The 57671-nt window shown below is 30.7% G+C and carries 53 protein-coding genes and 1 riboswitch (1 of these 54 cut by a window edge); of the genes, 27 read left to right on the forward strand and 26 right to left on the reverse strand.

The window, feature by feature from the left end; translation table 11 throughout:
* The first annotated feature begins 188 nt into the window (after window positions 1–188).
* Window positions 189–2711 carry a bifunctional lysylphosphatidylglycerol flippase/synthetase MprF gene (gene mprF / locus HMPREF2647_RS03455; protein ID WP_048762429.1) on the forward strand — a complete coding sequence of 841 codons (2523 nt, stop codon included), beginning with the start codon at window positions 189–191 and terminating at the stop codon, window positions 2709–2711.
* A gap of 37 nt (window positions 2712–2748) precedes the next feature.
* Here the strand turns inward: mprF and msrA are convergent, their stop codons facing one another.
* Entirely contained in the window at window positions 2749–3264 is a 516-nt protein-coding gene (gene msrA / locus HMPREF2647_RS03460; protein WP_002449832.1) for a peptide-methionine (S)-S-oxide reductase MsrA, read from the reverse strand.
* Between the two features lie 140 nt (window positions 3265–3404).
* On the opposite strand from msrA, the gene HMPREF2647_RS03465 reads away from it, so the two are divergent.
* Window positions 3405–4382, forward strand: a complete 978-nt coding sequence (locus HMPREF2647_RS03465; RefSeq protein ID WP_049419820.1) for an LCP family protein — start codon at window positions 3405–3407, stop codon at window positions 4380–4382.
* A gap of 88 nt (window positions 4383–4470) precedes the next feature.
* Here the strand turns inward: HMPREF2647_RS03465 and HMPREF2647_RS03470 are convergent, their stop codons facing one another.
* Window positions 4471–4653: a 2-hydroxymuconate tautomerase gene (locus tag HMPREF2647_RS03470; protein WP_070436430.1), complete on the reverse strand. Its 183-nt coding sequence runs from the start codon at window positions 4651–4653 to the stop codon at window positions 4471–4473.
* 148 nt (window positions 4654–4801) lie between these two features.
* Here HMPREF2647_RS03470 and HMPREF2647_RS03475 point away from each other — a divergent pair, with 148 nt between their 5' ends.
* On the forward strand, window positions 4802–6064 hold the full coding sequence (locus HMPREF2647_RS03475) for a Y-family DNA polymerase (RefSeq protein ID WP_017174683.1): 1263 nt from the start codon (window positions 4802–4804) through the stop codon (window positions 6062–6064).
* Window positions 6065–6115: 51 nt separating this feature from the next.
* Here the strand turns inward: HMPREF2647_RS03475 and HMPREF2647_RS03480 are convergent, their stop codons facing one another.
* Entirely contained in the window at window positions 6116–7207 is a 1092-nt protein-coding gene (locus HMPREF2647_RS03480) for a prephenate dehydrogenase (RefSeq protein WP_048683130.1), read from the reverse strand.
* 135 nt (window positions 7208–7342) lie between these two features.
* On the opposite strand from HMPREF2647_RS03480, the gene HMPREF2647_RS03485 reads away from it, so the two are divergent.
* The 11 genes from HMPREF2647_RS03485 (at window position 7343) to HMPREF2647_RS03535 (ending at window position 20359) form a co-directional block, all read left to right on the forward strand.
* Window positions 7343–8377, forward strand: a complete 1035-nt coding sequence (locus tag HMPREF2647_RS03485; RefSeq protein ID WP_037541014.1) for a M42 family metallopeptidase — start codon at window positions 7343–7345, stop codon at window positions 8375–8377.
* A 487-nt stretch (window positions 8378–8864) separates the two neighbouring features.
* On the forward strand, window positions 8865–10274 hold the full coding sequence (locus HMPREF2647_RS03490; RefSeq protein WP_017174686.1) for an anthranilate synthase component I: 1410 nt from the start codon (window positions 8865–8867) through the stop codon (window positions 10272–10274).
* The gene (locus HMPREF2647_RS03495) at window positions 10271–10900 is read left to right on the forward strand and encodes an anthranilate synthase component II (RefSeq protein WP_017174687.1); all 630 of its coding nucleotides are present in this window, start codon (window positions 10271–10273) and stop codon (window positions 10898–10900) included. Before HMPREF2647_RS03490 ends, HMPREF2647_RS03495 begins: the two co-directional genes overlap by 4 nt.
* On the forward strand, window positions 10845–11849 hold the full coding sequence (gene trpD / locus HMPREF2647_RS03500) for an anthranilate phosphoribosyltransferase (protein WP_169925290.1): 1005 nt from the start codon (window positions 10845–10847) through the stop codon (window positions 11847–11849). The genes HMPREF2647_RS03495 and trpD overlap by 56 nt, the downstream gene beginning before the upstream one ends.
* Window positions 11850–11851: 2 nt before the next feature.
* Window positions 11852–12631, forward strand: coding sequence for an indole-3-glycerol phosphate synthase TrpC (gene trpC / locus HMPREF2647_RS03505; protein ID WP_017174689.1), 780 nt, complete (start codon window positions 11852–11854; stop codon window positions 12629–12631).
* Window positions 12628–13287, forward strand: coding sequence for a phosphoribosylanthranilate isomerase (locus HMPREF2647_RS03510; RefSeq protein ID WP_048681664.1), 660 nt, complete (start codon window positions 12628–12630; stop codon window positions 13285–13287). The genes trpC and HMPREF2647_RS03510 overlap by 4 nt, the downstream gene beginning before the upstream one ends.
* The gene (gene trpB / locus HMPREF2647_RS03515) at window positions 13259–14473 is read left to right on the forward strand and encodes a tryptophan synthase subunit beta (protein WP_070436433.1); all 1215 of its coding nucleotides are present in this window, start codon (window positions 13259–13261) and stop codon (window positions 14471–14473) included. The genes HMPREF2647_RS03510 and trpB overlap by 29 nt, the downstream gene beginning before the upstream one ends.
* Window positions 14466–15200, forward strand: a complete 735-nt coding sequence (trpA, locus tag HMPREF2647_RS03520; RefSeq protein ID WP_017174692.1) for a tryptophan synthase subunit alpha — start codon at window positions 14466–14468, stop codon at window positions 15198–15200. The genes trpB and trpA overlap by 8 nt, the downstream gene beginning before the upstream one ends.
* 346 nt (window positions 15201–15546) lie before the next feature.
* Window positions 15547–16809 carry an aminoacyltransferase gene (locus tag HMPREF2647_RS03525; protein ID WP_070436434.1) on the forward strand — a complete coding sequence of 421 codons (1263 nt, stop codon included), beginning with the start codon at window positions 15547–15549 and terminating at the stop codon, window positions 16807–16809.
* Window positions 16810–16827: 18 nt separating this feature from the next.
* Window positions 16828–18087: an aminoacyltransferase gene (locus HMPREF2647_RS03530; RefSeq protein WP_048681888.1), complete on the forward strand. Its 1260-nt coding sequence runs from the start codon at window positions 16828–16830 to the stop codon at window positions 18085–18087.
* A gap of 1231 nt (window positions 18088–19318) precedes the next feature.
* Window positions 19319–20359: a siderophore ABC transporter substrate-binding protein gene (locus tag HMPREF2647_RS03535; protein ID WP_070548573.1), complete on the forward strand. Its 1041-nt coding sequence runs from the start codon at window positions 19319–19321 to the stop codon at window positions 20357–20359.
* Between the two features lie 51 nt (window positions 20360–20410).
* Here HMPREF2647_RS03535 and HMPREF2647_RS03540 read toward each other — a convergent pair whose 3' ends face one another.
* Entirely contained in the window at window positions 20411–20755 is a 345-nt protein-coding gene (locus tag HMPREF2647_RS03540) for a hypothetical protein (protein WP_070436435.1), read from the reverse strand.
* A 167-nt stretch (window positions 20756–20922) separates the two neighbouring features.
* On the opposite strand from HMPREF2647_RS03540, the gene pepF reads away from it, so the two are divergent.
* A complete protein-coding gene (gene pepF, locus HMPREF2647_RS03545; protein ID WP_070436436.1) occupies window positions 20923–22731 on the forward strand; it encodes an oligoendopeptidase F in 1809 nt (602 codons plus the stop codon).
* Between the two features lie 99 nt (window positions 22732–22830).
* Here pepF and phoU read toward each other — a convergent pair whose 3' ends face one another.
* From phoU to cvfB, 6 genes are all read right to left on the reverse strand, one after another.
* The gene (gene phoU / locus HMPREF2647_RS03550; protein ID WP_017174698.1) at window positions 22831–23481 is read right to left on the reverse strand and encodes a phosphate signaling complex protein PhoU; all 651 of its coding nucleotides are present in this window, start codon (window positions 23479–23481) and stop codon (window positions 22831–22833) included.
* 6 nt (window positions 23482–23487) lie between these two features.
* Window positions 23488–24414 carry a phosphate ABC transporter ATP-binding protein PstB gene (pstB, locus tag HMPREF2647_RS03555; RefSeq protein ID WP_070859531.1) on the reverse strand — a complete coding sequence of 309 codons (927 nt, stop codon included), beginning with the start codon at window positions 24412–24414 and terminating at the stop codon, window positions 23488–23490.
* A gap of 77 nt (window positions 24415–24491) precedes the next feature.
* Window positions 24492–25412 (reverse strand): phosphate ABC transporter permease PstA, encoded by a 921-nt coding sequence (pstA, locus tag HMPREF2647_RS03560; protein ID WP_037541016.1) that lies wholly within the window; start codon window positions 25410–25412, stop codon window positions 24492–24494.
* A gap of 1 nt (window position 25413) precedes the next feature.
* Window positions 25414–26340 carry a phosphate ABC transporter permease subunit PstC gene (gene pstC / locus HMPREF2647_RS03565; RefSeq protein ID WP_017174701.1) on the reverse strand — a complete coding sequence of 309 codons (927 nt, stop codon included), beginning with the start codon at window positions 26338–26340 and terminating at the stop codon, window positions 25414–25416.
* A 187-nt stretch (window positions 26341–26527) separates the two neighbouring features.
* Window positions 26528–27478 (reverse strand): PstS family phosphate ABC transporter substrate-binding protein, encoded by a 951-nt coding sequence (locus HMPREF2647_RS03570; protein WP_017174702.1) that lies wholly within the window; start codon window positions 27476–27478, stop codon window positions 26528–26530.
* A gap of 233 nt (window positions 27479–27711) precedes the next feature.
* On the reverse strand, window positions 27712–28608 hold the full coding sequence (cvfB, locus tag HMPREF2647_RS03575) for an RNA-binding virulence regulatory protein CvfB (RefSeq protein ID WP_017174703.1): 897 nt from the start codon (window positions 28606–28608) through the stop codon (window positions 27712–27714).
* Between the two features lie 148 nt (window positions 28609–28756).
* Between cvfB and HMPREF2647_RS03580 the strand changes: the two genes are divergently transcribed.
* The 9 genes from HMPREF2647_RS03580 (at window position 28757) to lysA (ending at window position 39104) form a co-directional block, all read left to right on the forward strand.
* Window positions 28757–30361 carry an ABC-F family ATP-binding cassette domain-containing protein gene (locus HMPREF2647_RS03580; protein ID WP_017174704.1) on the forward strand — a complete coding sequence of 535 codons (1605 nt, stop codon included), beginning with the start codon at window positions 28757–28759 and terminating at the stop codon, window positions 30359–30361.
* A 273-nt stretch (window positions 30362–30634) separates the two neighbouring features.
* Window positions 30635–30810, forward strand: a riboswitch (Lysine riboswitch).
* A gap of 77 nt (window positions 30811–30887) precedes the next feature.
* Window positions 30888–32093: an aspartate kinase gene (locus HMPREF2647_RS03585; RefSeq protein WP_170999967.1), complete on the forward strand. Its 1206-nt coding sequence runs from the start codon at window positions 30888–30890 to the stop codon at window positions 32091–32093.
* A gap of 59 nt (window positions 32094–32152) precedes the next feature.
* Window positions 32153–33142: an aspartate-semialdehyde dehydrogenase gene (locus HMPREF2647_RS03590; protein WP_017174705.1), complete on the forward strand. Its 990-nt coding sequence runs from the start codon at window positions 32153–32155 to the stop codon at window positions 33140–33142.
* Between the two features lies 1 nt (window position 33143).
* Window positions 33144–34025: a 4-hydroxy-tetrahydrodipicolinate synthase gene (dapA, locus tag HMPREF2647_RS03595; RefSeq protein ID WP_017174706.1), complete on the forward strand. Its 882-nt coding sequence runs from the start codon at window positions 33144–33146 to the stop codon at window positions 34023–34025.
* Window positions 34026–34027: 2 nt separating this feature from the next.
* Window positions 34028–34753, forward strand: coding sequence for a 4-hydroxy-tetrahydrodipicolinate reductase (gene dapB / locus HMPREF2647_RS03600; RefSeq protein WP_017174707.1), 726 nt, complete (start codon window positions 34028–34030; stop codon window positions 34751–34753).
* Window positions 34754–34777: 24 nt separating this feature from the next.
* Entirely contained in the window at window positions 34778–35497 is a 720-nt protein-coding gene (gene dapD, locus HMPREF2647_RS03605) for a 2,3,4,5-tetrahydropyridine-2,6-dicarboxylate N-acetyltransferase (RefSeq protein WP_019835540.1), read from the forward strand.
* A 108-nt stretch (window positions 35498–35605) separates the two neighbouring features.
* Window positions 35606–36757: an amidohydrolase gene (locus HMPREF2647_RS03610; protein WP_019835541.1), complete on the forward strand. Its 1152-nt coding sequence runs from the start codon at window positions 35606–35608 to the stop codon at window positions 36755–36757.
* Window positions 36758–36763: 6 nt separating this feature from the next.
* Entirely contained in the window at window positions 36764–37837 is a 1074-nt protein-coding gene (locus HMPREF2647_RS03615) for an alanine racemase (protein ID WP_070859533.1), read from the forward strand.
* Window position 37838: 1 nt separating this feature from the next.
* Window positions 37839–39104 carry a diaminopimelate decarboxylase gene (lysA, locus tag HMPREF2647_RS03620; RefSeq protein WP_070859535.1) on the forward strand — a complete coding sequence of 422 codons (1266 nt, stop codon included), beginning with the start codon at window positions 37839–37841 and terminating at the stop codon, window positions 39102–39104.
* A 185-nt stretch (window positions 39105–39289) separates the two neighbouring features.
* Here the strand turns inward: lysA and cspA are convergent, their stop codons facing one another.
* Entirely contained in the window at window positions 39290–39490 is a 201-nt protein-coding gene (gene cspA, locus HMPREF2647_RS03625) for a cold shock protein CspA (protein ID WP_001831260.1), read from the reverse strand.
* A gap of 205 nt (window positions 39491–39695) precedes the next feature.
* Window positions 39696–40004, reverse strand: coding sequence for a regulatory protein MsaA (gene msaA / locus HMPREF2647_RS03630; protein WP_017176340.1), 309 nt, complete (start codon window positions 40002–40004; stop codon window positions 39696–39698).
* 167 nt (window positions 40005–40171) lie between these two features.
* On the opposite strand from msaA, the gene HMPREF2647_RS03635 reads away from it, so the two are divergent.
* From HMPREF2647_RS03635 to HMPREF2647_RS03645, 3 genes are read left to right on the forward strand one after another with little or no spacing between them, the layout of a single operon-like run.
* Entirely contained in the window at window positions 40172–40444 is a 273-nt protein-coding gene (locus HMPREF2647_RS03635) for an acylphosphatase (RefSeq protein WP_048680155.1), read from the forward strand.
* A gap of 17 nt (window positions 40445–40461) precedes the next feature.
* Window positions 40462–41088 (forward strand): 5-bromo-4-chloroindolyl phosphate hydrolysis family protein, encoded by a 627-nt coding sequence (locus HMPREF2647_RS03640; protein WP_017176338.1) that lies wholly within the window; start codon window positions 40462–40464, stop codon window positions 41086–41088.
* Between the two features lie 35 nt (window positions 41089–41123).
* Window positions 41124–42263 (forward strand): toxic anion resistance protein, encoded by a 1140-nt coding sequence (locus tag HMPREF2647_RS03645; protein WP_048762438.1) that lies wholly within the window; start codon window positions 41124–41126, stop codon window positions 42261–42263.
* 56 nt (window positions 42264–42319) lie between these two features.
* Here HMPREF2647_RS03645 and brnQ read toward each other — a convergent pair whose 3' ends face one another.
* The 14 genes from brnQ to HMPREF2647_RS03710 all read right to left on the reverse strand — a co-directional run.
* Window positions 42320–43663: a branched-chain amino acid-like transporter carrier protein BrnQ3 gene (gene brnQ / locus HMPREF2647_RS03650; RefSeq protein ID WP_048681471.1), complete on the reverse strand. Its 1344-nt coding sequence runs from the start codon at window positions 43661–43663 to the stop codon at window positions 42320–42322.
* Window positions 43664–43782: 119 nt separating this feature from the next.
* Complete coding sequence (locus HMPREF2647_RS03655) at window positions 43783–45672, reverse strand: vWA domain-containing protein (RefSeq protein ID WP_070859537.1); 1890 nt, start codon at window positions 45670–45672, stop codon at window positions 43783–43785.
* A 12-nt stretch (window positions 45673–45684) separates the two neighbouring features.
* A complete protein-coding gene (locus tag HMPREF2647_RS03660; RefSeq protein WP_017176334.1) occupies window positions 45685–46476 on the reverse strand; it encodes an ATP-binding protein in 792 nt (263 codons plus the stop codon).
* Window positions 46477–46593: 117 nt separating this feature from the next.
* Complete coding sequence (locus HMPREF2647_RS03665) at window positions 46594–46797, reverse strand: DUF6501 family protein (protein WP_025987180.1); 204 nt, start codon at window positions 46795–46797, stop codon at window positions 46594–46596.
* Window positions 46798–46831: 34 nt separating this feature from the next.
* The gene (locus tag HMPREF2647_RS03670) at window positions 46832–47641 is read right to left on the reverse strand and encodes a VOC family protein (RefSeq protein WP_017176332.1); all 810 of its coding nucleotides are present in this window, start codon (window positions 47639–47641) and stop codon (window positions 46832–46834) included.
* A 306-nt stretch (window positions 47642–47947) separates the two neighbouring features.
* Complete coding sequence (locus HMPREF2647_RS11275; protein ID WP_170076340.1) at window positions 47948–48124, reverse strand: hypothetical protein; 177 nt, start codon at window positions 48122–48124, stop codon at window positions 47948–47950.
* 197 nt (window positions 48125–48321) lie between these two features.
* Window positions 48322–49629, reverse strand: coding sequence for a 2-oxoglutarate dehydrogenase complex dihydrolipoyllysine-residue succinyltransferase (gene odhB / locus HMPREF2647_RS03675; protein WP_070859539.1), 1308 nt, complete (start codon window positions 49627–49629; stop codon window positions 48322–48324).
* An 11-nt stretch (window positions 49630–49640) separates the two neighbouring features.
* The gene (locus tag HMPREF2647_RS03680) at window positions 49641–52448 is read right to left on the reverse strand and encodes a 2-oxoglutarate dehydrogenase E1 component (protein ID WP_070859541.1); all 2808 of its coding nucleotides are present in this window, start codon (window positions 52446–52448) and stop codon (window positions 49641–49643) included.
* Window positions 52449–52618: 170 nt separating this feature from the next.
* Window positions 52619–53977, reverse strand: a complete 1359-nt coding sequence (locus HMPREF2647_RS03685; protein WP_017176328.1) for a HAMP domain-containing sensor histidine kinase — start codon at window positions 53975–53977, stop codon at window positions 52619–52621.
* The gene (locus HMPREF2647_RS03690; RefSeq protein WP_019835254.1) at window positions 53977–54636 is read right to left on the reverse strand and encodes a response regulator transcription factor; all 660 of its coding nucleotides are present in this window, start codon (window positions 54634–54636) and stop codon (window positions 53977–53979) included. The genes HMPREF2647_RS03685 and HMPREF2647_RS03690 overlap by 1 nt, the downstream gene beginning before the upstream one ends.
* A gap of 324 nt (window positions 54637–54960) precedes the next feature.
* Entirely contained in the window at window positions 54961–55584 is a 624-nt protein-coding gene (locus HMPREF2647_RS03695) for a phosphatase PAP2 family protein (RefSeq protein ID WP_017176326.1), read from the reverse strand.
* 17 nt (window positions 55585–55601) lie between these two features.
* Window positions 55602–56669 carry an undecaprenyldiphospho-muramoylpentapeptide beta-N-acetylglucosaminyltransferase gene (locus tag HMPREF2647_RS03700; protein WP_017176325.1) on the reverse strand — a complete coding sequence of 356 codons (1068 nt, stop codon included), beginning with the start codon at window positions 56667–56669 and terminating at the stop codon, window positions 55602–55604.
* Window positions 56670–56687: 18 nt separating this feature from the next.
* On the reverse strand, window positions 56688–57191 hold the full coding sequence (locus HMPREF2647_RS03705; RefSeq protein ID WP_019835253.1) for a GNAT family N-acetyltransferase: 504 nt from the start codon (window positions 57189–57191) through the stop codon (window positions 56688–56690).
* 17 nt (window positions 57192–57208) lie between these two features.
* Window positions 57209–57671, reverse strand: partial view of a S41 family peptidase gene (locus tag HMPREF2647_RS03710; protein WP_070468455.1) — the final stretch only. It continues 1007 nt past the right edge of the window; the window shows 463 of its 1470 coding nt (coding positions 1008–1470); its start codon lies beyond the right edge, outside the window; the stop codon is at window positions 57209–57211.

The raw sequence follows: 57671 nt of genomic DNA on the forward strand, positions 1-57671 counted from the left end.
CCTGAGACATAATGAGTTGTCTTAGGCTTTTTAATATAGTACTAATCATCTTGCAAAAGTGGGACGATGAATTCTCTTCCACTCTCTTTTATCTTACAATTATGTTAGTTCAATAGTCTAAAGATATATAACTAGAATATGATATGATATATTTTATATTAATATAATGTAAAGGATAATAATGAATAATGACTGAAGAACATAAAAATAGATTAATATCTATATTAAAAGTGGTATTTGCTATCACACTTTTTATTGTAGTAGTTGCTACTTTATATCATGAATTGTCACATATTAACTTCAAACAAACATTAGAAGCATTTAGTAAAATCAATCGATGGTTTTTAATTGGTTTATTTATATGTGGTGGCGCATCAATGCTACTTTTAAGTTTATATGATGTCATTCTTGTTAAAACTTTAAAGTTGAGTATACCACTGAACAAAGTATTTCGTTTGAGTTATATTATTAATGCATTTAATGCTATTGTTGGATTTGGTGGATTTATAGGCGCAGGATTTAGAACATTTATTTATAAAAATTATACTTCTGATAGAAAAAGATTACTTCACGCTATTTCAATCATATTAGTTTCAATGTTAACTGGTTTAAGCTTCTTATCTATTTTAGTCGTACTTCATATTTTCGATGCTTCTCATATTCTTGATAAAGTACGTTTTGTAAAATGGGTATTGTACGTAGTCGCTTTATTTTTACCTATTTTTATAGTGTATACAGTCGTTAAACCGGTTACTGAACATAATAAATTGGTAGGGATATATTGCACGCTTGTTTCAAGTATTGAATGGATAGCTGCTGCTGTTGTACTTTACTTGTCGGCATGGATTATTGATATTCATGTAGCTTTTACAACATTACTTGGTATTTTTATTATTGCTGCACTCTCTGGACTGATTAGTTTTATTCCAGGTGGATTCGGGGCATTTGATTTAGTTGTTTTATTAGGACTAAAATCTTTAGATATTCCTGAAGAAAAAATATTGATTGCCTTACTGCTATATCGTTTTGCTTATTATTTTGTACCTATTATCATTGCTTTAATTCTATCTACGTTTGAATTTGGCAATTCTGCGCGTAAGTACTTTGAAGAATCTAAATATTTTGTACCCGCTAAAGATGTTACCTCATTCATACTGTCTTATCAAAAAGATATTATTTCAAAAATCCCAGCATTTGCTTTATCTATTCTTGCACTATTAACAAGTTTTATTTTCTTTATTAATAATGTGACGATTGTTTATGATGGATTATATGATGCTGATCATTTTATTTACTATATCATGTTGTCTATTCATACAAGTGCATGTTTAATATTACTTGTTAATGTAAGGGGTATATATAAGCAAAGTAAGAGAGCAATTATTTATTCAATGATTTCACTTGTGTTAATATTTCTTGCAACGTTATATACGTATGCTTCTATCATGTTACTTACATGGCTCATCATTATTTTTATCTTACTTATTTTAGCTTATCGACGTGCGAAAGTATTTAAACGTCCATTTAGATTAAAAAACTTAATATTTACCTTAGTCATTAGTGTGATTGTTTTATATATTAATCATTTCATTATTTCTGAAACTTTATATGCTTTAGATTTATATCACTTGGAAATGGATACGTCATTATTAAAATACTATTTCTGGTTAACTGTGATAGTTGTTATATTATTAATTGTTGGTATTGCATGGTTATTTGGTCGTCGCTTTGAACGCCCACATCAATTACAAGAATATTCTCAATGTAAATCAATCATAGAAACATATGGAGGGAATTATTTAAGTCATTTGATATATAGCGGTGATAAAGATGTATTTATGTATGACAGTGAACAAGCTTTTCTTATGTATAGATATAAATCAAATGCGCTGGTCGTATTGGGAGATCCAATTGGAAATACGGCATCATTCCAATCATTGTTGGCTGATTTCTATAGTTATGCTGAAAAGTTAGGTTATGATGTCATTTTCTATCAAGTATCTGATCGTTTTATGCCGTTGTATCATAATTTTGGAAATCAATTTTTTAAATTAGGCGAAGAGGCTATTATTGATTTAACACAATTTACTACTTCTGGAAAAAAACGACGTGGTTTTAGAGCAACACTGAATAAATTTAATGATTTAAATATTAAATTTGACATTATAGAACCACCATTTTCTAAAGCGTTTATAGAAGAGCTTAGAAAAGTAAGTGATAAGTGGCTCGATGGACGTACTGAAATGCATTTTTCTGTTGGGCAATTTACAGAACAGTATTTAGATAAAGCCCCAATTGGAATTATGAAAAATGAAGAAGGTAAGATTATTGCTTTTTGTACATTAATGCCGACATACTATAACGAAGCAATTTCAGTAGATTTAATTCGTTGGTTACCTGAATTAGATTTACCTCTAATGGATGGATTATATCTACATATGTTATTATGGGGTAAAGAAAAAGGGTATAAAGCTTTTAACATGGGTATGGCTACCTTATCAAATGTAGGTCAACTCGATTATTCTTATTTACGAGAACGTATTGCGGGACGTGTGTTTGAACATTTTAATGGTTTATATCGTTTTCAGGGGTTACGAAGATATAAAGAAAAATATAGTCCCCAGTGGGAACCGCGATTTTTGGTGTATAGAAAAGATAGTTCTCTCTGGTACAGTATGTTAAAAGTAATGCGAGTGATTAGACATAAATAAAAAAGATATCCGAAAACAATTTCGGATATCTTTTTTATTATGAGTTAGAACGAGGATCATAATTTGCACGATCTCGCTGTTCTTGTGCGTAACGTTCAGGATTTTTTTTATAGAAATTTTGATGATATTCTTCTGCTTTATAAAAATTTGAAGCGGGAAGAACCTTAGTAGCAATGGCTTTATCAGAATGCATCGTTTGTTCTAAATCTTTGATATAGTTAATCGCAACTTTTCTTTGATCATCATTTGTATAAAAAATAGCTGTTTGATACTGTGACCCTCTATCTTGGAATTGACCCCCAGCATCTAATGGATCAATGACTGAAAAAAATATTTCTAATAATTTATGATAAGAAAATAAAGCAACATCATACTCTATTTTAACAGTTTCATAGTGTCCAGTAGTTCCGCTCTTTACTTGTTCATAGGTTGGATTTTTAACTGATCCTCCCATAAAACCTGATGTTACTGATTCAATACCTTCAAATTGATCAAACGGTTTTGTCATACACCAGAAACAGCCTCCTGCGAAGTATGCTGTATTAATATTCATTTACGCCATCCTTTCATAACACCTTTGTAATATTTATTGAAAACACTTGATTTTTTAAGATATTTTATATAACTTATTTATATATTATAGTATATCCGAATATTATTTTGAAGATTTTAGAGAGTGTAAGGTAGGTAAATATGACAGAAGAGAAGGATAATACAATATTAAGACGACAAACGGGGACAACGATACCTTCTAAACGACGCAAGAAGAAAAAATTTCGAAAATTACCTTTTGTAATACTGATTATTGTAGTTTTACTTATTGCAATGATTACGTATGTCGTTCATGGATATCAAAGTGGTATGAAATATGCACAAGAACATGCAAAAGATATTAAAATTCATAAATTTAATGGAGCCGTTAAAAATGACGGGAAAATCACAGTATTAATGCTCGGTGCTGACCAAGCTAATGGTGGAAAATCAAGAACTGACTCTATTATGGTTGTACAGTATGACTATATTAAGAAAAAAATGAAAATGATGTCAATTATGCGTGATATTTATGCGGAAATTCCTGGTTATGACAAATATAAAATTAATGCTGCATACTCACTTGGGGGACCAGAGTTGTTGAGACAAACACTAAATAAAAATTTAGGTATTAATCCTGAATACTATGCAGTCATTGATTTCACTGGCTTTGAAAAAATGATTGATGAATTAGAACCTAATGGTGTGCCAATTGATGTTGAAAAAGATATGTCAGAAAATATAGGGGTTTCATTAAAAAAAGGACACCATCGATTAAACGGTAAAGAATTATTAGGTTATGCGAGATTTAGACATGATCCAGAGGGAGACTTTGGACGTGTGAGACGTCAACAACAAGTTATGCAAACACTTAAGAAAGAATTGATTACCCCAAGTACAATCGTGAAATTACCTAAAGTAGCTGGTATATTGAGAGGATATATTAATACAGATATGCCAAACTCAGCTATTTTCCAAACAGGACTAAGTTTTGGAATACGAGGCGATAAAAATGTGGAAACACTAACTGTACCGTTAAAAAATTCTTATCAAAATATCAATACTAATAACGATGGTAGTGCATTAGATATTGATAAAGAGAAAAATAAAAAAGCAATAGAATCATTTTTAGACGAATAATAAATAAGCAGGCCAAAGTGGCCTGCTTATTTATTATCTATTTAACTACAATAATATTATTATGTAAACTTTGAAGATTATAATATTATTAATCTGATTTTCTTACGCCAGCTACACCGTAGTGATTTTTCTTCATTTCATCAATGACTACATGGATTGCTTCTCTATTTGCGCCTGTTGTTTTCTCTACTGCATTTGTAACCTCAGTGACTAAGTTTTTTAATTGCTCATCTGAGCGTCCTTCTAATAATTTTACATTTACAATCGGCATGATGTTTTCCTCCTTACATAATTATGTGCTTAGTATATCATTTTTAAAAAATGAACTTCAAGATATTTAAATAGAACATTTGTTCTTTTTAATGTTGTAAGAGAACAAGTGTTCTTATATAATTGAATTATCTAAGGAGGGGGTTGATATGTATGATTATAATTTACTTGAAGATAGAGACATACTATGTGTAGATCAGAAAAGTTTTTATGCTAGTGTGTCTTGTATAGAAAAAGGATTAGATCCTTTAATGACAAAATTAGCAGTGGTAGCTGACACTAAGCGACAAGGATCTGTTGTTTTGGCAGCAACACCTAAATTAAAAGAACTTGGTATTAAAACGGGATCTAGATTATTTGAAATTCCACAACGTAATGATATTTATATTATTAATCCAAGTATGAGAAGATATCTAGAAGTATCATTAGAAATTTCTAAAATTGCTCTTAAATATGTTCCAGGGGAAGATTTACATCAGTATAGTATTGATGAATTTTTTATGGATGTAACAAATAGCTACCATCTTTTTAATACTACAGTATATTCTTTTGCTAAGTGTTTTCAAAAAGAAATTTTGGATAAGACGGGAATATACTGCACAATAGGTATTGGATCTAACTTGTTACTTAGTAAAGTAGCTATGGATATCGAAGCTAAACACACCAAAGAAGGTATTACTGAGTGGCGGTATCATGACATTCCCGATAAATTATGGTGTATTTCACCATTAAAATCATTTTGGGGAATCAATAAAAAAACAGAAATAAAGTTAAATAAAAAAGGAATTATTACAATAGGTGATTTAGCCCATTATCCTCATAGATATTTGAAGAAAGACTTTGGTATATTAGGCACTGATATGCATTTACATGCTAACGGTATAGATCAAAGTAAAATAAGAGAAAAAAGTAAAATTAATAATCCAACTATATGTAAAAGCCAAATTTTGATGAGAGACTATCAATTTAATGAAACAAAAATTGTGATGCAAGAGTTGATTGAAGATGTTGCTTGTAGATTAAGAGAAAGAAAGCAATTAGCACGTACTATACATTTTTCATTTGGATATACTCAAGGTGGAGGAATACATAAACAACACACTTTAACTGATGCTACAAATCTAGAACAAGATATATTTAAAGTCGTTAATGATTATGCGAATCAGTTGTGTGATAAACAGGCTTTGTATCGTACGTTAAGTGTTTCACTAACACAGTTCATTAATGAAGAAAATCGACAATTAAATTTATTTGTAGATGAATATAAAAGACAAAGAGATGAAAATTTAGCTAAAACGATTGATACGTTACAAAAGAAATATGGTAAAGGCATCGTTTCAAAAGCAATTTCTTATACTGAATCTGGAACAAAACATAATAGATTAGGATTAATGGCAGGTCATAAAATGTAAATAAACGGAAGTAGGTCAAAACTCATTTTGAATTTTGGCCCACTTCTATTTTTATGGAATATAAGTATCAAATTCATTTAAAGCAACAATACCTAATTCACGATCTTTTGGAGTTTTAAAGGTAACTTGTAAAGCACCTAAAATATCCTCACGAACTTCTAAAATTTTTAAGTTTCTTATAGAAATATTATGTAAACTAAGTATAGAAGTAACTTTATTAATCATACCCGCTTTATCTGGAATATCAATATATAAATCATACCCAACATTGACTACACCATGTTGCTTAAGAGGTAATTGATCTCTAAAAATTTTTGCATCTTCAAAGAATTGATATATTTGTTGTTCTTCTTCATTTTTAAGTTTAACTATCATATCCTTAATATTGGTTTGCATATCTTCTAGTAAACTAATGATATTTTGTTTATTACTAAGTGAGATATCCTTCCACATTTCGGCATTACTACTTGCAATTCTTGTAATATCTCTAAATCCACCAGCAGCAAGCTGTTTGACTAAAGCATGATCATTTGCATGGCTTGAACTCAAGTGTACTAAACTAGAGGCAATAATATGTGGAACATGACTAACAATTCCCGTTACATAATCATGTTCTTTCGCATTAGTAATAATAAATTTAGCTAGTGTAGGGGAGAGCAAATATTGTAATGTTTTAGCCGCTTGTGTATTACGTTCATCATCGTAAACTAAAATATAGTATGCATTTTCAAATAAGTGTTTTTTAGAATTAAGGACACCAGATTTATGGCTACCAGCCATTGGATGCCCACTAACAAGATGAATATTTGATTCTAATAAACGTTTTTCAAAATTTTGAATGATAAGTTTTGTACTGCCAGTATCCGTTACAATCAAATGTGATTTGGTTTCATAATTAGGTAATGAATTTAGATATATTGCTGTTTGATGAACTGGAGTAGCAAAGATAATAATATCCGCTTCCTTAACACCAAGAGCATAATCATTAATCTTTTTGTCAATTATACCAATAGACATTGCTTTATCTAATTGAGTTACATCAGTATCATAGGCAGAAATTATAAGATCAGATTGATAAAATTTTAAATTACTAGCTAAGCTTCCACCAATTAATCCTAAACCAACAAATAAAATATTTTTCATATGAGCCCTCCTTATTTCTAAATATTCAGAATATCTATATTTTAAATTAGTCATTCATTTTAAACAATACTATTCATTAGAGTTCACTATTTATCTAGGTTAAAATATATTTAAAGTATTAAAGGGGGAAGTTGAATGGAATCAAAGATATTAGAATTAATTCAAAACTTAACTAACATTAATAGTCCTTCGGGAAATGCTTATAATGCAATAAGTTATGTAAAACAAAAAGTAGAACATTTAGGATATTCAACTCAATTAACAAATAAAGGTGCATTAATTATCACAGTTGAGGGTGAAGATAATGAACGTCAACGTTGTATTACTGCTCATGTAGATACTTTAGGTGCAATGGTAAAAGAAATTAAAGAAGATGGTCGTTTAACAATCGATCTAATTGGTGGATTTAAATATAATGCGATTGAAGGAGAATATTGTCAGATTGAAACAGACTCTGGCGAAACGTACACAGGGACAATATGTTTACATGAAACAAGTGTTCATGTATATCGCGAAAATGAAAAAATACCAAGAGATATTGAACATATGGAAGTCCGTATAGACGAAAAAACGTCTTCTAAGAAAGAGACAGAAGATTTAGGAATAGAAGTAGGTAATTTTATTAGCTTTGATCCAAGAACAGAAATAACATCATCTGGATTTATTAAATCCCGACACTTAGACGATAAAGCAAGTGTAGCAATGATATTAGATTTATTAGAAAGAATAAAAAATGAACAAATTAAATTACCACATACTATTCAATTTTATATTTCTAATAATGAGGAAATAGGATATGGAGCGAATGCATCTATTTCTAATAAAATTGTAGAATTTATTGCTTTTGATATGGGAGCACTTGGAGAGGGACAATCTTCTGACGAATATACAGTATCTATTTGTGCTAAAGATGCGTCTGGACCTTATCATAAAGAATTAAAAACACATCTAGTAAACTTATGTAAATTTAATCATATTCCGTATAAAATAGATATTTATCCTTATTATACGTCAGATGCGTCTGCAGCATTAAAAGCAGGAGCAGATATTAAACATGGATTATTTGGAGCTGGTATTGAGTCCTCTCATGCACTGGAACGAACACATATTGATTCTATACATGCCGCTCAAAACTTATTATATGCCTATTGCTTGTCATCAATAAATTGAAATAAATATTGACAAGGAAGATTTATTTATGTATTATACTGAATTATAATAATATTTTAATAATTCTGAGAATTGAGTAGAAGATATGTGATGTAGCAAATAGAAAGCTAATGGATGATGTAAATTAGCACAGCATATGTTTGAATTGGACTTAGAAGATTAAATTTAATAACAGTAAAGTGAACATGTAATGTTAATTAAGGTGGCACCACGGTAACGCGTCCTTATCTATGGAACGTAATCGTGGTGTCTTTTTGGTATAAATATAGTAATTATTAGCTAGATAATCATAGAAAGTTAGTGGTTGATGAAAACTAACATCACTAATAATGAAATTGGGTTTATACTTATAAAAAATCAAATAAAAAATAAGTGAACTTTAAATATTTTGATAATTCGAAATATTTAGTTAATTAAGGTGGTACCGCGCGTCAGCGTCCTTTTAAATAAGGATGCTGATATTTTTTTGAGAAAGGATTAAAGCTTAATGAAACTATATTATGAAATACTTAGAGCAAATATTACACCCGAAGTTTTAGGAAAGTTAAAGAAAAATAAGATTATTTTAGAAAGTACCAGTCAAAAGCAAATTAAAGGTAGATATTCTATTGTAGCATTCGAAAGCTATGGTTCTGTTGTGTTAAATAATGACTTACTAAAGATAAAAACAAAAAAACAAAATGTTGAAATTACTGAAAAGTCTTATGAATATTTAAAAGATTATATCAATCAATTTAATATTCAGATTACAGATGAAAAATTAAAACATTTACCATTTGTATCTGGCTTTATTGGTACGTGTAGTTTTGACTTAGTAAGACATGAATTTCCAATTTTAAAACAGCAATCTATACAAGAAATTAAGGATAGCAATGATATTGAATTTCACATGATAGAAGATGTATATGTATTTGATCATTATAAAGATGAATTATATGTTATTGCTACAAATCAATTTTCAGAAGTAGAACAGAAAGATTTAGAAAAAAGAGTAAAAGATAGAATAAAGGAACTATCTCAAATTAAAGCTTATACAGATGATTATATTCGTCCTCCTACGCCTTCAAATATCATACCAAATGTATCAGATGATGAATTTATAAATACTATAAAGCAATTGAAAAAGCTTATAAAAGAAGGCGATATGTTTCAAGTTGTACCATCTAGAATATATAGCTACAATCATCATTTTAAAAATAATACATTGCAATTAAGTTATCAATTATACCAAAACTTAAAAAGACGTAATCCAAGTCCATATATGTACTATATTAATATGAATACACAAATTATTATAGGCAGTTCTCCAGAGAGTTTTGTAGCTGTACAAGATGGAACGGTTATTACGAATCCAATCGCTGGAACAATTAAAAGAGGTAAAACCATAAAAGAAGATAAACAAAATGCAGAGCAATTATTGAGTGATGAAAAGGAATTAAGCGAACATCGAATGCTTGTTGATTTAGGCAGAAATGATCTACATAGAGTCAGTAGAACCGGTAGTTCAAAAATTACAAAATTAATGGAAATTGAAAAATATGAGCATGTCATGCATATTGTAAGCGAAGTAAAAGGTGAGATTAAGCAAAAATTATCTCCTATGACAGTAATTGCTAATTTATTACCTACAGGAACTGTTTCAGGAGCTCCAAAACTTAGAGCAATTAGGCGTATATATGAGACATATCCATATAAACGTGGACTATATAGTGGGGGTGTAGGCTACATTAATTGTAATCAGAATTTAGATTTTGCTTTAGCAATAAGAACAATGTTAATTGATGATACTACCGTGAAAGTCGAAGCAGGGTGTGGGGTGGTTTATGATTCAGTACCAGAAAAAGAATTAGAAGAAACATTATTAAAAGCAAAAAGTTTATTGGAGGTAACACCATGATTTTAATCATTGATAATTATGATTCATTTACATATAACTTAGTTGATATAGTAAGTCAATTAGATGATGTCATTGTTAAATATCCGGACGATAAAGATGTGCTTAACTACGTTAACCAAAGTGATGGTCTCATCATATCTCCAGGACCTGGTCATCCTTTAGATAGTAACCATCTATTGAATATTATTGAAAGGTATAAATCTTTACCGATATTAGGCGTATGTTTAGGTGCACAAGCAATAACATGCTATTACGGTGGCCGTGTTATTCAAGGCGAAAAAGTCATGCACGGTAAAGTCGATATATTAACAGTTATTCAACATACTAAATTATATAACAACTTAGCAAATCAATTTAATATAATGCGTTACCATTCATTAATAAGTGATGAAATCTCTTTTCCATCACAATTAATAATTACTGGAAGGACAAAAGATTGCATTCAATCTTATGAGACAAAAAATGGATTACATTTTGGTATTCAATATCATCCCGAGTCGTTTGCAACAGACCAAGGACAACAAATAATTAAAAATTTTATCGATATCGTAAAGGAAAGAGGTAAATATGATGACCTTAACATTACTCAACCAAATTCAAAGTCATGCAACACTCTCACAACATGAAACTACTGAATTTATTCAATATCTCATCAATCCAGAATGTCATACTCAAGATAAAGTAAAGTTATTACAAGCTTTCACAAATAAGTCGATACAACAAAAAGAATTAACTTATATAGTGAAAAGTCTTATTCATACGATGTATTCAACTCAACCTGAATACAAAGGAAGTATATGCGTTTGTGGAACAGGAGGAGATAAATCAAATAGTTTCAATATTTCAACGACAGTATCATTTGTAGTAGCAAGCGCAGATGTTCCAGTCATTAAACATGGAAATAAAAGTATTACATCTAATTCTGGAAGTACCGATTTATTACAACAATTACACATTCCTACTACGAAAGTAGCAAATGTAGCCAAACAAGTATCTAAAACACATTTAGCATTTATCAGCGCTATGGAATCTTATCCAATTATGAAATACATTCAACCTATTAGAAAACTTATTCATGAACCAACTATTTTCAATATTGTCGGACCATTAATCAATCCTTTTAAATTAGATTATCAAGTAATGGGGGTCTACGATGCTTCCCAATTACCCATGATTATTAAAACTATGAAAGATTTAGGACGACGAAGAGGCATCGTACTTCATGGAGCGAATAGAATGGATGAAGCAACATTATCTGGGGATAACGAAATATATGAATTACATGAAGATGGGACTATTTCACATTATGTTTTAAATGCACGAGATTATGGCATAGCTCATGCAAATAATATAGAACTTCAAGGTGGCACACCTGAAGAAAATAAAAACATTACCATTGACATATTAAGTGGAAAAGATCATTCCCCTAAAAGAAATGTCGTAGTGCTGAATGCAGCATTAGCCTTATATATATCAAATAGAGTGGATAGTATTAAAAAGGGCGTTGATTTAGCAAAAGATTTAATTGATAGTGGCAAAGCTTTAAAACAATGTCAGTTGATGAAAGGGGAATAAAATTGACAATATTAGATGAGATTGTACAGTATAAAAAACAGTTACTAAACGATGGGTATTATACAGATAAAATAAAACATATTAAAAAAGTTGATGTATCTTATAAGTCAGCTCTAGAAACCACTTTGAAAAGGGAATCAACATTGAGTATTATTGCAGAAATAAAATCTAAAAGTCCTTCTGTAAAAGCATTCAAGGACATTAACTTAGAGCATCAAATTGCTAAATATGAAAATCATGGAGCAAGTGCTATTTCAATTTTAACCGATGAAAAATATTTTGGAGGAAGTTTTGAACGTCTACAAACGTTAACACAACTCACACATTTACCAGTATTATGTAAGGATTTTATCATTGATCCGCTTCAAATTGATCTTGCTAAGAGAGCCGGAGCTTCTATTATTTTATTAATAGTAAATATTTTAACCAATGATACACTTCAGTCTTTATATCATTATGCAATATCTCAAAACTTAGAAGTCTTAGTTGAAGTTCATAACAAAGAAGAGTTAGAACGCGCTTATCAAATTAAACCTAAAATCATTGGTATAAATAATAGAGATTTAAAAACATTTATTACTAAAGTAGAACATACTAATGACATTTTGGAAATGAAAAAAGAAGGTTATTACTATATTTCTGAAAGTGGTATTACAACTTTAAATGATGTAAAAAAAATTGTAAGTAGTGGCATAGACGGATTACTTGTGGGAGGAGCTTTAATGAATAGTAATAATATATCATCGTTATTACCTTCATTAAAACTAAATAAAGAGAAATGAATATACTAAAATTTTGTGGTTTTAAAACAAAAAGTGATATTTTAAAAGCCAATTCCTTAGACATAGATATGATAGGTTTTATTCATTATCCAAAAAGTAAACGTCATTTAAATATAGAACAAATTAACTATTTAAATCAATTTGTAGCAAAGCACATTCATCGAGTTATAGTTGTTGTGAATCCTACATATAAAGAATTAAATACATTGTTGCAACAAACCAATGTGAACGGCATTCAATTTCATGGTAATGAAACAATTGAATTAATCCAAAAAGTTAAATTAAATTTTAAGAATATTAAGATAATTAAAGCGTTGCCGGCTACAGAAAACTTGAATAGAGATATGAATCAATATAAGCCATGGGTAGATTTATTTATTATTGATACCCCTTCAATTCAATTTGGTGGTACTGGTCAAACGTTTAATTGGAAAATATTAGAATCAGTAAGCCAAGACATTCCTTATCTTATTGCAGGAGGAATAAATATAAGTGCTATTCAACAGATTGAAAAGCTGGATTTATCACATAAAGGCTATGATATATCCAGTGGTATAGAGACAAATGAATGCAAGGATAAATTGAAAATGGAAACAATTATAAATTACGTTAAAGGGAGCTTAGAATATGAAACAGATACAAACGGAAGCAAATGAACTAGGTTTTTTTGGTGAGTATGGAGGACAATATGTACCGGAAACATTAATGCCAGCTATCATTGAATTAAAGAGAGCGTATAAAAAAGCAAAAAATGATCCTAAATTCCAACAAAAGATAGCATATTATTTAAAGGATTATGTTGGGAGAGAAACACCCTTAACTTATGCGAAATCATATACAGAAGCATTAGGTGGGGCTAAAATTTATTTAAAAAGAGAAGATTTAAATCATACTGGTGCCCACAAAATCAATAATGCCATAGGTCAAGCATTGCTCGCTAAACGAATGGGCAAAAATAAACTTGTTGCAGAAACGGGAGCTGGACAACATGGAGTTGCAAGTGCCACAGTGGCTGCATTATTTGATATGGAACTGATTGTTTTTATGGGAAGAGAAGACATCAAAAGACAACAACTTAATGTATTTAGAATGGAATTATTAGGAGCTAAAGTTGAAGCTGTGGATGAAGGTCAAGGAACTTTATCTGACGCAGTTAATAAAGCGCTACAGTATTGGGTAAGTCACGTGGAAGATACACATTATTTATTAGGATCAGCTTTAGGGCCGGATCCTTTTCCAACGATGGTTAGAGATTTTCAGAGTGTAATTGGTCAAGAAATAAAATCACAAATATTAGAGAAAGAACATCGTTTGCCAGATGCAATAGTTGCTTGTGTAGGAGGAGGTTCTAATGCAATAGGAACATTTTATCCTTTTATCGAAGATGATGTGAAATTATACGGTGTGGAGGCAGCTGGCAGAGGTAAGGATACTAATCAACATGCACTTGCGATAGGGAAAGGAAAGGCCGGTGTGCTTCATGGATCAAAAATGTATTTAATCCAAGATGAACATGGACAAATTGAATTGGCACATTCTATCTCAGCAGGATTAGATTATCCAGGTATTGGACCTGAACATTCATATTATCATGATATTGGAAGAGTAACCTATGAATGTGCTAGCGATGAAGAAGCAATGGAAGCACTTGTCCGCTTCACCAAAATAGAAGGTATTATCCCCGCTATAGAAAGTGCACATGCATTAAGTTATGTAGAAAAATTAGCACCTAAAATGAAACAAAACGATATATTAGTAGTGACAATATCTGGACGCGGAGATAAAGATATGGAAACGATTCAACAATATATACAACAGAGAAAGGAGGATAAAAATGAGTAAATTATTTATTCCTTACATCATGGGTAATAGACAATTTTTAGAAAATGTAAAATTACTTGATAAAAGTGGAGCAGATATTATAGAAATTGGTGTTCCATTTTCAGATCCTGTAGCTGATGGACCCATCATTATGAAAGCTGGTCATGAAGCACTTAAAGATCATATAACAATCGACTATATATTTGATGAGTTAGATAAACATCAAAATGAAATTAATTGTAAATGTGTTCTAATGACATACTATAATGTTATTTTAAGTTATGGAGAAAAAGCCTTTTTTAAAAAATGCGATGATATTGGTGTTTATGGAGTAATTATTCCAGATTTACCATTTGAATTAATAGAACAATTAAAACAACAATTAAATCATAATAGAGTAGTAAAAATAATTTCATTAATAGCAATGACGACAGATATAAATCGTATACAAAATATAGCAAAACATGCCGAAGGATTTATCTATACTGTAACGATGAATGCTACTACTGGAGAAGATGGAACGTTTCATCCAAAGCTTAAAGACCAGATAAAAATGATTAAATCTTTTACATCTCTCCCAGTTGTAGCAGGATTTGGAATAAGAACTACAGACCATATAAAAGATTTGGTAAAAGATGTAGATGGTGTTGTTATTGGAAGTGAAATCGTTCGAAGATTTCAAAATGATGACTTAAGTCAAACAGGAGAATACTTAAGGGAGATTAGACAAACTTTAGATAATGGTTAGCATAGTATAAAATAAAAATTATTTAGAGTATTCATAGCATGAAATACTTAAGAATTAGTAGCAATGTAGTATTAATTGATTTAAAATGAAATTAGATATGAATTTAAGAGCTGAAAAAGAATGATTTTCAGCTCTTATTATTTGGAGAAGATAGAAGAAGCCAAGAATTTAAGAGCATTTAGGTTAATTGGAAGTATATACAGGTTTATATTTTAGTTTTAACCTTATCTAGTGTATACTTATTGAGATTAGACCGATGCGTATTCACAACATATACATAAGCTAAAATTTTAAAATTAGTCAACTCAAATTAAATAAAGATTCTAAATTAGGAGTTATAGAGATAATGAAGTTTACAAATTTAACAGCTACAGAATTTGGCGATTTTACTGAAAAAATGCCATATAGCCATTTTACACAAATGACTGAAAATTATGAGTTAAAAGTTGCCGAGAAAACTGAAACTCATTTAGTAGGAATTAAAAATAAAGATAATGAAGTCATTGCTGCTTGTATGCTAACTGCTGTACCCGTTATGAAAATTTTTAAATATTTTTATTCAAATCGTGGTCCAGTCATTGATTATGAAAACAAAGAGCTCGTTCACTTTTTCTTTAACGAATTAAGTAAATATTTAAAACAGCAACGTTGTTTATACGTACGTATAGACCCTTATTTGCCTTATCAATATCGTAATCATGATGGTGATATTACAAGGAATGCTGGGAATGATTGGTTCTTTGATAAAATGAAGCAATTAGGATATCAACACGAAGGGTTTACAACAGGATTTGATCCAATATTACAAATTCGGTTCCATTCAGTTTTAAATTTAAAGGATAAAACTGCTAAAGATGTATTAAATGGAATGGATAGTTTACGAAAAAGAAATACTAAAAAAGTCCAAAAAAATGGTGTTAAAGTAAGATTTCTTACTAAAGAAGAATTACCTATTTTCAGATCATTTATGGAAGATACATCAGAGACTAAAGAATTTTCTGATAGAGAGGATAGTTTCTACTATAATCGATTTGATCATTTTAAAGATAGAGTATTAGTACCTCTCGCATATATAAAATTTGATGAATATCTTGAAGAACTTCATGCAGAACGTCAGACATTAAATAAAGACTTAAACAAAGCTCTAAAAGATATTGAAAAACGACCAGATAACAAAAAAGCACAAAATAAAAAAATAAATTTAGAACAGCAATTAAAAGCAAATGAGCAAAAAATTGATGAAGCAACACAACTTCAATTAGAACACGGTAACGAATTACCAATATCTGCTGGATTCTTCTTTATTAATCCATTTGAAGTTGTATATTATGCAGGTGGAACGTCAAATAAATATAGACACTTCGCTGGAAGTTATGCAGTTCAATGGACTATGATTAATTATGCAATTGATCATGACATTGACCGTTATAATTTTTATGGGATTAGTGGTCATTTTACAGATGATGCTGAAGATGCAGGTGTTGTGAAATTTAAAAAGGGATTTAATGCAGATGTAATTGAATATGTTGGTGATTTCGTTAAACCTATAAATAAACCAATGTATTCACTATATACAATACTTAAAAAAATTAAAAAAAGATTGAATTAAGAGGGGAATAGTGCGAATATGAAATTTACAGAGTTAACAGTTAAAGAATATGAAACCTTCGTACAAAATCCATCATTAGAGAGTCATTACTTCCAAGTTACTGAAAATATAAAAACTAGAGAAAATGACGGATTTGAAGTTGTGTTATTAGGTGTAAAAGATGAAAGTAATAAAGTGATTGCTGCAAGTCTTTTCTCAAAAATTCCAACTATGGGAAGTTATGTATACTATTCAAATCGTGGACCAGTGATGGATTATTCCGATTTAGGTCTTGTTGATTTTTACCTACGAGAATTAGAAAAATACCTACACCAACATCAATGTTTATATGTAAAACTTGATCCATATTGGATTTATCAAATTTATGATAAAGATATCAATTCGGTAGAAGGTCACGAAAAAAATGATGCTTTAGTTAATTTATTTAAATCACATGGTTACGAACATCATGGTTTCACTACGAAATATGATCGCTCTAGTCAAGTGAGATGGATGGGCGTAAATTATCTAAAAGGTGAAACACCTGCATCATTGAAAAAGCAGTTTGATAGTCAACGTAAAAGAAATATAAATAAAGCGATAAACTATGGAGTAAAAGTAAGATTTCTTAAAAGAGATGAACTAAATATTTTCTTAGACTTGTATCGTGAAACAGAAGCACGTACTGGTTTTGTATCAAAAACAGATGAATATTTTTATAATTTTATAGATACATACGGCGATAAAGCATTAGTGCCATTAGCATATATTGATTTAGATGACTATATTAAATCATTGCAAACCTCTTTAAATGATAAAGAAACGCGTCGTGATCAAATGATGTCTAAAGAAAATAAAAGTGACAAACAGCTGAAAAAAATTACTGAACTAGATAAACAAATAGAACACGACCAAAAAGAACTCTTACATGCAAGTGAATTACGTCAAACTGATGGACAAATTTTAAACTTAGCTTCTGGAGTATACTTTGCAAATGCTTATGAAGTAAACTATTTCTCAGGTGGCTCATCAGAAAAATACAATAATTATATGGGACCATATATGATGCATTGGTTCATGATGAATTATTGCTTTGATCATGGATATGATCGATATAATTTTTATGGTTTATCTGGTGATTTTACTGAAAATAGTGAAGATTATGGTGTTTATCGCTTTAAAAGAGGGTTTAATGTGTATATCGAGGAGTTAATTGGGGATTTCTATAAACCAATTAATAAACCTAAATATTGGCTATTTAAAACATTGAATCGTATACGTAAGAAGATTAAAAAATAACAATTAGAATAAAAAGCATATTGGCAATCTTGCCAGTATGCTTTTTTATAATTAGTGATAGAGACTAATTATAAATAGTGTAGGTAAATTCTAAGTTGTAAATACAAGTTGCATCCTACAAATTAATAATAGCATATCAATTATTTTTATCAATGATACACCAAAAGAAATTTATTTTTAATATTTTATAATAAATGAAATTTATAGTGTTTTATAATTTGGATAATAAATACATAGTTATGATATCATTAAATAACTAATCTAATTGGAATCATTCCGCTTTAGATTGTTTTGAGAAATAATTAAGAACGATTGTATAAATCGTAATGCCAATATCCATGATTCAATACTTTAGATAATGATTACCGAACTGTAGAAAAAATAACTTTAAATAAATACTACTAAAATTAGAATGCATGGGCATATGTAAACGAGTTAAGGTATATATTAAAACTTTAAATAATCTGTATTTTGTTAAAAAGCTTAAATTGAAGATATTCATATAAAAATGCAGATTTCTACAATTTAGTTTACATAATATATATTATAGGAAGTTGTATATATAACGATCAGGGGACCTATTCTTTTTTAATTACACTTCAATGATATATTTTAGTTATCATTCTTTGGTTAACATTGATCTATCTAAAATGATTGACTTAGTTATAATTTGTTATGATAAAAATCAACTACATTATATGTATTATATATAATGTAGAAAATACTAATATGAATTTAGTGTTCGATATTTGTGACATAATTTATTTTGATAATTAATATAGTAATGAATCAATTATTGAATGCTAGCTAGTTTACATAATGCAAGATACCATATGAATTTGCAGATAAATAATTTATATCTTTTGTTCTACCTTATCAATTTAAAGATTATCGGTGATATTGGAACCATTATTTCTAATAACAATTATTTCAAAGAAAGACTTTAATATCATAAAAAGTGATCCATTCTTATAAGTTTGACTATCGTCTCGTCTATTAAGACGATTTTACTAAATATACCTTTCCAGTATTATGAGCAACATACCCCTTTTAAAATCATCAAATAAGTCAATAAGGCTACTTATTTTAAGTCTAATATACATGTTAAAGAAATCACCAACAATATAAAAGGAATATGTAATATTTTAGGTAAAATAAGATAATAAAATGTAAATATTTAATTGATAATGATTATCATTTTCTATTATAGTATTCTCTAGGAGGTTAGAAAATGCAAAAATCATTTAAATATATTCTATTAATTTTATCAGTTATTTTAATCTTATCAGCATGTGATAAGCAATCGGATTCAAATTCTTCATCTAGTAAAGATACCATTACAGTAAAAAATACATATGAATTTAAGGATAAGAATCATACACATAGTAGAGGCAAAAATAAAACAGAAACAGTTAAAGTACCAGTTAATCCGAAACGTGTAGCAGTACTAGATTATGGCGCGTTAGATATTATGCAGCAAATGGGACTTCAAGACAAAATAGTTTCTATTGCTAAAGGACAAGGTGCTTCATTTTTGCCTTCTTCCCTTTCAGAATTTAAAAACAGTAAATATACAAATCTAGGCAATCCAGGAAGACCTAATTATGATGAATTAGCTAAATCAAAACCTAATGTTATCTTTGCTTCATTTAGACAAGCACATACGAAAACAATAGATGAAATGAAAAAAGCGGCGCCTAATGCTAAGATTTTATTTGTTAGTCCCGATAATGATAATTATATTTCATCAATTAAAGAACATACGACATTGTTTGGTAAAATTTTCAAAAAAGAAGAAAAAGCAAAAGCACTTAATCATAAATTAAGTGAAGAAGTGAAAGAGGCTAAAAAAGTAATTAATAAAGATACCGTATTACTTTTAAATGTTGATGATAAAGGCATTAGTGCCTTCGGACCAACTGGTAGATTTGGAGGCTTCTTAAATAAAGATTTAGGAATTAACCACGCTGATCCTAAAATGAAAGCAAATTCAGCTGGTAATATAGTTACTAATGAGTATTTAAATAAAATTAATCCTGATAAATTGTTTGTAATTAATCGAACTAAAAATGCGGATGACAAAACGTTACCTTCTGCTTTGAATAATCAAGTGATAAAAGATATGAAAGCAATAAAAAATCACCAAGTCTATCAATTTGAAGCTAATGCTTGGTATTTTAGTGAAGGTGGCATTGAAACAACTATTCATCAATTAAACAAAATTGAAAAAGCTTTTAAAAAAAAATCCTTTTATACACTATTAAAAATATAAATGGGAGTGGGATAACGAATTCAAAATGAATTCTATCCTACTCCCTTATATTTATCTTCTATCACGACGACGATACATGTACTCGTCGTTATCATATTTTTTCATCTCTTTTTCCAATTGCTTTTCTTTACGTTCTCGGCGCCATCCTCTTGTAAAATACCATAAAAGGAAACTAATCATTAAACTGATAATGGCAAGAAAAGCGGCATAGCCTAATAAAGGCTGGAACGTTATATTATAAAAATTAGGAATAAAGAAAGCTAATACTGCTAAAACAACGAAGGTAATTACTGCTGCTGAAAGCCATTTTTTCAGTACCAATGTACAAAAGACAGTTAATACCATCATTGCTAGGATTGTGATCCAAAGATAATTTGGCATATCAAATATCGTCATAAAAAACGCCTCAACTTTTATATTTTATAATATGTAATATACAATACTTTTATAAATAATTATACCTTCTTAATTATTAAAATGACTCAGACTAAAGGCTTAAAACTGAGTTTACAAATAATATTATGTATAATATATATGAGAATAACTATTTAGGAGTGAATAAAATGAACACAGGCTTACCACTCAGAAAACATGTTCCAGATAATGAAAAATGGAATTTAGAAGATTTATTTACGAATGATGAAGCATTTTATAATACTTTAAATGATGTATTAGAGAAATCCGCTCAATTTAATCAAAAATATAAAAATAATTTATCAGAAACTAAAATTATTCTAGATGCACTTAAAGAATATGAAGACTTACTTATACAATTTGATCGATTAGGTAATTATGCTGAACTTAGATTAAGTGTTGATACTACAAATGAATTAGCGCAAACATTAAATGCCAAACTATCAACATCTTATGGTAAGATATCTAGTTTATTATCATTTGTTGAATCTGAAATAATGATACTCTCTGATGATAAATTAAAAGAGCTAAAAGAGCAGTTCAATAGTCCTCATTATCTAGAAAAATTAATAAAACGTAAACCTTATCAATTATCTTCAGAAGTTGAAGAAGTGCTTGCCAGTTTGTCGCCTACTTTTCAAAGTGCTTATGAACTCTATGGAACAACTAAAATGCTTGATATTGCGTTTGAATCGTTTGAACATAATCATGAAATGTATCCTTTAGATTATGCAACTTTTGAAAATGAGTATGAAGACAGTTCAGATCCAGAGTTTAGACGTAAAAGTTTCGAAGCTTTTAGTAATGCATTGCGTAAATATCAACACACAACAGCTGCAACATATAATCAACATGTACAACAAGAAAAAATTGAGGCTAATTTAAGAGGCTATGATTCTGTTATAGATTTTTTACTACAAGAACAAGAAGTTACACGTGAAATGTATGATAGACAAATTGATGTCATCATGAGTGATTTAGCACCTGTGATGCAAAAATATGCTAAAATACTGCAAAGAATTCATAACTTAGATAAAATGCGATTTGAAGATTTAAAAATATCAGTTGATCCTAGTTATGAACCAGATATTTCAATAGAAGACTCAAAACAATATATTCACGGTGCTTTAGGTGTTTTAGGCGATGACTATATTAAAATGGTTGATAATGCTTATAATCATCAATGGATTGATTTTGCTCAAAATAAAGGTAAAGATACTGGTGCGTATTGTGCTAGCCCTTATTTTACGCATTCATATGTATTTATTTCATGGACAGGTAAAATGGCAGAAACTTTCGTATTAGCGCATGAATTGGGCCACGCTGGTCATTTTACATTGTCACAAAAACATCAACATTTATTAGATTCAGAAGCATCTATGTATTTTGTAGAAGCACCTTCTACAATGAATGAAATGCTGATGGCAAACTACTTATTTAGTAATAGTAATGATGCACGTTTTAAACGATGGGTGATTGGCTCAATTATATCTCGCACATATTATCATAATATGGTCACGCATTTACTGGAAGCAGCATATCAAAGAGAAGTATACAAAAAAGTTGATAACGGTGAATCTTTAACAGCACCCGTTCTTAATAAGTTAATGAGAAACGTTTATGAACAATTCTTTGGTGATGCGGTTGAACTTACTGATGGAATGGAATTAACGTGGATGAGACAACCACATTATTATATGGGATTATATTCATATACGTATTCAGCTGGATTAACTATTGGCACAGTGGTCTCTCAAAAAATTAAAAAAGAAGGACAAAAAGCAGTCGATGCATGGTTAGAAACGTTAAAAGCTGGAGGAAGTAAAAATCCAGTTGAACTTGCAAAAGTAGCAGGAGTTGATATAACAACAAATGCCCCACTTAAATCTACTATTGCGTATATTTCAGAATTAGTAGATGAAGTAGAAACACTTACAAATGAAATTGAACATAATTAATATATTATAAAGGAGTGAGACACGATTCAAAATGAATCGTGTCTCACTCCTTTACTTTGATTTTTTTAGTTTGAATAAAACTATCAACGATAAAGTAGTTTAACGATCATATTTATCAAAATGTTCACCAGTAAAGTAATAATAAATACTTTCTGCTATATTTCTTACATGATCCCCTACTCTTTCTAAGTTACGTGCAGCTAAATGCGCTTGACCAGCTACAAATGGATCATTATCAATTAGATAAGTTGTGTTAACAATATTCACGTATAAATCATCAATATCTTTATCACGTTCGATAATTTCTTTAATCAATGTTAAATCTTCACTTTTAACAGCAGTATTTAAGTCTTCTAACATTAATAATGCAAGTTTACCCATTGTTTTTAAACGTGTTAAGACATAATGATCTGTAATTTTTACTCTTAGTCGAATATGAGCGATATTTGCAGCATTATCCCCCATTCTTTCAAAATCAGTAGAAATTTTTAAAGCTGCCATCATCATTCTTAAATCAGTAGCAATTGGTTGTTGTTTCGTAATTAACATGATTACTTGTTCGTTAATGTCATAATCAAATTTGTTAATTTCTTTATCTTTTTCAATGACGTGTCTAGCAAAGTTTCTATCATCTTCACTTAATGATTCAATAGCATTGTTAACATTTGAATAAACACGAAGACCAAGACGACGAAGTTCTTTAATTAAATCGTCCAATTGGCCTTCATATTTTTGTCTAATAATTTTCATTAAGCATTAACCAAAACGACCAGAAATATAATCTTCTGTTTGTTTGTCTGAAGGATTAGAGAAGATTTTATCAGTATCGTCATATTCATTTACATAACCATTAAGGAAGAATGCTGTTTTATCAGAAACACGTGCAGCTTGTTGCATGTTGTGTGTAACCATAATGATAGAATAATTTTCTTTTAATTCTTGAACCAGTTCTTCAACTCTTAAAGTAGAGATAGGATCTAATGCTGATGTAGGTTCATCCATTAAAATAACATCTGGTTCAATTGCTAAACATCTAGCAATACAAACACGTTGTTGTTGTCCCCCAGATAATCCATACGCATTTGTATGTAATCTGTCTTTTAATTCATCCCAAATTGCAGCACCACGTAATGACTTTTCAACAATTTCATCAAGTAATTTTTTATCTTTAATACCATGGATTTTTGGACCATAAGTAATATTATCATAAATTGATTTAGGAAATGGATTTGGTTGTTGGAATACCATTCCTACATTCGTTCTTAATTTTTCTTTTGAATAGTTGTTATCAAAAATATTTTGTTCTCTGTATAAAATTTTACCAGCAGTTTTAACTGATGGTACTAATTCAACCATACGATTTAATGTTTTAATATACGTTGATTTACCACAACCAGAAGGACCGATAATAGCAGTGACATTATTTTCTAAGATATCTAAATTGATGTTTTGTAAAGCATGATTTTCACCATACCATAAATCTAAATTTTGAGTTGAATAAACTACTTTTCTTTCACTGTCAGGTTTAATATTTTTTTTATTTTCGCTATTAGCTGTTACAATTGTTGTCTTTTGAGACTGATTGTCGTTTGTTGGATGAGTGTGATTTGAGTGTTGATCAACAACATCATTTGTATGTTGTTCAATGTTCTTTTTCTTTTCATCTACGTTGATTTTTGCCATATATAAAACTCCTTTTATTTTAAGAGAGAAAGCAGAAATCTTTCTCTCTATCCCAAATAACTTTAATAATAAAATGCTTAATATTTTCTAGAAAATTTATTACGTAAGAAAATTGCTAAACCGTTCATTAATAATAAGATAACAAGTAATACGATAATACCTGCTGAAGCCACGTTTTGGAATTCAGCTTGTGGCATTTTAGCCCAAGTATAAATTTGAGTTGGTAAAGCAGTAAACATTGAGAATAAACCAGATGGTACTGCTAAGAAAATAGTTGGAATACCGATTAAGATTAATGGTGCTGTTTCACCTAATGCACGTGAAAGTGATAAAATAAATCCCGTTAAAATACCAGGTAAAGCAGCGGGTAAAACCACTTTTCTAATTGTTTGCCATTTATTTCCACCTAGACCATAAGATGCTTCTCTTACAGAATTAGGTACGGCACGAATCGCTTCCTGGCTTGAAACGATAATAATCGGTAAGATAAGTAATGACATTGTTAAAGCAGCAGCGATAACAGTATTTCCTAAAGATAATGATTCAATACCAGCGCCACGTACAAATAATGTTAATCCTAATAAACCAAATACAATTGAAGGCACACCAGCTAAGTTAGAAATACAAATTTTAACGAAACTTGTAAACATATTATCGCGTGCGTATTCTTCAAGATAAATTGCTGTACCAACACCTAAGATAATAGAGATTGGGATGATAGTAATCATTAACCATAATGTACCAGCTAATGCGCCTTTAATCCCAGCTTGTGATGGTGTTGAAGATGAGAAACTTGTAAAGAATTCAGGTGTTAAATGTCCTACACCTTTTACAAGTGTTTGAATCAGTAATGCGGCAAGAACGATTAAAGCAAATACAATACATGCAAAGAATAGCCATTTATTAAGACTATTTTTTTTATCGCGACTAGATAGGTTTTTTTCGACTTTACTTTTGTCAACTAAACCTTTAGCTCTTGGATCAGTCGTTGCTGTCATATTAATACTCCTCTCTATAACGCTTAGAAATCCAGTATGAAATTAAGTTCATAATTAATGTGAAAATGAATAATGTGAAGCCAACTGCATAAATACTATAGTAAATATCTGAACCGAATGTCGCATCACCTGTAGCAATTTCAACAATATAACCTGTCATTGTTTGAATAGAACTTGTTAATGTTAAAGATGATGTCGGTGAACTACCTGCAGCTAATGATACGATCATTGTTTCACCAATAGCACGAGAAATACCAAGTACAATTGAAGCAATTACACCAGAAGCGGCAGCTGGTAATACGACTTTAGTTGCAACTTCAAATTTAGTTGAACCTAAACCAAAAGCACCTTCACGCATTTTATTAGGTACAGAAGCCATTGCATCTTCACTCATACTTGTAATAATTGGAACAATCATTATTCCAACCACGATACCAGGACTGATAGAGTTAAAACTATCGAGTTGAGGTATAAATGTTCTTAATAAAGGTGTTACAAAAGTTAAAGCAAAGAAACCGAATACGATAGTTGGAATGCCAGCTAAGATTTCAAGAATAGGTTTAATAATACGTCTTGCTTTATCGCTTGCATATTCACTTAAGTAGATTGCAGCGCCTAATCCGATAGGAACAGCTACTAAAGTACCAATGAAAGTAATTTTTAAAGTACCAAGAATTAATGCCCAAATACCATATTTAGGGTCAGAACTTGTAGGATTCCAATCTTTAGTAAAAAGAAACTCAGTAATTGAAACACGTGTAAAGAATGTGATTGTTTCAGTGATTAATGTAAATAATATACCGATAGTTGTTAAAATAGAGATGGCAGCAATAATTCCTAAAATAATTGGCACGATTTTATCAGAAAATCCACCTTTTTTAGCGTTATTTTTAGCTATCATCTCTCTAACATTAGTGTTAGAAGCCATATATAACCCTCTCTTTTTATTTCTCCCAATAGATTTTAAAAAAAGAGCAGGAAATTATCAGGTAACGAATGAGTTCAAATTAATTTAAAACACTTTAACAATCACCCATGTATATATCCTGAACAACTCATGTAAATGAATGTTACATGAGTTGTTAATTCCCAGCCCTTTATATTAATAATGATTATTATTTGTCAGAATCTTTTTTGTATTTATCTAATTCTTTAATTTCATCTTTATAAACTTTGCTTGGTGAAGCAACGTATCCAGCATCTTCAGCTGATTTACCTTTGTCATCTAAAGTGAATTTCAAGAATTCTCTCATAACATCATTATCTTCTAATGATTTTTCTTTAACATATAAGAATAATGGTCTACTTAAAGGATAAGAACCATCTTGGATAGTCTTTTTAGTAGGTTCTACAGATTTACCATCGTCACCTTTAATTTTAACTTCTTTTAATTTATCTTTATTTTGTTTATAGAAGTTATAACCGAAGTAACCAATACTTTCTTTGTTTTTCTCAACTGATTGAACGATAACGTTAGTATCTCCATTTTTTTGAGCTTTGATATCTTGTTTATCCATAACTTCTTCTTCCCAGAAGTCATAAGTACCATGACTTGAGTTTGGAGAGAAAGCTTTGATTTCTTTGTTAGGCCAGCTAGAATCTACATCTTTCCAAGTTTTAGCTTCGCCACTGTAGATTTTTTTTAATTGATCTTTAGATAATTCTTTTACAAAGTCATTATCTTTATTAACAGCAACAGTTACACCATCTTGTGCAATTTTAAATTCTTTATATTTAATGTTTTTGTCTTCTAATTTTTGTTTTTCTTCATCTTTGATAGGTCTAGAAGCTTGTGAGAAGTCAGTTTCACCAGCGATGAATTTTTCAAAACCAGCACCAGTACCTGCTTGACCAGATGAAATAGTTGCGCTTGGATGATCTTTAGACCATTTTTCATTTAATTTTTCAACGATTGGAGCAACAGTAGATGAACCTTCACCTTTTGCAGAACCTTTAAGGTCTTTTCCATCTCCTGAACCACTGCCGCCACTATTTCCACCGCCACATGCGCCTAAAAGAACAGTAGCACCTAAAACAGTTGTACCAACTAATTGCCATTTCTTCATTAAAACATCCTCCTAATTATAGATAACCCAAAATGTTATATGTATTTCTTACAATGCTTATATTACATACCTTTTGTTAATATAAAATAGAGTAATTGTAAATATTTTGTTAATTTATAAAAAACTTATGTTTTATATAAATAAAATCCATAAAAAAACCACTGAAAGTGTGACCTTTCAATGGTTTTAAACTATCTATATAATATGGAAGAAACTCGATTTTCATGAACTCATTATTCTTGAATAAGACTTTTACCTTTTTTAGTTAATGTGATTTTTCCAGTTTCAATATTTATAATTTTTCTTTTATATAAATGACCAATTGCACGTTTAAATGAACCTTTACTCATGTTAAATACTTCTTTAATTGCTTCCGGACTTGATTTATCCCAAAATGGAAGTTCTCCATCATACTCTACTAACAAATCAAAGATAACTTGACCATCCTCATCTAAACGTTCATGTGCGAGGGGTAAGAATGAACCGTTCAATTCACCTTTTTCATTATGTCCGATAATACGTACTTCTACAGCTTCGCCTAATCTTGGCTCATGTTTACGTTCAGACTCATGTACAAACACTTTGTAACCATCCTCAGTTAATAAAAAAGTCCCGATACGTAATAAACGATATGGTCTTGCTTTTAATACTTGATTTTGCATATCATCATTAGATACAGGTGTAAACATTTTTTCCACAATTGTTTCACTAGCTAAACGTGCGAACATTTGATGATTTCTATCGATTCTTAATGTGACTAATACATAATCTCCTGATTGAGGCCATAACGATTTAACTTTAGGTAAATCTTCCCATGGAATAAGCACCTCTCTTGGTAAACCAACATCTACTCTTGCACCATCTCTATCTGTTTTTAATACTTTTGCAAAATCATATTTATCTTTTGTAATGTCAGGCATATTTTGAGTAGCAAATAATTCACCTGAACGGTTTGGATAAATGAAGAAACTGTATTCTTCTCCAATTTCGAATTCATCTTCCTCATTGATTTCTGACTGATTTAACTTCACTTGTTCACCATTTGGACCTTTTAATAAATAAGTAGAGCCTTCCAATCCAAGAACTTCTAGAAATTCAATTGAACCAACGATATCTTTGTCTAATGCCATAGTTGTCTCCTTTAAGCAGTTTATTTCTAAGTATTATAACATGAGTTTTATAAAGTATCATTGGCATAAATGATATAAGGTCGAATATAGGAACATTATATGATATAATTTTTTGCGTTAGATAAACGATGAATAAAGGAGTAAATGAATGTTACAAGTTACGGATGTAAGTTTACGTTTTGGTGATCGTAAACTATTTGAAGATGTAAATATTAAATTTACTGAAGGTAATTGTTATGGACTTATCGGTGCGAATGGTGCAGGTAAATCTACTTTCTTAAAAATCTTATCTGGAGAAATTGATTCACAAACGGGTCATGTTTCTCTTGGAAAAGATGAACGTTTAGCAGTATTAAAACAAGATCACTTTGCTTATGAAGATGAACGTGTATTAGATGTAGTTATAAAAGGACATGAACGTCTATTTGAAGTGATGAAAGAAAAAGACGAAATTTATATGAAACCTGACTTCAGTGATGAAGATGGCATTCGTGCAGCTGAATTAGAAGGTGAATTTGCTGAAATGAATGGATGGAATGCCGAAGCAGATGCAGCTTCCCTACTATCAGGACTTGGTATTACCCCAGATTTACATGATAAGCAAATGTCAGAGTTAGAAAATAATCAAAAAGTAAAAGTATTATTGGCACAAAGTTTATTTGGAGATCCAGATGTTTTATTACTCGATGAGCCTACCAATGGTCTTGATATTCCTGCCATTAGTTGGTTAGAAGATTTCTTAATTAACTTTGAAAATACTGTCATTGTAGTATCTCATGATCGTCATTTCTTAAATAATGTATGTACACATATTGCAGATTTAGATTTTGGTAAAATCAAAGTCTATGTTGGTAACTATGATTTTTGGTATCAATCAAGTCAACTTGCTCAAAAAATGGCTCAAGAACAAAACAAGAAAAAAGAAGAAAAAATCAAAGAATTACAAGACTTCATTGCTCGTTTCTCTGCGAATGCGTCAAAATCAAAACAAGCAACAAGTCGTAAGAAGCAATTAGAAAAAATTGAACTTGATGATATTCAACCATCTTCAAGACGTTATCCTTATGTGAAATTCACCCCAGAAAGAGAAATTGGTAATGATTTATTAGTAGTTGATGGTATCTCAAAAACAATTGAGGGTGAAAAAGTTTTAGATAATATTTCATTCACTATGAATCCAAATGATAAAGCTATTTTAATTGGCGATAGTGAAATTGCTAAAACTACCCTATTAAAAATACTTGCTGGTGAAATGGAACCAGATGAAGGTTCATTTAAATGGGGAGTGACAACTTCATTAAGCTATTTCCCTAAAGATAATTCTGATTTCTTCGAAGGCGTAGATATGAATTTAGTTGAATGGTTACGTCAATATGCTCCTGAAGATGAACAAACTGAAACATTTTTACGCGGTTTCTTAGGACGTATGCTATTTAGCGGTGAAGAAGTTAAGAAAAAAGCAAGTGTATTATCAGGTGGAGAGAAAGTACGTTGTATGTTAAGTAAAATGATGCTTTCAAGTGCCAATGTTTTACTACTTGATGAGCCAACGAACCATCTTGATTTAGAAAGCATTACAGCTGTTAACGATGGATTAGCTTCATTCAAAGGATCAATTATCTTTACTTCATATGACTTTGAATTTATTAACACAATCGCTAATCGCGTGATTGATTTAAACCAACCAGGTAGTTTATCTAAAGAATTGCCATATGAAGAATATCTAAAAGAAATTGGTGTGTTACAAAATTAAAATAATAGGATTTTAATAAAGCATCTTCTATTTTTAAAATTTAGAATATGCATAACACTGTCGCTAAATAACGAATTTTAGCGACAGTTTTTTTTATAAAATACTATTATTTTCGAATTATTGTTATTATTTATACAAATTACTTATTATTACTATCTCTTTTCTTTAACAGTAATATTACTTCAATAATTTTCAGTTTATTTCAAAAAATCACAATAATCGGTTTACAGTTAAAAGGTGCTTATGTATAATTAAAAACATAGTAATTGAATAAGAAATTGATGAGGCGCATCAATCATTAGTATATATTAGAACACTGTCTGCCACGGCTAATATAGAAAGGGTGCGATGCCGAAACGAATTGCAACCGCAGTAAGCGTTCGTTGGACTTTGTGGTTAAGAGCTGAGAGTTTGTCATTATTATTTAATAATGGAGTGCATCACTTGTATATAAATTACGAGCAAGTTCGCACATTCCGAACTTGCTCTTTTTTATGACGTGTGCCCCTAAATTCTAGGAGGTAAAATCTTGAAACGACGTGTTTTGAAGTTCGGTGGTTCATCTGTCGCCGATTTTACAAAGATAAAAAATATTGCAGAAATGCTTAAACGCCGTGTAGATGACGGTGAACAACTTATTGTTGTCGTAAGTGCTATGGGCAAAACAACAGATCAATTAATGGAAAATGTTTCTCATCTTACAACAACTCCAAAAGATGAAGAACTTGCTCTATTATTAACAACTGGTGAACAACAAACAGTTTCTTATTTGTCGATGGTATTAAATGATATTGGCGTAAGTGCTAGAGCTATGACTGGATATCAAGCAGGTATCAAAACAGTAGGTCATCATTTAAAAAGTCGAATTGCAGAAATTAATCCTGAAACATTTAATAAGGAATTTAAAGACAAGGATGTTTTAGTTGTAGCAGGTTTCCAAGGAGTGAACGACGAATTAGAGTTAACTACACTTGGTCGTGGTGGTTCAGATACGACTGCTGTTGCATTAGCAGCTAGTAATCAAATCCCTTGTGAAATTTACACTGATGTTGATGGCGTTTATGCTACTGATCCAAGAATTTTGAGTGAGGCAAAACGTTTAGATTATGTGTCTTATGAAGAAATGATGGAAATGAGTGCTTTAGGTGCTGGTGTGTTAGAAACAAGAAGTGTAGAACTTGCTAAAAATTATGATATCCCCTTGTATTTAGGTAGAACGTTATCAAATGTGAAAGGAACATGGATTATGCCAAGAACAGAAATATTAGAAAAAAAAGCCGTAACTGGAGTTGCATTAGATACACATATGATGCATGTAACAATTAGTTACCCTCTTCCAGATAATCGCCTTCTAACTCAATTATTTACTGCTTTAGATGAAGGTTCAGTTAATGTGGATATGATTTCTCAAATCGTAAATGTTGAAGGTTTACAACTATCTTTTTCTATTAAAGATAGTGATGTACAACAAATTTCAAGTATCTTAGAGGAACTTTCTACAACATTTGATGCTTTAGATTATAAAATTAATGAAGCTTACGTCAAAATTTCGTTAATTGGTTCAGGAATGCGTGATATGTCTGGTGTAGCTTCAAAAGCATTTATTACGTTAATTAATTCTAATATTCCATTTTATCAAACAACAACTTCTGAAATTAGTATTTCTTATGTTATTGATGCAGAAAATGGAAATAAAGCGGTTGAAGTTCTATACGATGCTTTTGATATTTAAACTTAAGTTAAAATAAGTAATTCAAAATTCAATTAATATTTAAATGGAGTGATTCTTTTATGACAAGATTAGCAGTAGTTGGAGCAACAGGATTAGTCGGAACAAAAATGTTAGAAACAATTGATCGTAAACATATCCAATTTGATGAGTTGGTATTATTCTCATCAGCAAGATCAGCAGGTAAAGAAATTGAGTTTCAAGGGAAAACATATACAGTTCAAGAACTTACAGAAGAAGCAGCAAGTGAAAAATTTGATTACGTGCTAATGAGTGCAGGTGGCGGAACAAGTAAACAATTTGCCCCTATTTTCGAAAAAGCTGGAGCAATTGTTATTGATAATTCAAGTCAATGGCGTATGACAAACGATGTGGATTTAATTGTACCAGAAGTTAACCAACCAGAATTTAAACGTGGTATCATTGCTAATCCTAACTGCTCAACAATTCAGTCGGTCGTGCCACTTAAAGTTTTATACGATGCTTTTGGATTAAAACGTGTAGCTTATACAACATATCAAGCAGTTTCGGGTTCAGGGGTTAAAGGTAAGAGAGACTTAGCTGAAGGTGCGAATGGTAAAGCTCCAGAAGCTTATCCACATCCTATTTATAATAATGTTTTACCACATATTGATGTTTTTTTAGAAGATGGATATACAAAAGAAGAGCAAAAAATGATTGATGAAACACGAAAAATTTTAGGACAACCTGACTTACGTGTGACTGCAACATGTGCACGTGTACCTGTTCAAGATAGTCATAGCGTAGAAATTGATGTTACTCTTGATAAAGAGGCAACAGTTCAAGAAATTAAAGATTTATTTGAAAACGATAATCGTGTTGTTTTAGTAGACAATCCTGAAAATAATGAATATCCTTTAGCTATTAATTCAACAGGTAAAGATGAAGTGTTTGTAGGTAGAATTCGTCGTGATGACTCACTTGATAATACTTTCCATGTTTGGTGTACTTCAGATAACCTACTTAAAGGTGCAGCTTTAAATGCAGTTCAAGTGTTAGAACAAGTCATTAAATTAAAAGGAGCTAGATAATATGGCACATATTTTTGAAGGTGTAGGTGTAGCGCTTGCTACTCCATTTACTAATAATGAAGTTGACTATAAAGCATTAGAACGACATGTTCAATTTTTACTTGATAATAATGTTAAAGCAATTATTGTAAACGGCACTACAGCAGAGAGCCCTACTTTAACAGAAGAAGAGAAAGAAAAAGTACTTCAAGCGGTGATTAAACAAGTTAATCATCAAGTGGCTATTATCGCTGGAACTGGTACAAATAATACAGCTAAATCTATTCAAGCTTCATTACGTGCTAAAGAATTAGGTGTAGATGGTATTATGTTAATCACACCTTACTATAATAAAACAAATCAACGTGGCTTAATTAAACATTTTGAAACCATCGCGAATGAAGTTAAGTTACCTGTTGTTTTATATAATGTACCTTCAAGAACGAATATGACAATTGATCCTGAAACAGTCGAAACATTAAGTCATAATGATTACATTGTAGCTATTAAAGATGCTACAAATGACTTTAACTATTACGAAGAAGTGAAAAAACGTATTCATCAAGATGAATTTGCTTTTTACAGTGGTAATGATGATAATGTCGTAGAATTCTATAATCGTGGAGGTAATGGCGTAATTTCTGTCATTGCTAACGTTATTCCGAAAGAATTTCAAGCACTTTATGATGCTAAACAAAATGGGAAAGAAATTGAGAAAGACTTTGAACCGATAGGTCAATTGTTAGATGCACTTTCAGTTGATGTCAACCCTATTCCAATTAAAGCTCTAACAAGTCATTTAGGATTTGGAAATTATGAATTAAGATTACCTTTATTACCACTAGAGAAAGAAAAAGCAAATGTATTAGTGAATGCTTATAAAGCATTTAAAACGGAGGAATAAAAATGAAAATTTTACTCATTGGATATGGCACAATGAATCAACGCGTTGCCAGATTAGCAGAAGAAAAAGGTCATGAGATTGTTGGTACAATTGAGCCAGAAGAACATCAACATTCACCATATAAAGCTTATCATCATATTGCAGACGCACAAAATGAAGCCGATGTAGCGATCGACTTCTCTAATCCTAATCTATTATTACCTTTATTAGATGAAGAGTTTGAATTACCTTTAGTGATTGCTACTACTGGTGAAAAAGAAAAACTGATTCAAAAATTAGAACAATTAAGCGAACGTATGCCTGTTTTCTTCAGTGCAAATATGAGTTATGGCGTCCATGCATTAACTAAAATTCTAGAAGCAGCTGTTCCCCTTTTACAAGATTATGATATTGAGTTAACTGAAGCTCATCATAATAAAAAAGTGGATGCGCCAAGTGGCACACTCGTCAAACTTTATGATGTTATTAAAGAATTACGTGAAAATGTAACGCCTGTTTACGATCGACATGAGCGAACTGAAAAACGTGAAAAAGATGAAGTCGGTATTCATTCAGTTCGTGGCGGTACAATTGTAGGCGAACATGATGTTTTATTTGCTGGCACAGATGAAACAATTACCATTTCTCATAAAGCGCAATCTAAGGACATTTTTGCAAATGGCGCAATTACAGCTGCTGAAAAATTAAACACAAAATCAAATGGTTTCTATACATTTGACAACTTATAAAATAACTTAAGGAGACTCTAAACTATGGTACAACACTTATCTGCACAAGAAATTATTCAATATATTAGTGATGCTAAAAAATCAACACCATTAAAAGTATACGTAAATGGACAATTCAATGACGTCACTTTTCCTAATACATTTAAAGTATTCGGATCTGATGATTCAAAAGTAATATTTTGTGAAGCGGATGATTGGAAAACATTTTATGAAACCAATCAATCATATATTACTGACTTAGAAATTGAAATGGACCGTCGTAATTCTGCTATTCCTTTAAAAGACTTAACTAATACAAATGCACGTATTGAACCAGGTTCATTCATTCGTGAACAAGCTATTATCGAAGACGGTGCCGTTGTGATGATGGGAGCAACAATCAATATTGGCGCTGTTGTAGGTGAAGGTACTATGATTGATATGAATGCAACATTAGGTGGTCGTGCGACAACAGGTAAAAATGTTCATGTAGGTGCCGGTGCAGTATTAGCGGGCGTTATTGAGCCACCTAGTGCTTCTCCAGTAGTAATCGAAGATAATGTATTAATTGGCGCAAACGCAGTTATTCTAGAAGGTGTAAGAGTTGGCGAAGGCGCTATTGTAGCTGCTGGTGCTATCGTGACTCAAGATGTTCCTGCTGGTGCGGTTGTAGCTGGTACACCTGCTAAAGTCATTAAACAAACATCTGAAGTTCAAGACTCTAAACGAGAAATCGTTGCAGCGTTAAGAAAATTAAATGATTAATGACAAACTTGAATAATTGAATGCTAAAGGCTGGGACAACATGTTCTCAGCCTTTACGATTAAATGAATACATAAGTTGAATAATAAATGAATAAAGGATTGATTAAGATGAGCGAATTAGAATTTGTCACACAACATAGAAGACATTTACATCAACATCCAGAATTAAGTCTTCATGAATTTGAGACAACTCAATATATTACTCGATTTTTAGATGAATTAAATGTATCTTACGAGCAACCTCTTGAAACGGGTGCTATTGCATATTTAGAAGGTAATAGTGACCATACAATTGCATTTCGGGCAGACATTGATGCCCTACCCATTTTTGAAGAAAATAATGTCGATTATCGTAGTCAAACAGATAATGTGATGCATGCTTGTGGTCACGATGGTCATACAACAGCATTGATGTTATTTGTTAAACGATGTAAGGCGATGGCTGATCAACATCAATTACCTCATAATGTCGTGTTTATCTTCCAACCAGCTGAAGAAACAGGCGGTGGCGCAAATCGCTTAATTAAAGCCGGTGCTTTTAATCAATATCCTATTGAAGCAGTATTTGGCATTCATGTAAATCCTTTCGCTGACGAAGGACAAGTCGTGATACGCGATGAAGAAATTACAGCAAGTGCCACTGAATATCGTTTTTTCTTAAAAGGATTATCTAGTCATGTAGCTGATAAAGAGCAAGGTCATTCATGTGGCGAAGCACTGATTCATGTTTTAAATCAAGTTGGTCAAATACAGCAATATCATTTAAATGGACTAAAACGTAATATTGTTCATATGGGCCACTTTAATGCAGGTGAAGCAATTAATACGGTTCCTAGTAATGGTTATTTAGAAGGAACTATTCGTACTTATGATGCCACTGATTTAAATATCGTGAAAAATCAAATGAATAAAATTGCAAAAAGTGTGAAATTATTATTCAATGTTGATTGTGAAGTCAAATTTGAAGAAGGATATCCTGCTACAATGAATAGTCCTAAACTACGTCATATCGTTGAACAATCTATTCTATCTGCTAATTTAAAAGTTATTGAAAAGCCTCTGCCATTTTTATTCGGCGAAGACTTTAGTTTTTATGGCCAACAATTAGCACCGTCTTACTTTGCTTTTGTAGGAACTCGAAATGAAGATAAAGGCTTTATCACAGGCTTACATACATCGCATTTAAATTTTGACGAAAAAGTGCTTATTGATGTTGCCAATTACTATGAACAAATATTGAACCATTATGGAAAGGAGTAAATTAAATTGACAGCAGTTTGGTCAGTTGATTCAAAAATCTTTTTAAGAAATGCAACTAAAGTAAAGAATAATCAATCAATAATGGCAGTTGTAAAAAATAATGCTTATCATTATGGATTAGAGTTTGCAGTAAGAACATTTTTAGAAGCAGGTATCCATACATTTAGTACGACTTCCTTAAAAGAAGCAGTGAGAGTTCGTAAACTTGCACCTCATGCTACAATTTTTTTAATGAATGCAGTTTATGACTTTGATACAGTTCGAAATAATAATATTCAAATGACGCTTCCCTCTTTAGAATATTATTATCAGTACAAAAGTGAATTAAAAGATATTAATGTTCACTTAGAATTTGAAAATTTACTCCATCGTTCAGGTTTCAAAAATCTTGATGAAATTAAAGAAGTACTTCATCATCATGAAAATGATAATGGAAGTGAAATGAATATCGTTGGCCTATGGACACATTTTGGATATGCAGATGAATTTGATGTTCCAGAATATGGGATTGAACGTGAAGCATGGTTAAACGTCGTTAATACATTATTAAATGAAGGATACCAATTTGAACTTATCCATGCGCAAAATAGTGCGAGTTATTATCGTGAAGGACAACAATTTCTTCCCTATCATACACATGCACGTGTAGGTATCGCTTTATATGGTTCAAGACCATATAGCAAATTAGATGAACATGAGATTGAACAAGCCTTAACCGTAAAAGGAAATGTAATTCAAGTTCGTGAAGTAAATAAAGGTGATTATTGTGGTTATAGTTTTGCATTTGAAGCAACGCATGATCATACACATCTTGCAGTTGTTGATATTGGCTATGGTGATGGTATTTTAAAAAAACGTGCAACACACGAAGCATTAATTAATGGTAAACGTTACCCTATTCGAGCATTAATGATGAGTCATATGTTTGTTGAAGTCGATGATGATGTTCATGCACAAGATGAAGTGATACTATATAATAATGATATACGCATTGATGAATACACATTCAAAGGTGTTGGCGCTAATTCAGAACAACTTAGTGCGATGAATCATGATTCTCTTATAAAGGAGTTTAGATAAAATGTCAGTTAAATATAATGATTACGGTGAATTAACAATGGCGGGTACAAGTTTGAAAACACTAGCTCAAAGTTTTGGTACGCCTACCATTGTTTATGATGAAGATGAAATTCGCAATCAAATGCGTCGATTTCATAATGCTTTTCAAAAAAGTGGATTAAAATACAATATTTCATATGCTTCTAAAGCCTTTACTTGCATTCAAATGGTAAAGTTAGTTCAAGAAGAAAACTTACAATTAGATGTCGTATCTGAAGGCGAACTTTATACAGCATTAGAGGCTAAATTTGATCCTAGTCGCATCCACTTCCACGGCAATAATAAAACGAAACGTGAAATACAATATGCTTTAGAAAGTGGCGTTGGCTACTTTGTTATTGATTCTTTAGAAGAAATTGAATTAATCGATCGCTATGCAAGTGATAGAGTTAATGTTGTCATTCGTGTGAATCCTGGCGTAGAGGCGCATACCCATGAATTTATTCAAACTGGTCAAGAAGATAGTAAATTTGGTCTTTCAATTCGCCATGATCTTGCAATTCAAGCAGTTGAAAAAGTCGAAGCATCAAAACATCTTCATTTAAAAGGAATACATTTCCATGTAGGATCACAAATTGAGGGTACTGAAGCTATGATTGAAACAGCTAAAATTGTTTTAAATTGGCTTAACGAGCATCATATCCAAGTTGAATTACTTAACTTAGGTGGCGGTTTTGGTATTAAATATGTCGAAGGTGATGTAAGCTTCCCTATTGAAGAAGGTATTGCTGAAATTACAGATGCGATTAAATCTGAATCAGAAAAATTAAACTATGACGTTCCTGAAATTGGTATTGAACCAGGACGTTCAATTGTTGGCGAAGCGGGTATTACGTTATATGAAGTTGGAACAATTAAAGACATTCCTGAAGTAAATAAATATGTTTCTATTGATGGTGGTATGAGTGATCATATTAGAACTGCTTTATATGGAGCCAAATATCAAGCATTACTTGTAAATCGTCATGAGAAGGCAGACGAAACGGTAACTATTGCCGGAAAATTATGTGAATCTGGAGATATTATTATCCGAGATGCTATGTTACCTTCTTCTGTAAAACGTGGAGATTATTTAGCCATTTTATCTACTGGCGCATACCATTACTCTATGGCATCTAATTATAATCAAATGCAAAAACCACCTGTTTTCTTCTTAAAAGATGGAAAAGCACGTGAAGTTATCAAACGTCAATCATTACGTCAATTAATAATTAATGATACAAAATAAAATAACGAGAAAGTTTATATTTACCCGTTCAAGTTGCACCATAATAAAGAAGCCAGTAAAAGAGTTTTTAAAAACTCTTTTACTGGCTATTTTTTCTGAGATTTATGTCCCAGCCTCATTTATATATAAAAAACACCCTACATCTTGGTAAGGTGTTACTAAAGTCAATTTTTGCAATCTATAAATTATAGTTTAACAACGTTTGCAGCTTGAGGACCGCGATCGCCTTCAACTACTTCAAACTCAACTGATTGACCTTCTTCTAATGATTTATAACCTTCTTGGTTAATTGCTGAGAAGTGTACGAATACGTCGTTTTCTCCTTCAACTTCGATGAAGCCAAAACCTTTTTCAGCGTTAAACCATTTAACTGTACCTTGTTTCATAATTGTGAAACCTCCAAGACTAAAATTCATTCAATATGCATTATTCGCATATTACAAAAAATACGTGTTATAAATATGTATAAATAACAAAATGCTATCAATCAATATTACAGATATTCTTTGCAATATGGAATAAAACTATTGCTTGATAACTATTATATGTTAGTTTGAACTAAATTGCAATACAATTATAGAAAATTCTCTTTTAATTAATTTTTGGTAGATTATAATAAACTTCTTTATTATTTAAAACAATAAAACTATAAAATATTTGTAAATCTTCATCACAATCTTCACAAAAATTTAAATCACAATTATTATAAAATGCATAAATATTATATTTCCCAATAACATAATTATTATAATATTTTTTACTTTTTTTAATAATTGATTGATAATCTTCTAACATTTCTTCATAGTTACTATAATGATGTTGTTCTACGATTTTTTCTGTCCAGTCGCTAAATAACCACCATCCCTCGTAGTCTGCACGAATCTTTGCAACTGTCCACATGACTAAGTCCCCTCTCAAATTAAAACTCTAATAAATATTGTAACTTTTTTTTAGACGAATTCAAGCTTAAAGACTCCGTTCTTTTAATTGAGATAAAGATGATATGTATATTAATTATTAGTTTTTTGTAGGAAAAATACGTATAATATAATGTAGAGGTGATAATGATGCAACATAAACATATACAAGTATTTGGAACTGTCCAAGGTGTAGGGTTCCGTCATCATACTGAATTAATTGCAAAAAAACTTGATATATTTGGTACTGTTCAAAATGTTGAGGATTATGTAGATATATATGCTCAAGGTGACGAGGAAAAAATAAAATCATTTATTAATAAAGTGATTGCTGGTGCTTCTCCTGCATCTTCAGTTTCTGATTATAGTATTGAAGATTTAGACGTAACAAATAGATACTCAGAATTTAAAACGATTTATTAAATAAAGGAAGATGAATATTGAGATATAACCTTTCTCGGCTTCTGGGTGTTTTAGTAGGAATTCCAATAGCTATTATCTCATGGGTGACAAGTGTATTTGGATTTGATTTATCCTTTATACTTGATGCCCTAATAGGTATTGGAATGTTTTTTGTATCTTATTTTCCTACTCAAAGATTGACATCCAAAAAATATTTAAATGAAATTGGATTATCACGTAGAGACTATCGTTTTGTTAATCAACAACTCAATCAATCACATAATAAAATTCGTAATATTTTAAAATCATATATTAATATCAGATCGATTAAAGATTTTCGTCAAATTAATGATATTTATAAAATTTCTAAGTCTATTCATTTTGCTGTTAAACAGAGACCTTCATCATTTTTCAAAGTAGAAAGTTTCTTTTATTCGCATATAGATAATGCACTAAATTTAATTGATGCATATACCCGTTTATCTAAAATGCCAAAAAAATCTGCTGAAGAAAAGCAAAAATTAGAGCAAACACGTATTACTTTAGATGAGGTGAAACGTACACTTATTGCAGATTTAAAAAGACTTAATGAAGATGATTATGAGCGTTTAGATATTGAAATGGAACTTAATCGGTTACAACACAAGCGATATAAAAAATACTAATTTAAAGTTAAGATAAGAATGGAGAGAATTTTTAAATGAATCAAAAAGACCAATTTATTAACTCACATCCATTAGATGATTATATAGATCATCAAACGCATGATGTTTCAACTCAAAATGTTAAGCAAGACTTTGAACAACAATTTAACGAACAAGATTTAAAAAAAATTGATTCAATTAGTCAACAAATCAAACCACTAGATAGTGAAGGCCTATTATCTTTTGGGACACATCTACAACAGAACATGTCTCAATTTTCACATCAAATGTTAGATGAAGTTCAATCGAAAGATGTGGGTCCTATTGGTGATACTTTAAATCAATTAATGTCTAAGTTAAGAGAAGTTAATCCTGATGACTTGAATCAAGACAATCAATCTAAACTTAAACGTTTATTTAGACGAACAAAAGCTTCAATAAATGAAGTATTTTCTAGAATGCAATCTGTAAGTTCACAAGTTGATAGAATCACCATTCAATTGGATAAGCATAAAGGAAATTTAACTAAAGACATTCAGTTACTCGATCATCTTTATGAACAAAATAAAGTATATTTTGAGGATGTTTCTCTATACATTGCTGCTGCACAGCGTAAAAAACAAGAAATAAATGCTAATGAATTGCCTAAATTGCGTCAACATGCAGAACAATCTGGTAATCAAATGGATATTCAAAGTGTCGCTGATATGGAGCAATTTGTTGATCGATTAGATAAAAAAATTTATGACTTACAATTATCACGTCAAATTGCAATTCAAACAGCGCCGCAAATTCGTATGATTCAAAATGTGAATCAAGCATTAGCTGAAAAAATTCAAAGTTCTATTCTCACAAGTATTCCTTTATGGAAAAATCAGATGGCTATTGCCCTCACTTTAATGAGACAAAAAAATGCTGTAACAGCTCAGCGTGCAGTTACTGATACCACAAATGATTTACTTACACGAAATGCAGCCATGTTAAAACAAAATGCAATTGAAACGGCTACTGAAAATGAACGTGGTATCGTAGATATTGAAACGCTTAAAGCGACTCAAAATGACATCATTGAAACGATTGAACAAACACTGCAAATTCAATATAATGGACGTCAAAAACGTCAACAAGCTGAAAGAGAATTATCACAACTCGAGAATGAATTAAAAGAACATTTACTTACTATGAAAAAAGAATAGATAAAATTAAAACACCGATTGCTCTCATTTAAAGAAGTAACCGGTGTTTAGTATATCTATTCCTTTTGATAAACAATATACGATTGATTTATAAACTTAGATACGATATACCCCATTATGATTGAAATGATAGCTATAGGTAACCATTCTAAAGAATATTGCTTAAGGGGTAAATGATTTATAACATTTAATTTTATTAAACCTAATGTATTTATTGTACTTACAATTGAAACAAGACTAACAATAATAATAGGTATTTGTTGCGCAATAGGTTTAGTTGGAATAAAACGCGCAAGTAAAATTAAAATAATCATAGTAATGGCTACAGGATAAATAATACTTAACACAGGAACAGACATGTTTATAACAGAATTTAATCCTAAATTAGCCAATATAAAACTGATAATTGTAAAACCTATAACATATACCTTATAACTAATTTTTGAAAATATACTATAAAAGTATTGACTCACAGATACAATAAGTCCACAAGCTGTAGTTAAACAAGCTAAAGCAACAATGATACCTAGTAAGTATTTTCCTAGAATACCAAAGCCGTTTGTAGCCATGGTAGTAAGTAAATAAGTTCCTATATTTTGATTTTTAGCCATTAGAGATGTAATCGTATTTTGACTTATTCCCATATGATTACCAATATAGCCTAAAGAAACATATATAAAAATTAATGCTAAAGCGGCAATAAATCCAGCTATAACTGTTTGTTTAAATATTTGATTGGTGTGTTTAACTCCTGTTGCTTTAATGGCATTAACCACAATCATTGAAAATGCAATTGCTGCAATTGCATCCATTGTTAAATACCCTTCAATAAAGCCGTGTGAAAAACTTTCTATATTTGAAGAATATATCTCTGGATTTCCATGAGATGAACTGTGTCCCTTATAATCTACAAATCCTTTAATAATCATGGCCAAAATTGTAATTAATAATAAAGGAGTTAATAAAGATCCAATTCGATCTACTATTTTACCAGGATTAATACATAAATATAAAACAACAATAAAATAAATAAGTGTAAAAATGAATAAAGACATATTACTATTTGAATGCGTAATGGGTGTAATAGTCATTTCAAAAGACGTAGATGCAGTACGTGGTATAGCAAATAGAGGTCCAATGGTTAAATAAATAATAATGAGAAAGATAACTGAAAATCTCGGTGACAGTTTATTAAAGGCACCAATATATCCTTGTTTATCAAGTGCCCCAACGACTACTCCAAGTAATGGTAAGCCTATTCCAGTCAAACAAAAAGCTAAAATTGCTGGCCAGAAATAGGCACCACTTTCTTGTCCTAAATTAGGAGGAAAAATTAGATTACCTGCGCCAAAAAACATAGCAAATAGCGTAAAGCCGATAATCCAAGTATGTTTATTCATAGAATTGCTCCTTTTTATGTATATGTTTGCAATATTTAACATTCTAGCACAAAAAGAATTGACAAGTCTATGTATGTCACAAAAATTTGAATATTATAAATCAATATACAGTTTAATTATTAGAAAGATTTTAATAATAATTTTTTTAGCAATGGTGATAAGTGACTCGGTAAATTTTCAACACCTTCTACAAATAATGCAAATTGTCCATAAATATTATGAATGGTTTCTTCAATATCTTCAGTAATAGGATCTTGGCTTAAAAAGACATTAAATACTTCGATTCCAAATTTACGCGCCATTTCCACAGCTTCATACGTATCTAAAATACCGTCTTGAGCATAGTTATACGCTGAAGGTTCCCCATCTGAAAAGATAATTAAGAAACGTTGTTGATGACTTCTTCTTAATAAACGTTCACTTGCAATTCGTATAGCTACGCCATCTCTATTATCATCTTGAGGATGTAATGACATAATGCGTGGTCCGCTTTTTTCCATGATTGAACGATCGTAATGAACGATTTCATCAATGATATTGGGTTGTTTTCGATCATCAGAGTCAAAAGCATCTTCATTAAAAGCAAGTATCTCATGTTTAACGTTGAGTGCTTTTAATGTTTCATGAAATAATACGACGCCTTTAATCGTTTCTTCCATTTTATCAAACATACTAGCAGATACATCAATCAGTAATGTAAAAGTCGCATCGAATGTTTTACTAAGGTCTTGTTTTTTATAAAACAATTTATATTGATCATCAATAAACCAATTGGTTAAATCACGTTGAAGACGACCTTTAGTCAAATTATGACGTTCGTCAACATGTTCTCTATCGATGGTTTTCTTTATAATCTGAATTAAATCTTTAGTTTCAAATTGTACTTCATTTTTAACTTGCTGGTAGCTTGAAATATACTCTGGCTCTATATCAGGTACTTTCCATTCTATTTCGACATTTTCATTAATACCACGTAAAGCAAATGATGGATTAGAACCTATAGAACCGCCTTCATCACGATCAAGTGCATGATTAGAGCCACGTCCTTTTTTCGTCATCATATCTGTCATATCATCAGTTGAATCACCTTCACGTGCAGTGTCGTTATCATTCATAACATCACTATTTTCACCTTCATGTAATTCCATTTCAAGATAAGCGCCACCTTCAGATTTACTATCTTGAGCGTTTGTTTCAGCTTCGGCTGATGTAGTGTCAGTTTCTTCGTTTGTATTATCTTGGCCATCAACATTACTTGCATCCATACGTTTAATATCCTCGTAAGACATTTCATGAATAGCTTCATATACTTTTCTAGGAAGATGATAATATTCATTTAACATATCATGTGATAACATTTCATCGATTTGGAACATGACACGTTGTGCAAGATACATATTATCTTCAGATGATTCATTTTGGAAAAAATCAGGTAAATATTGAAACATGTGATTTAATATGTCATCTAATTGTGGATGTATCGTGGGTATATCAAAGAAGTTTTGACTTAAAAATGCGCGCTCTAAATATAAGAAAAGTAAATCTGTATATACCGTTTTTGTTTTATAGAATTTAATTTGTGATTCCGTATAAGATAATCGAGTTTTTACTCTTAAATCAATTTGTTTAGCAGTGCTAGGTCGCTCCTCTTTAATAAAATTAAAAACGCGCATATCTTCTAGCAATCTAAAGAGTTGATGATAAAATTTGGGATGGCTAAATTCATTATCATGAAGAACTTCATTTACGATAGCTTCGTCCATCATTTTATAACCGTATGCAGCGAGCATGACATCTGTTTTTAACCCTGCACTTTCAATATCTTTTGGACGATGAGACCAAAACCAACTTGTAATTAAAGTATTATTAATAGGATCATAATAAGGGAACTTTTGAATTTTTACTTTAGTTTGTTCGTTTTTCAGTAGTAAGCGCGCTAAATCTTGTAACATCATGACTTGCTTAGCATCTAGCTGCTCATCATTAAATTTTATAAAACGATCACTCATAATAATCCCTCTCTAAAAGTTTAGTTCGATTGCATTTCTGATGGCTTGCTGTTCGCGTTCATCTTCAAGTTTATCGATAATTGTACGCTGAATTGCTCTCTCTATTGGCATAACTGTAATTAAGTCACTTAAGTCAATTAACGCACGAATACTAGCTGCTTCTTCTGAAATTTGTCCTTGTTTTGACATTGTACGTAAGTCTTCATTAAATTTAATGATTTTTTTAATTATATCATCATCTTGAAGCTGGCTTTGTTGTTTAATGACATCTTTAAGGATGTCTCCTCCAATGTAATCAACTTGTATGACAATAAAGCGGTTTTTTAATGCTTCATTCATTGGTAATGTACCAACATAGCCTTCATTTATCGCAGCAATTACATTGAAACCAGGGGCTGCTTTAATTACTTCTCCAGTAAATGGATTGGTTAACTGACGTCTATAGTCTAATACGCCATTTAAAATAGGTAATGTTTCAGGTTTAGCCATATTGATTTCATCAATATATAAGATATGACCTTCTCGCATGGCTTTTATAACTGGGCCGTCAATAAAAATAATTTCTTGTTGACCTTGTTCATTTGTTTTTATTGTTTTAAAACCTAATAAGCTCTCTGCGTCTAAATCAACAGAACAGTTAACTTGATGCATCGGCGTTTGGACTACTTCACTTAAAGTTTCAGCTAATCGTGTTTTACCAGAGCCTGTAGGGCCTTTTAATAAAATATTTTTATTTAAATTAAACAATGCTTGTGCATCATTGAATACAGATTGATCTGAATTGATATAATGATTATTTGGCATTTTAATATTCTCCTTTATAAGATGAAAAAATAGACCGAGAGCGTGTATAAATGTATAGATATTGGTACATCACTCTGAGTCTTAATTTAATCGTTATCTTTTAGAAATTGAATGTATTTAAACTTCTTTAAAATAATCTTTGTAATAACCACCTACTAGACCAGAGTTATCAATGATTTGATAATATTCTTCAGTTTCATTGATGACATCATATTGTTTTCCAATAGTAAGCATATCTGATACTGTGAATTTTTTTGCATCAGTATTAACTACCATCACTTGTTTAATTGGTGTGCGTGATTTCCAATCTTCATGTAACATTGCCATTTTAAATCCTCCAATAAAATGAATTATATTATTTTTTTTCTAAAGTATATATGAAAGAGATGCCGCTACCTTCAGTAATGCGTAACGATTGAGCATCACCTTGATTTAATATTTGATAAGGAATACCAATTTCATCCAGTTCTTTTCGTGCATGTTCAAAGTCTTCAGTTGAATTTGTACTGAATTCAATTTGTTCCACAATTCCTTCTTCTTTTAATTCAACTTGTTCATTAGATTGATATAAATGAATTTCTCCACCAAGTCCACCATCTCCGATTTTAAATACCTGGACAGTTTGATCAGGAAATTCAGTAGATTCATATTCAGCATAATGCGTTAAATTAAATACATTTTTAAAGATAGAAGTTGTAACCAATAATTCGTTTACTTTAATAATTACTGGTCCCAACCCTTGAATTTGGTGAAGAGGATTAACAGCACTTTCAAAAGTAGGTGTGCCTAATCCAATACCAACATTCAGTTCATTAGAATAGATATCAAAAATTTGATGATTATCATCTTTAAAATTAAAGTGCTGATTACCGTTTAATTCAGTGATTGAACTAAATTGAATATTATTTTTTTCTAATATTTGTTGGTATTCTTCTAAACCAGCATTCGATGGTGTTCTTAATCCCACGCTTGATATATGTACATTTCTATAATTAGGATTAGGAACTTCTACAAAGTGAAGTCTTGTACCAGGATTTAATTCAGCATCACCAAAACGTAATGCCTGTCTTTTTGTTGCAACATTAAGACCTAAAATATTATGAAATAAATTCTGTGTTTTTGAGAGATCACTTGTTCCAATCGTAACACTTCTTAGTCCACTCATTCATCGACACTCCCATTTATATATCTTTTCTTAAACATTATAACGTATTTTATATATGAATAATATGTTGAACGCTTAAATAAGAGTATTGTTTTTTATTATAAAATATACGTAAATAAAAATATTATAAATGATTAAAGTTTGTATAATAAATAACATATATATAAGATAATATATATTTTATACCCCTCCCCTACCTTGTTTTATAAAGGTAGGGGGGTATATCATAGGTTATTTAATTGTCTAAAAACAAACTTGATAAATTATATAAAGTTCGTTTTTAACTTATTGTAGTTTTAATAATTATTATTTTTTAATAGATTCTTTTGTAATACTCTTAAGAATATTTGTTGTTTTTTGTCCAAATATAATACTTAATTTATCATTTTTATACATGTTAGCATCTGCTTTGGAAAAGTCATAAATGGATAATGAGGGATGCGCTTCTCTGCTATTTTTTATATTCTCATTATTAGGATACATTTACGTTATCTTCTTTTATTTCTATATTACATATTTATTTTTAACTAATGATAATATCGAAATATTCTAGCGTAATTTTTTTAATGCTAATATAACTAAAACTTAAAAAGAGTAGAATAAATTCATTATGAACTTATTCTACTCTTTATCAATTTATGATTAAGATTTCAATATATTTAGCGCTTTAATAAATGAAATTAAGATTCTAATAATAAGTCTTCTGGGCTCTCGATCAGCTCTTTAATTGTTTTTAAGAATCCAACTGCTTCTTTGCCATCAATAATTCTATGGTCATAGCTTAATGCAATGTACATCATTGGTCTGTTCTCGATTGTATCTTTATCAATAGCAATTGGACGAGTGATAATTGAATGCATACCTAAGATAGCAGCTTGATTACCATTAATAATTGGTGTACTCATCATAGAACCAAATACACCACCATTAGTGATTGTAAATGAACCATTTACCATATCATCTAATCCAAGTTTTTTATCACGTGCTTTTACTGCTAAATCTGCAATTGATTTTTCTAGTTCAGCAAAGTTTTTCTTATCACAATCTCTAACGAATGGTACTAATAATCCATCATCTGTTGAAACAGCAATACCAATATCATAGTATTGTTTAGTAATCATATCGTCTCCATCAATTTCAGCATTAACTTCTGGATATTTTTTGAGTGCTGCTACTGCTGCCTTAGTAAAGAATGACATAAATCCTAATTTAGTGCCGTCATGATCTTTAATAAATTGTTCTTTTTTACGTTTTCTTAATTCCATTACATTTGTCATATCAACTTCATTAAATGTTGTGAGCATTGCGGTATTATTAGATACTTCTAATAATTTTTTTGCAGCTGTTTTCTTTCTTCTAGACATTTTTTCACGAATCACTGGTTTATTAGGCGTATTAGCAGTTGATTTTTTAGATGTTTCTTGTTGTGAATTAGGTTGAGTATTTTGATTAGATTGACTTGTTTTTTGACGATTATCAACATCTTCTTTTCTTATCACATCGCTACCTTTTCCAGCTACTTCATTTAAATCAATACCATTTTTACGAGCATGACGACGTGCTGATGGCGTTGCATTCACTCTTTTATTATTGATTGATTCTGAGTCGTCATTTGAACTTGTATCGCTACCTTGTGCTTCAGTAGAAGTGCGTGGTGTTGAATGATTAGTTTCTGCAGAATCTGTTTTTATGTTTTCATTTTCAGAAGTTGAATCGTTATTTTGTGATTTGCTTGAACTACTTGTACTACCTTTACCTTCACCGACAATTGCAATAGCTTGGCCCACTTCTACAGTGTCGCCTTCAGATGTAAGTTGTTCTTGAAGTATACCATCTTCTTCAGATACAACTTCAACATTCACTTTGTCAGTTTCTAATTCAAGAATAGCGTCTCCTTTTTCAACATTATCCCCTATGTTTTTTAGCCACTCTGCAACTGTACCTTCTGTAATTGATTCTGCTAATTCTGGAACTTTTACCTCTGCCATTATATTTCCCCCTAGTTATTTTTGACACTATTTTCAATAATTTTATGTTGAACAAGTTTGTGAATTTCTCCATCACCTTCGGCAGGTGCTGCACGTTGTATTCTACCCTGATAACTTAAATTATATTGATGTCCAACAATAGATTTAAGATATGGGTAAACAAATAACCATGCGCCTTGGTTTTTAGGTTCTTCTTGAACCCAAGCAACAGATTCTAAATTTGGTAATTCTTCTAAAGCTTTTTTAATGTCTTCCTCTGGGAAAGGATATAATCTTTCCACAGCAATAAGTTGTATATTTTCATTAGGTTCTTTTGCTAATGTTTCTTTTAAATCAATAAACATTTTTCCAGAAGCTAAAATGACTTTTGTTACTTTAACTTTTTGAGCATCTTCAACAATAATTGGTTTGAAACTGCCAGTTGTAAATTCACTAATTGGCTTAGCCACTGTTTTATTTCTTAACAAACTCTTAGGTGACATCACAATTAATGGTCTCATCGCTTCAGTATTTAAACTTTTAGCTTGTGCACGTAATAAATGGAAGTAGTTACTAGAACTTGATAGATTGACCACTGTACTATTATTTTCAGCCGCCAGTTGTAAGAATCTTTCTAAACGTGCTGATGAATGTTCAGGACCTTGACCTTCAAAAGCGTGTGGTAAGAATAAAGTTAGACCACTACGCTCGCCCCATTTGGCTCTGGCAGATGACATAAAATTATCAAAAATCATTTGTGCCATATTTGAAAAATCTCCATATTGGGCTTCCCAAATATTCATACTATTTTTATTTTCAACATTATATCCATATTCAAAGCCTACGACTGCAGCTTCTGATAATGGACTGTTATGCACTTCAAATGTTGCTTTTTGATTTGGTACATGGTGAAGCGGTGTATACGTATTGCCATTGTCTTCATCATGTAGTACAGCATGTCTGTGACTGAATGTGCCACGTTCACTATCTTGACCTGTCAAACGAATTGATATGCCATCTTGAACAATTGTTGCAAAAGCTAATTGTTCTGCTTGAGCCCAATCAACTAGGCCATTTTCATTTTCAAAAGGTTCTCTACGTTTTTCTAATACTTTATTTAATTTTCTAAATACCTGGAAATCTTCAGGATAGTTCAACATTGCATCATTAATTTCTTTCAAATGTTCAAAGCTAAACTCTTTTTTATCACTTTGTAAAGGTAACTGAAGCGATTCAGGTTTATTCATTACAGTACTATTCATTTTATCTGATTTATCAATTTTATCTTGAGCAGTACGCATTTCTTTTTGTACAGAATCAATGATTTCAGACATTTGTTCTTTCGTTAAAATACCTTCATCTACAAGTTTATTTCCATAAATCACTTCAACTGAATCATGCTGTCTAATATTGTGATATAACGTTGGATTTGTAATAGATGGTTCATCCATCTCGTTATGTCCATATCGACGATAACCTACTAAATCAATGACAAAGTCTTTATGGAATTCTTTTCTAAATTCCATAGCAATATCAATTGCTTCAATTGTCGCTTCTACATCATCTGCATTCACATGAAGAATAGGTACATCGTACCCCTTAGCGATATCTGATGAATACGTTGTAGAACGACCATCAATAGGTTCAGTTGTAAAACCAATTCGGTTATTTGTAATTATATGTAGTGCTCCGCCAGTTGAATAACCATTTAAATTACTTAAATTCATTGTTTCAAAATTGATACCTTGACCAGGATATGCAGCATCTCCATGAATAATAATTGGCATACCGTGATGGAAATCTGTAGTTGGTCCACCCGCATGATGTGTATCATCTTGAGCAGCACGTGTTTTTCCTATAACTACAGGTGCTACAATTTCTAGGTGACTTGGATTGTTTGCTAAAGAAATACATTGTTCAATACCATATGAAGAAGTAGTTTTAACGCCACCTAAGTGATATTTAACGTCTCCTGTCCAACCAGCAGTAAGTTTTAAACTGCCATCTTCAGGTAAGAATTTCATTGGATCCGTGTGCATAAATTCTGAGATCATCATTTCATAAGGTTTTTCTAATACATGTGTTAAAACATTGAGACGTCCCCTATGTGCCATTCCAATTTGAATATTCTGAATGTCCTCTTGAGCAGCACGCTTCAATGTATGTTGTAACATTGGCACTAATGTATCTACACCTTCAATTGAGAAACGTTTTGCTCCAACAAAATTCTTATGTAGATATTTTTCAAAACCTTCAACATGAGCAAGTGTTTTAAATAAGTTAATTTTTTCATCACTATTAATGGTAGCTTTATAAGGTGTTTCAATACGACGTTTTAACCAAGTACGTTCTTTATTATTGTTAATATGATTGTACTCAAACGCAATAGAGCCTTTATAACGCTTTTCCATACGCTTTAACGCTTCATAAGCATTATCGTATATATCACTAAAGTGATCTGATACGATACCAGATGAAATATTTTTTAATGTCTCTTTATTTAAATTAAAATCTTCAATTTCTAATTTTGGGATATGCGTTCTTTTAGGCGCATTTACAGGATAAATATCAGCCTTTAGATGACCATATTGTCTAATATTATCAATTAATCGCATGACACGTTTGATTGTGCTATCATCTGCTGAAGTACCACTCCCATCTGTGGTAAACTTAGCTTTAACTTGTGCTTCGCCATTTTTTATTGTACTAAAAAGCACTTGTAAATCATCTGAGACAGAAGTTGGGTCTTGAAGATAATCATCATATAAATCGAGCATAAGACCCAAATTTGCCCCAAAATTTACTGGAGCTTCTGAAACATCCCTTTTATCCTTTGCCATATTATACCCTCCACAAAATAGTTAAACCGCTTACAAAACCATCATAGCACTATTTTAACTATTGATAAAGACTATTGACTGAATATTATGTAAAAAGAAAAAATTCAATAAAGATAAACTTTTTTAATTTTATATTAATAAAAAAACACAGATGATAATCATCTGTGTTTTTATTTAAAATTGATTTTGAATGTTGTGAATTTATTAAGTTCACTATCTACAGAAATGTAACCTCCATATTGACTCACAATCTTTTCGGCAATTGAAAGCCCTAAGCCATTACCACCTTGGCTTCTTGCTCTAGATTTATCTACTCTATAGAAACGATCGAAAATAAATTCTTGATCTTCTTTTGGTATGCCTAAGCCATGATCGGTAATTTCAATACTTATTTGTTTATTACGCAATTGTGTTTTAATACATATATGCTTTCTCTCTTTATCATATTTCATAGCATTGTCTATAAAAATTAAGATTAATTGTTCAAATTGATGACGATTAATTTGTAAAACTAAAGGTTTTTGTTCTAATTCAATCTCAAATAGATAATCTGGATGCAATTGTTGAAGTGCCTTAATTCGTGATTGAATTTCTTCATTGATATCAACGTCCTCTTTTTCTAAGGATTGCATATTTACTTTATCTTTGGTTAATAATAATAATTCTTCTACTAGCTTTGTAATTCGATTCATTTCTTCTAGTGAAATATTTAAAGACTCTTCTAAAATAGCAGGATCTTTCTTACCCCAGCGTTTAATTAAATTTAAATGGCCTTGAATGATTTGAAGTGGTGTTCTTAACTCATGAGAAGCATCTTCAACAAATTGTCTTTGTTGATTAAAAGAGGCTTCAATTTGATACATCATTTCGTTGAAAGTTTCTATTAAATTGTCTGTTTCTTCATAACTTGTATCAAGTTCTAATTTATTTTGAAAACCATCGCGTCGTATTTGATTCATTTTATTAGACATTGTTACTAGCGGTTTTGTAATATTTTTAGAAATGAAATAGCTAATACATGCAGTAATCACTGTAGCAAGTAGACCAAAAACAACAGCAATAATATAAAGTGATTTTACTAAGTTGTTATAATGCTCAAGAGAATGAATGAGTACGCTATAACCTTTAAAGTTTGGACTATGAAGTGGTTCAGTAATAACTAAATACTCTTTTCCATTATTTCGCATTACTTGAATTCGATCGGTCTTTTGTAAATTATTATTAGGTATAAACTGAATCGTACTTTCATTAGATGATTTCATTATTCTTTGACCTGTATGATTGTAAATAATGACTTCTTCATAATTTTCTAATGAAGCACTTAAATCTAATATCGATATATTATTAATCGGACGCGTTTGAATTAAATTGACAATATCACTTAAACTATGTTCTGCTTCATCCACTTCTCCTTCTCTTAAAGTATCTTTTAAGAAGAATATAATAATAAGACAAAATAAAATAATTGTCGTAAACATAATCAATGTAGTGATAGTCATCCATTTATATTGTAATGTATGATTTTTCATTATCGAATCACGTATCCTACACCACGAACAGTTTCAATGACTTTTTCTTTATTGAAAGGTTTCAATTTATTTCTTAAATATCTGATGTATACATCAACCACATTCGTTTCTACTTCACTATTATATCCCCATACATGATTTAAAATTTGTTCACGTTGTAGTACGTGATTGCGATTCGTTGCTAATAGATACAATAAATCATATTCAGTTTTAGTAAAATCTAATTGCTTACCATCAACAGTTACTTTAAATGCATCAATATCTATTCTGATACCATTAATATCGATAATATCCTTATGAGGCTGACGACGTAATACAGCACGAATTCTTGCAAAAAGCTCCTCAATTTCAAAGGGCTTTACTATATAGTCATCTGCACCATAATCTAATCCAGTCACTTTATCGTAAGTATCACTTTTAGCAGTGATGATAATAATTGGTGTTGATTGCACTTGGCGTACACGTCTACAAATTTCTAGGCCATTTATATTTGGTAACATTAAATCCAAAATAATCAAATCAAAATCGTTATTTAATGCTTTTTCTAAACCAGGTTCCCCATCATATTCGATGTCCACCTTATAACCCTCATGTGTTAATTCTAATTCAAGAAATCTGGCTAAATTTTGTTCATCTTCGACGATTAAAATATTAGTCATTTTTTCAGACACCTCTTTTTTAATAAACGTATGACTTCTCATAACATAACCAATATTCTATCACAAAAATTATTTGTTAATAGAATGAATAAAATAAAAGTAAGATTTTAATTGACAATCGTTATCAATAAGTTATAATATTAATTGAAAATGATTATCAATTAAATCTAAGTTTCCCCCATAATTTAAAATACTTAGAATTATAATCATTTTCAAGCCATTCCCCCCTTAATTTATATGTCCGTAAATACTAATAAACGTTCGTTTTAAAACGAGACGTAAATAATAAATAAGTGCGCCAAATAAGGCGCACTTATTTATTATTTATAAGGTTGTAGGCTCATGTAATCCTTTTAATACTAAAGTTGAAAGAACGATACAGAAAGCACCTCCAATGATTCCTGCAATAATATCAGTTGGATAATGCACGCCTAAATAAACTCTTGAAATAGAAATGAGTAAAATAAGTGCCGCACATAGTCCAATAATGACGCCTTTTGTACTTCCTGATGCTCTACGCTGAGCAATATACATTGCACTTCCAAAAAATGAAGTCGAACCCATTGCATGTCCACTAGGAAAACTAAATCCAGAAATATCAATTAAACGTAGTAATGTTGGACGTTCACGATCAAAAATATTTTTTAGTAAGGGATTTAATATACTTGATAGTGACATTGTGATAACAAAAAATAAAGCTTCAATTTTGTAACGTTTAAGCATTAAATAAGCAACAAGCATTAATGACAAACAAACCATTGCCCATACTTCTCCAATTTTTGTTGCACCTAATAAAATAGATGTAGTAATAAAACTCTCCGATGCATAAATAAATTCATATACTTCATTATCAATCCATTTGCCTAAACGTGATTCATGGAAAAATGCAATGATGCCAAAGATTAATGTAAAAACAATGAGCAATGTAATGCGTTTCGTTCTATTCATCAATTGGTCCTCCTATATTAAAGCGCGTCGTTCAAGATTTTATTAAATAAGTCTTCTTTAGTATAACTTTCTTTATAAGATTCCATTTGATGAGTAATATCAGTACGGTGAGATTCAATTTGTTTTAATTGTTCGAGTAATTTGAATTGTGTAAGTTGATCTTCTGGAATCATTTTTCCATATCCTTTGGATTCAAAATATTTAGCATTGTCAATTTGATCCCCTCTAGATTGATCAAGTCCTAGTGGTATGAGCAACATTGGGATTCTTAAAGTCAAGAATTCATAGATAGCATTAGAACCTGCACGACTTACGACTGTGTCTGTAATAGATAATAAATGCGTTAATTCTTCTTTAACAAATTCATATTGAATATATCCTTTTTGTTTATAAGACTCATCTACTAATCCATGCCCTGTTAAATGAATGATTTGATAATCATGTAGTAAAGCTTCAAGATTTTCTCTAATAATATCATTTAATTTTTTACTACCTAGGCTACCACCCATAACAAGTAATACTTTTTTATCTGAATCAAACCCTGTTATTTCATAACCTTTTTGTTGATTACCTTCTTTTAAATCTTCTCTAATGGTTGCCCCTACAAAATCAGCTTTATCTTTAGGTAGATATTTAAGTGTATCTTCAAATGTTGTATATATTTTTTTTGAAAATTTTAAAGATATTTTGTTTGCTAAACCAGGAGTTAAATCTGATTCATGAATAATAGTAGGAATATTCAATGAACGTGCTGCTATAACAACAGGAACAGAAACAAATCCCCCCTTAGAAAATAATAAATCAGGCTTTTCTTTTTTTAGAACGCGACGGGCATCTAAGATACCTTTTAATACTTTAAAAACATCTTTTGCATTTTCAAATGATAAATAACGACGTAATTTACCACTTGAAATTGGGTAATATTTAATATTCGAAAGTTGTGATTCAATCATTTCTCGTTCAATTCCGTTTTTAGAACCAATATAAAAAACTTGATGTCCTTTTTCTAATGCAGTTGGAATTAAACTTAAGTTCACAGACACATGGCCTACTGTGCCGCCTCCGGTAAACGCAATTTTAGACATGATTATTAACCTCTATTCTTATATGTTTTTATAATATGCATAGAATGGTGCGCCTCTATCGAATGGATGATAGTCAATTTCTGTTTCTCCTACTTTTTGGAAACCAAATTTCTCGAATAAACCTTGAGCGGGTTTATTTAATGCAAAAGTATCTGTCAGAATCACATGGATATGATGTTCTTCTGCTAATTTAACTGCAAAATCAAATAATTGAGTTGCTGCACCTTTATAATCTTTAGAACCAGCTAATCTATGAATAACATAAGCGTTATTTCTATCAACTGGCCATTCTAAATCATCATACCACTCTGATTGTTGTTGGTCGACAACAATAAATCCATAAATAGTGTTATTTTCTTCTAAAACATATAACGTCTCTGTATCAATATCTTCCTTAAAATGTTCAGTAGCTGGGTATTTATCGTCCCACTGATTATTCCCAAATGATTTCATTAAATCTTTTGCTTCTGACACTAATGTTTCGATTTGATTAATATCTTCATGTTTACCTAGTCTAATCATATAATAGTTATTCCTTTCTATTTTATTAATTTTAATAATTTGTCTAAGACTGTGTCTTCTTTATTTGATTTTTCAACTAATAATTGAGTGAATTTTTCATTTGTTTTGGTGTCAAATTTTCCCGTTTCAGATAGTTGATTATCTGATTGGAATAGTTTAATAGCATTAGCTAATTGATTATCAAATTGGTTTGATTCATCTCCGTTATAATAACCTAAAGCATCTAAACCAATTTTTATCGATTTAACGTTTTTATTATTATCGCCAACAGAATATGTTTTATCAGACGGAATAACACTTAATGATTGATACTTAGGAGAATCAATTGTAACATCTGGTCTAATACCTTTTCCATGAATATAATGATCATCAGGTGTTAACCATTTCATTTGTGTATATTTTAATAATGACCCATCTTTAAGTTCTCGTGTGGTTTGAACGATTCCTTTACCAAATGTTTTTGAACCATACACTTTAGCT

Source organism: Staphylococcus sp. HMSC035D11 (assembly GCF_001836075.1).
Classification (GTDB): Bacteria; Bacillota; Bacilli; order Staphylococcales; family Staphylococcaceae; genus Staphylococcus; species Staphylococcus hominis.

Bases quoted from the DNA above. Each gene is read 5' to 3' on its own strand.
- odhB (WP_070859539.1), bottom strand. From the start codon at position 49,629: ATGGCAGAGGTAAAAGTTCCAGAATTAGCAGAATCAATTACAGAAGGT.
- mprF (WP_048762429.1), top strand. From the start codon at position 189: ATGACTGAAGAACATAAAAATAGATTAATATCTATATTAAAAGTGGTA.
- HMPREF2647_RS03535 (WP_070548573.1), top strand. From the start codon at position 19,319: ATGCAAAAATCATTTAAATATATTCTATTAATTTTATCAGTTATTTTA.
- trpB (WP_070436433.1), top strand. From the start codon at position 13,259: ATGAAACAGATACAAACGGAAGCAAATGAACTAGGTTTTTTTGGTGAG.
- HMPREF2647_RS03590 (WP_017174705.1), top strand. From the start codon at position 32,153: ATGACAAGATTAGCAGTAGTTGGAGCAACAGGATTAGTCGGAACAAAA.
- pstB (WP_070859531.1), bottom strand. From the start codon at position 24,414: ATGGCAAAAATCAACGTAGATGAAAAGAAAAAGAACATTGAACAACAT.
- HMPREF2647_RS03540 (WP_070436435.1), bottom strand. From the start codon at position 20,755: ATGACGATATTTGATATGCCAAATTATCTTTGGATCACAATCCTAGCA.
- dapD (WP_019835540.1), top strand. From the start codon at position 34,778: ATGGTACAACACTTATCTGCACAAGAAATTATTCAATATATTAGTGAT.
- HMPREF2647_RS03655 (WP_070859537.1), bottom strand. From the start codon at position 45,672: ATGAGTGATCGTTTTATAAAATTTAATGATGAGCAGCTAGATGCTAAG.
- HMPREF2647_RS03495 (WP_017174687.1), top strand. From the start codon at position 10,271: ATGATTTTAATCATTGATAATTATGATTCATTTACATATAACTTAGTT.
- HMPREF2647_RS03685 (WP_017176328.1), bottom strand. From the start codon at position 53,977: ATGAAAAATCATACATTACAATATAAATGGATGACTATCACTACATTG.
- HMPREF2647_RS03705 (WP_019835253.1), bottom strand. From the start codon at position 57,191: ATGATTAGACTAGGTAAACATGAAGATATTAATCAAATCGAAACATTA.
- pepF (WP_070436436.1), top strand. From the start codon at position 20,923: ATGAACACAGGCTTACCACTCAGAAAACATGTTCCAGATAATGAAAAA.
- HMPREF2647_RS03690 (WP_019835254.1), bottom strand. From the start codon at position 54,636: ATGACTAATATTTTAATCGTCGAAGATGAACAAAATTTAGCCAGATTT.
- HMPREF2647_RS03700 (WP_017176325.1), bottom strand. From the start codon at position 56,669: ATGTCTAAAATTGCGTTTACCGGAGGCGGCACAGTAGGCCATGTGTCT.
- phoU (WP_017174698.1), bottom strand. From the start codon at position 23,481: ATGAAAATTATTAGACAAAAATATGAAGGCCAATTGGACGATTTAATT.
- HMPREF2647_RS03465 (WP_049419820.1), top strand. From the start codon at position 3,405: ATGACAGAAGAGAAGGATAATACAATATTAAGACGACAAACGGGGACA.
- HMPREF2647_RS03670 (WP_017176332.1), bottom strand. From the start codon at position 47,641: ATGAGTGGACTAAGAAGTGTTACGATTGGAACAAGTGATCTCTCAAAA.
- HMPREF2647_RS03530 (WP_048681888.1), top strand. From the start codon at position 16,828: ATGAAATTTACAGAGTTAACAGTTAAAGAATATGAAACCTTCGTACAA.
- HMPREF2647_RS03475 (WP_017174683.1), top strand. From the start codon at position 4,802: ATGTATGATTATAATTTACTTGAAGATAGAGACATACTATGTGTAGAT.
- cvfB (WP_017174703.1), bottom strand. From the start codon at position 28,608: ATGGCATTAGACAAAGATATCGTTGGTTCAATTGAATTTCTAGAAGTT.
- HMPREF2647_RS03570 (WP_017174702.1), bottom strand. From the start codon at position 27,478: ATGAAGAAATGGCAATTAGTTGGTACAACTGTTTTAGGTGCTACTGTT.
- msrA (WP_002449832.1), bottom strand. From the start codon at position 3,264: ATGAATATTAATACAGCATACTTCGCAGGAGGCTGTTTCTGGTGTATG.
- HMPREF2647_RS03665 (WP_025987180.1), bottom strand. From the start codon at position 46,797: ATGTTACATGAAGATTGGAAATCACGCACACCAATTAAACAAGTGATG.
- dapA (WP_017174706.1), top strand. From the start codon at position 33,144: ATGGCACATATTTTTGAAGGTGTAGGTGTAGCGCTTGCTACTCCATTT.
- HMPREF2647_RS03525 (WP_070436434.1), top strand. From the start codon at position 15,547: ATGAAGTTTACAAATTTAACAGCTACAGAATTTGGCGATTTTACTGAA.
- HMPREF2647_RS03490 (WP_017174686.1), top strand. From the start codon at position 8,865: ATGAAACTATATTATGAAATACTTAGAGCAAATATTACACCCGAAGTT.
- HMPREF2647_RS03610 (WP_019835541.1), top strand. From the start codon at position 35,606: ATGAGCGAATTAGAATTTGTCACACAACATAGAAGACATTTACATCAA.
- HMPREF2647_RS11275 (WP_170076340.1), bottom strand. From the start codon at position 48,124: ATGTATCCTAATAATGAGAATATAAAAAATAGCAGAGAAGCGCATCCC.
- HMPREF2647_RS03635 (WP_048680155.1), top strand. From the start codon at position 40,172: ATGCAACATAAACATATACAAGTATTTGGAACTGTCCAAGGTGTAGGG.
- HMPREF2647_RS03695 (WP_017176326.1), bottom strand. From the start codon at position 55,584: ATGAATAGAACGAAACGCATTACATTGCTCATTGTTTTTACATTAATC.
- pstC (WP_017174701.1), bottom strand. From the start codon at position 26,340: ATGGCTTCTAACACTAATGTTAGAGAGATGATAGCTAAAAATAACGCT.
- pstA (WP_037541016.1), bottom strand. From the start codon at position 25,412: ATGACAGCAACGACTGATCCAAGAGCTAAAGGTTTAGTTGACAAAAGT.
- HMPREF2647_RS03480 (WP_048683130.1), bottom strand. From the start codon at position 7,207: ATGAAAAATATTTTATTTGTTGGTTTAGGATTAATTGGTGGAAGCTTA.
- brnQ (WP_048681471.1), bottom strand. From the start codon at position 43,663: ATGAATAAACATACTTGGATTATCGGCTTTACGCTATTTGCTATGTTT.
- HMPREF2647_RS03645 (WP_048762438.1), top strand. From the start codon at position 41,124: ATGAATCAAAAAGACCAATTTATTAACTCACATCCATTAGATGATTAT.
- lysA (WP_070859535.1), top strand. From the start codon at position 37,839: ATGTCAGTTAAATATAATGATTACGGTGAATTAACAATGGCGGGTACA.
- HMPREF2647_RS03510 (WP_048681664.1), top strand. From the start codon at position 12,628: ATGAATATACTAAAATTTTGTGGTTTTAAAACAAAAAGTGATATTTTA.
- HMPREF2647_RS03580 (WP_017174704.1), top strand. From the start codon at position 28,757: ATGTTACAAGTTACGGATGTAAGTTTACGTTTTGGTGATCGTAAACTA.
- HMPREF2647_RS03485 (WP_037541014.1), top strand. From the start codon at position 7,343: ATGGAATCAAAGATATTAGAATTAATTCAAAACTTAACTAACATTAAT.
- trpD (WP_169925290.1), top strand. From the start codon at position 10,845: ATGACCTTAACATTACTCAACCAAATTCAAAGTCATGCAACACTCTCA.
- msaA (WP_017176340.1), bottom strand. From the start codon at position 40,004: ATGTGGACAGTTGCAAAGATTCGTGCAGACTACGAGGGATGGTGGTTA.
- HMPREF2647_RS03470 (WP_070436430.1), bottom strand. From the start codon at position 4,653: ATGCCGATTGTAAATGTAAAATTATTAGAAGGACGCTCAGATGAGCAA.
- cspA (WP_001831260.1), bottom strand. From the start codon at position 39,490: ATGAAACAAGGTACAGTTAAATGGTTTAACGCTGAAAAAGGTTTTGGC.
- trpA (WP_017174692.1), top strand. From the start codon at position 14,466: ATGAGTAAATTATTTATTCCTTACATCATGGGTAATAGACAATTTTTA.
- dapB (WP_017174707.1), top strand. From the start codon at position 34,028: ATGAAAATTTTACTCATTGGATATGGCACAATGAATCAACGCGTTGCC.
- HMPREF2647_RS03660 (WP_017176334.1), bottom strand. From the start codon at position 46,476: ATGCCAAATAATCATTATATCAATTCAGATCAATCTGTATTCAATGAT.
- HMPREF2647_RS03680 (WP_070859541.1), bottom strand. From the start codon at position 52,448: ATGGCAAAGGATAAAAGGGATGTTTCAGAAGCTCCAGTAAATTTTGGG.